The sequence below is a fragment of the Massilibacteroides sp. genome, from assembly GCF_028705895.1.
GTDB lineage: Bacteria > Bacteroidota > Bacteroidia > Bacteroidales > Tannerellaceae > Massilibacteroides.
The window spans coordinates 1-57,671 of sequence record NZ_JAQWCQ010000007.1 but is presented as its reverse complement, the minus strand read 5'-3'; the positions used below and the strand labels follow the sequence as shown (position 1 = coordinate 57,671).

The following is a 57,671-nucleotide window of genomic DNA, read 5'->3' as shown; positions in this document are numbered from 1 at the left end:
TGTTTTCACAAAAGTAACCAAAAAACACATTTGACGGTTATTAATGTCGGATTTCGTATAGTATTTGTAAAAAACAGTAAAGGCATTTTGATAAACCTACCAAAATGCCTTTACTATTTCTTCTTACAGTTCTATTTGTTAAATCGCGCTTTGAGTTTAGCAAGCATATCTTGCGTCATCATGTCTAATGTGTATTGTGGTTGCCAGTCCCATTCTTCACGGGCACATGTGTCATCCAGTGAATTAGGCCATGATTCTGCAATTGCCTGACGTAACGGATCTACTTTATATTCCATAGTAAACTCCGGTATATATTTGCGGATATTACCTGCAATAATTTCTGGATCAAAACTCATCGCTGCGATATTGAATGAGTTGCGGTGTTTCAAACGAGACGGATCAGCTTCCATAATCTGGATTGCTGCATGAAGTCCGTCCGGCATATACATCATATCCATGAATGTGCCGGCTGCAATCGGACAAACAAAATGTCCTGTTTTAACTGCTTCGTAGTAAATATCCACAGCATAGTCTGTTGTACCTCCACCCGGAGGTGTTACGTAAGAAATCAACCCGGGGAAACGAACTGAGCGGGTATCTACTCCAAAACGGATGAAATAATAATCGCTTAAAAGTTCTCCGGAAACTTTAGTTACTCCATACATCGTACGTGGATTGCGGATAGTGTCTTGCGGAGTTTTGTCTTTGGGCGTATTATTGCCGAATACACCGATTGAACTTGGTGTGAAAACAGCGCAATTCTTTTCACGGGCAACTTCCAATACGTTGAAAAGTCCTCCCATTCCAATTTTCCAGGCTAATTGTGGCTTTGATTCTGCAACAGCAGATAATAAGGCGGCAAGATTGTAAATCGTATCGATATTATATTTCGATACCGTTTCGGCGATTTGTTGATCGTTTGTTATATCCACAACAGCAGATGGTCCGGACTCCAATAATTCACCTTTAGGCTCCGCACCGGGTATATAGCCGGCAACTATATTCCCATTATAGCGTTTGCGCAATTCCATGGTTAATTCTGAACCAATCTGACCAGTGGCACCGATCACTAATACATTCTTCATTAAGTTTTTTGTTTAAGTAATATACGTTTTTTCTGCAACAAAGGTATGGAGAATAAATAAAAAATGTCACCTTTGTATGTGAAAATAAACAGAAAACACACGCATATGTATGGAAAAATGAAAGACTTCCTTCAGGCAGAACTGAATAATATCAGAGAGGCAGGCCTATATAAGGAAGAGCGTATTATTACTACGCCGCAAAGAGCTGCCATTAACGTGAATCACACTTCTGAAGTGTTGAATTTTTGTGCAAATAATTACTTGGGGCTTTCGGATAATAAACGTCTTATTCAGGCTGCCAAGGCTACCATGGATTCACATGGTTATGGAATGTCGTCCGTGCGCTTTATTTGTGGAACGCAAGATTTACACAAACAATTGGAAGCTGCCGTTTCTGATTATTTTAAAACAGAAGACACCATTCTTTATGCTGCATGTTTTGATGCCAACGGTGGTTTGTTTGAACCTCTTTTAAGTGAAGAAGATGCTATAATCTCTGACGCTTTGAATCATGCTTCTATTATTGATGGCGTGAGACTTTGTAAAGCTAAGCGTTATCGTTATGCTAATGCGGATATGGACGACTTAGAACGTTGTCTAAAAGAAGCTCAGGCACAACGTTTCCGTATTATTGCTACTGATGGAGTCTTTTCTATGGATGGAAATGTTGCTCCGATGGATAAAATTTGTGCTTTGGCTGAAAAATATGATGCCTTAGTGATGGTTGACGAATCTCATTCTGCCGGTGTAGTCGGTAAAACGGGTAGGGGTGTAGCTGAGCAATTTAACTGTCATGATAAAATAGATATCTATACCGGTACGCTTGGTAAAGCTTTCGGTGGTGCGATGGGAGGCTTCACTACAGGCAAGAAAGAAATAATTTCTATGCTGCGTCAACGTTCTCGTCCTTATTTGTTCTCTAACTCTTTGGCTCCGGCTATTGTGGGTGCAAGTCTGGAAATGTTTAAGATACTGAATGAATCAGACAGCCTTCATACGAAATTAGTAGATAATGTAAGCTATTTCCGTGAGAAGATGCTTGCTGCGGGATTTGATATTAAGCCAACTCAGTCTGCAATTTGTGCGGTTATGCTGTATGATGCAAAACTATCTCAGGATTTTGCCGCCCGTATGCAGGAAGAAGGTATCTATGTGACCGGTTTTTATTATCCTGTTGTTCCGAAAGAACAAGCACGTATTCGCGTACAGCTTTCTGCCGGACATGAACGTGAACATTTGGATAAAGCCATTGCCGCATTCATAAAAGTAGGAAAAGAGCTTAATGTTATAAAATAAGCCCTAAAAAACACATAAAAAAGGGCAATCGATAGAACATTTCTACCGGTTGCCCTTTTTCATTGATGTAACAATCAAAAATGAATTATGTATCTGAGCAATTATCATAGTCATAGCCTCTTCTGTGATGGAAGAAGCACGCCGGAAGATTTTGTTAAGTTTGCGCTGTCAGCAGGCTTTAAATCATTTGGCTTTTCTTCTCACTCTCCGTTGCCTTTTGAAACAAACTGGAATATGTCGGCTGCTGATCTTCCGGTTTACCTGGAGCATACCGCTTATCTAAAAGAAAAGTATAAAGATCGGATTGAACTTTATACAAGCTTGGAGATTGATTATTTAGACAATACTTATAATCCATCCATACCCTATTTTCAGGAAATGCCTTTGGATTATCGTATCGGCTCGGTTCATTTTATACCTGTGGCAGAAGAGTTGATAGAAGTAAATATGGTCAGTATAGATGGTCCGTTTGAGGATTTTGAACGTGCTGTAAAAGTCCATTTTGGAGGTGATGTGAAACGATTGGTGAAACGTTATTACGAATCTTCTATGGATATGATTGAAAGAGGAGGAATCGACATTGTAGGTCATATGGATAAAATCTACATGAACGGACATCGTTGTGATGGTTTCTCTTTGGAAGAAGATTGGTACGTAAACCACGTAAAAAACTATATCCATCTGATTGCCGAAAAAGGGCTGATGATTGAGATCAACACCAAGAATGTGACTCGTAAACAGCATACGTATCCGCACAAACAGTTCTTCTCTTTGATCAGAGAATTGGATATTCCGGTAATGGTTAATTCAGATTGTCATTTTCCTAATTTGGTTAATGATGGGAGAGAAGAAGCCTTTCGTTTGTTGAAAGATCATGGTTTTACTTCCACCCGTGAACTTATTAATGGTAATTGGACGGATGTTCCATTCTAACCAGAGAGTTATCTGCGTAAGTTCCCGGATATTTTGAATACTGTGTGTGAAGCAGGAGTTAATAAGCTACTTATGAAGAAGCCAGATCAACAGAGGTAAATAATCTTTGAGTTCGATTCGCAATATTTTTAGAGCTTGAGTAATTCGATAAGCTATTGTCTTAGGGGATACACCTCCTATTTCAGCTATTTCATTATAAGTAAGACCATCAAATCGATTCATCTCAAAAGCTTTACGGTATTCTTCAGGAAGTTTTTTTATAGCTTCATCTACCAGTCCCATCAACTCTCCATAAACATAGAAATCAGGATCTTCAAATTGCAAACGAAACTTTTCATACAACTTTTCATGCACTTTTCGCTTAACCTGAACATGTTCCAAACTGTTGAGACTCTTATTCTTAACCATTGTGAAAAGTAACGATTTAAGAGACATTTCAGGAATCAGCATCTCTCTATTCTCCCAAAGCCACAACATAACCTCTTGAACAATCTCTTTAGCATCATCCAACTCCACATATTGCACAGCAAAAGCACAAAGCCGTCCATAATAAAAAGTATAAACCGCATCAAAAACCGATTCGTCTCCAGTCTTTAACTGCTGCTGAATAGCCTCATTGTTATGTATGTCGATTTTTTTCACTGCGGGTTTTTCGGAGAATCCTTGTTTTTACTAATGAAATGACAAAACTTGTTTTTGGTGTTTTTTGTAAAAATAAAAACATAAATTGATATGTAAAACTATTCAGAGTTTATTCTAACATATTCTCTATTAAGAAAGAATTTAATGAACGGTATTCATTTGTATCTTATCTGATTTTTTCAATTTACTTGTTTGCGTTAGTTTGTACATGTTTATATCTATTTTTCCTTTAATAAGTTCAGGGATGTTGAAAGATACTAAAATATTATCATAATAATCTGTGTTTTTTTGAGGTAGTAAGAAAGGTTTTCCGCACTTCCCGTTTTGATCAATATAGCAAATATATGGGCGAGTATAAAGCCCATCGTCTCTGCGGCTACTGAAAACAAACCACCGGCTATTACTGCTCCACGAATGATAACTCTCAACATCCGAACTGTTAACCCCCGATAAGGTGTTTACCTTTCCCGTTTTTAAATCTAATAATTGTAGATCTGCATCTTTATGCCAAATGGAGAAATTTCCATAGTCAGATATTGTGTACATAAGATATCTTCCATCAGGAGATATACGGGGGAATTTTGCACTTCTTCCTTCGTTTGCGGCATTGTATAGGGTATCAATACTATGCCCAAAAACACATCTGTCCGGATCAAAATCGATACTTAATAAATTATATTTAATACTTCTATAAGAATCAGGCATAGGGTACGTTGGCGCAGAACAAAAGAAAAGTCGTGTTCCATCAGGAGAGAACGTTGGGAATGTTTCCATGTTTTCTTTAGATAATAAGAGAGAGTCTGATCTAATTTCATGGTTTTTTATATCATATATTACTATGTCTGACGCCATGTCATAAACTTCTACCCGGTTAGGATCTGTATAATGAAAATCTTGTTTTGTCTCATTTACTGAGAACGCAGCAAAACGTCCCGACGGATGCCAGGCCGGATAAACTAAAGCGGAAATTAGTTTATTCGTTTTTGTATCTAATTTTTCTATCTCTCCATCAACTATAATGTAGGTTCCTCCATGAGTTGATCTTTGATGAAATAGCATTTTGTCAGGATTTTGCATGCAAAAAGAATGACAATTCATGCAATTATTATTTGTGTGTTTATTGGTGAGAAAAGCTTCTTCATTAAAATTTTCGAGATTACGTTGATAAATACCCATCTCACCCCACATTCTATAACCGGGAGCAATTTTGCGATAAACAATATGGGTATCAATAGGCTCTTTTGCTATATAAATTGAAAATGGAAGATTTTTTAGCCAACGCTTATCTTGATAAGTATATATTGTATATTCGATTTTTCCCTCAATTGCTTCTTCTACTAATTTTCTCCATTTCTTTTGGGGTATTTCAAACTGTCCATTTTTAGAATTTATACGAACTTCCGATTGAGGACTTTTAAGTACCAGAATAGATTTTAAGCGATTTGGTAACTTAAAATTGAGTGGAGCAATATTATATGGTATTGTTACTTCACGATAATCAGGGATTATCTTTGGCTGACTATCTGTAACTTCTGCATAAGGTAAACTTCCTGAACAAGCTGTCAGAAAAAAAAGGAGAACCAATATAAGTAGTGCTTTCATTTTAAATTTGTTTACAATAATAATAAAACCAATACGTATCGCCATATTTTTGTCGTATTCTTGCATATCCATTGATATGAGATGCTTCACGTTTAAAATCATTGCGGAACGAATTAAATCGTTCCTTAAAACTATTTTCAATAGGAATTTCTGACAGATAAGTATGTTTCTCCTCTAAATCTTTGATCAAAAGAGCTTCTTGGAAATGAGCAGGTAGTTTTTCTTCAGGGTATAATTTGTTGACCTCTCTAAGTAGTACACTAAATTTATCAATATCTTTTGTCAATAAAAAAGAACATGCCAAATATTCAAAAGCAATGGTATTAAATGGTTGCTTTTTTAAATGGGCTTTCCATAAGGTTTCTACATCTAACATGCTTAATAATTGGTCATTATTGGTTTTATTCTCTGAGATTTTATTCGGAATGTCTTTTTCCAATTGTATAGCCCAAGAGTGATAATAAGGCATTTGTTTTAAAATGTTGAGATACTTTTTGCAGATTTCAATTTCTCCTTTTTGGAGGTTTATATGTACAAGTCTTTGTAATATTCGTGGACTTCCGCCACGTTTGGCTAAAGTTAAGGCTTCCATTGCATAACTCTCGGAAATGCTGATATCGCCGATCATAAAATGAATATCACTCAAAAGTGCACTCATATAATAGGTTCCATTCCATGATGATAGTAAACCTTGCAATCCGCTTTGGTTGTAATTAAACATTTTCTCTCCCAGCTGTCCTTTCTGAGCTAAAGCCATATTTAAATAATTCAATGTAGTATTTCCTGGCTTTTCTCTATTTTGGCATAACTTGATTAGTCCATCCCAGTCTTCTTTTCTTTCTTTATATGCTAATTCGCCTAATAGTTTGTTTTGTTTGTCAAACTCATCTGGCTTGAATAAATAACAACAAATTGCAACTATTATACCCGAAATCAATGTTGAAGCCCAACTCGGAAGCCTTTTTTTAGTGCATAGACTGTTGAATATATTTGCAACTAAGAATATGATGAAAGACAACACTGTCAGTCTTATTAACGCATAATATAAGAAAGATTCAGGAACTAACTGTGTTTCTTGATATCGAAGTGAGTAAATACCATCAGTTAACGGAATATAAAGACTTTTTTGTAATCCTCCGTAACTTAAAAGAATGCCTAAGCCTAATATCATAAAAGAATAATACCAGTTCTTCTTTTTTGTTAGCCAACATAAAAACACGAACATTACGGCATAGAGAATAACAAGTTGTCCTAATAAGTAGTAGATAATAATTGTAATTCCGGATAGAATGAAATAACTTTTTTTTGATTTTATAATCGTTGTTGAAAGGGATAAAAATAATATAATGAATAAATAAGCTAAAGCTCCATCAAAAACAAATGAAGGGTTTAGTTGAATCTTAAGTAGAGCAATAAGGGGTATTAAGGCTAAAAATAAGTTGTGTTTATAAGGTTTAATTCTTTGTAGCAACCTAAAAAAAGTAAAGCCTATCAAGCTATAAATAATAACATTTATGAAGATTGCAAGATATAGATGATAATAGAATTGGACAAAAAACTGTCCGGAGATAGTATAGAAACCTCCAGTAGTAAACAATTCTTTTTCTATGAGACTCCATTTGGGGATAAATAGCTGGATCTCTTCTTGTTGATTAAATATAAAAGGATTAAATAGACAAAAGAAACCTAATAATCCAAGGGAAACTATTATCCAGAATATTCTAACCTGCCATTTCATAAATTTAGATTTAAATGAATAAGAGGGGTGGCGTTTATAAAAACGCTTCCCCCTCTTTTAGTACCTATTAAAAACCAGTTAAAATAGCATCAATCTATCATTTAGTACCATATCCAGGATTTTGCTCTAATAAATTATTAGCTCCGATTAGACTATAATGGATAGGGAAACGATTCAAGTCCGTATTGTTTGTTGCTTTATGATCCCACCAATCTTCTGTTACGTAGGCATCCCAACGAACTAAGTCTGTACGTCTGCGACCTTCAGCAAGAAATTCTTGTTGCCATTCATCTAACATACGGTATTTATCAAGATTAGTTGCAGTAACAGGATCCGGATCAATTCCATCAGCGAAATAACGTTTACGTACAGTATTAATCAACTCAGCAGCTGTTGCATTATCTCCGGCACGCATCTTACATTCAGCCAACATATAGTAAATCTCAGCTAAACGAATAACAGGTACATCCGGATCAAATTTGCGGTTTTTTTCATCCTGATTAGGACGAGGGCTTCGTTTCGTCACGCGTACGCAGGAATTTTCTTCAGCTGTAGCTATTGTAGAAGGAAGATCTGCTACTGTGGCATAATCTTTTCCTACCTTGGCAAAATAAGCTACCTGGTCAACTACTGTAAGAACTTCCCCTTTATATTCACGACTACCGGTACAAGTCCACTCTGAATTTAGTGGGTTTACTAATTCTCCGACAATAAACATGCCTCTGTACTTTCCACTACCTTCATAAACATAAGGCTGCTTACGAACATCTTTATCGTTAAATTTAGCATATGCACCTCCTAATTTATACGAGTATTTTTTGCCGGTCGGATCAAGACTTGGTATCAAACCTATACCATTATTTGAACCGGATCCTTCTAAACCTCCAAGATAATTCTTGTAGTTATAAGGTACCATATAACTCCAATATGTTCCGTCTGTCTCTAATTTTGCGTTTTGACTTGGAACAGACCAAATTATTTCCGGACAAGTTTCATTATTAAATCCAAAAATATTCGTCCAGTCAGAGTCTAATGCATAATTACCATATTTACCATCCAGAATATCCTGACAAATAACAGCTGCTTCAGCGTACATTTCTTTACCGATATAGGATTTTGCATTGAAATATAATTTTGCTTTTAAAGCCGCTCCAACAGCACGATGAATGCTTCCATCTTCCATCGCACCTAAATTTTCCTTTATGGGAAGATTTGGGATTGCTATAGTCAATAGTGAATCAATGAAGTTAAATGTTTCAACATCCGTTGAACGACCTTTTACTTCACTCTGGGTAGTAGTGTATAGAGGAACGCCTCCAAAAAAGTCTAATCCATCTAAATATAAAGACGCGATCAATGTTCTTTGTTGGTTAAGCATAGACTCCCTCGTTCCTTCAGCAAAGCCTAAAGAATTAAAATCTACATTTTCTAAATCTTCCAATGCGTCCCAACCAAGAGCGACTCCCATGGCAAAATTTGTCCATCCAGTTTCAACCCAGGCCATATCTTCAGTATATTCGTGATGGTGCATTTTCTGATATACAGCACCATTATACCAGTCGCTACCTCTTGTTGGTAAACAAAATTCATCTGTACCGACTTCTTGGAGCATCCATCTTGGTGCATCGTGCCCAATATACCAACGCCAATGAGTAAATGGACGGTTAAAACGTTCCCAAACAGCATCTTGCGATGTGTAAAATGTCTCAGGAACAACTTGAGAATAAAAGTCCGGTTCGACAGAACAAGAAGTGCTCGTTGTTAATACGACAACACCTGAGAAGAACAACTTTAATATATTCTTTTTTATCATACTATTATCTGTATTAGAAGTTAAACTGAAGACCTAAAGTAAACGTACGTACCTGTGGATAGAAATAGTTTGTGTCCCAAAATTTTTCTGTTCCCTGATCCCAACTTGAGATATTTACTTCTGGATTCATACCGCTATATCCGGTAAACGTATATACATTACCTACTGTTCCGTAAATACGAATACGGTCAACCATGTTGTTTGTGTATTTTTTCATACCTAAGGTATATCCTAAAGTTATTGCATCGATTTTTAGGAATGTACCATCTTCCAAATAATAATCACAAATCTGTTTTTCTCCCTTGATGTGATTAAACTTTCCGTAAGCAGCTTTAAGTAAATTAGTATTGCCTTGATCTTGAATACCAAAATACATATTGATTGAGTTATACACATCAAAATCAATCCAACTACGCATGTTGATTCCTAAATCCCAATTTTTGTAAGTAAGAGTATGGCTCCATCCTACAATTAATTTAGGAATATAGTTACCCATGTATTGTTTGTCATTTTCCGTTTTCTCTGAGGCTGGGATTACTTCTCCGTCTTTATTATAAAGCAAGAAATTTCCATCATCATCAAATCCTGCAAATTTCCAAATATAGAAGGAACCTATTGTTGAGCCTTCTTCCATACGAGCGGCATCTCCCGGAGAACCTGGAGCAGGGAATCCGTTTCCGTTGTAATATGTGTTATTACCCCATAATGTCAGAATTTTACCTTCATTATGTGAGAAGTTTATATTTGAACTCCAAGTGAAATTCTTTGAACGGATAATATCACCACCTACTTCAAATTCCCATCCTTTACTTTCCATACTACCGATGTTCTGCCATTGCGAACCTTGTGTGTATGGAGGTTGAGGAACCTTAACACTATAAATTAAGTTGTCAATTTTACGACGATAATAGTCGAACTTTCCGTAAAGACGATTGTCAAAAAGTGAATAGTCAAGACCTAAGTCCCACTCTTTCTTTTCTTCCCAACCTAAATTTTTATTAATGTTTTGGGTTTTTCCATAAGAATAAGCCCATGTTCCGTCTGGTAATAACCAATACGTATCTGATCCTAACATGTTTGCGGAATAAGAAGAACTAAAATCATTATTACCGGTTACACCATAACCGAAACGTAACTTCAAATCATTGACCCATTTTACATCCTCCATAAAACTTTCGTTAGAGATTCTCCATCCCGCATTTAGTGACCAGAAGTTCGCCCAACGCTTATCTGAGGCAAACTTCGAAGAACCTTCATGCCGAATTGATCCAGATAGCAAATACTTGTCTTTATAAGAATAGTTAGCACGTGCAAAGACGGAGAATAAGCGTTCAGTAATATTTTTGCCCGAACTCATACTTGCTTTTCCATCACTTAAGTATCCACCTTTACCTATATCCCAATATTTTATTCCATCAACAGCAAAATCATAATTGCTCATACTGAAATTTTCACCGTTAGTTTCGAAATACGAATAACCAGCAGTTGCATTTAAATTATGATCTCCTGAAAAATCTTTTATATAAGAAAAGTACCCTTCAGATGTTAAGTTTTCTGTTTTACTGAATCCAAGATAAGCACTACCATTACGAGAATTTTCTAATTCATCTCTGTGATATCTTGAGTTGTAAGTATGAAGTTCCCATTGACGGTTTTCATATCCTATAACTTGTTGATAGGATAATCCTGAAATAGGCTTAATGTTAAGTTTGAAGTTAACCTCCGGCTTAAACCATTTGTCGATTCCATAATAATCGCGAAGCATAGCATCAGCAACAACGTTGTAGTCTAAGGATTCGTTGGTCCAAACATTATAGCCTGTTTCACTTTCTGAATCATAAGGAGAACGACTTGGGTTATTTCTTAATGCTTGCTGAAAATTAGGGAAATTATTATCTCGGGCAGCCTGACGATAATCTACACTTGGACGTACTTCTAACCAATTATCAAATAATTTGAAAGTTGCGTTCACTCTACCTCCATAATCTTTACGGCTGTCAGATAAAGCAATACCTTCATTTTCTTCATAGAAGAAAGAGGTGTAAACTTGCGCTTTCTCTGTTCCCATTTCCAACGCCACATGATGTTTTTGCGAAAAGTTATCATGATTGATTAACTCATCCCACCAATCTACGCTTGAGCCATAATCTGTTCCTATACCATGTTCAACATACTCTTTGGCAGAAAGCATTTCAGGAGCGTTATAACTTTGTTTTTTAGCGAATTCTGAAGAATAAGTTAATTTAACCTTACCATTTGTGTCTGATCCGCTCTTTGTTGTAATCAAGATTACCCCAGAAGCAGCGCGAGTTCCGTATATTGCTCCTGCTGAAGCATCTTTTAGTACATCAATAGACTTAATGTCCTCTTGTGTTAACGAACGTATATCTCCACCCGGAAATCCATCAATTACAATTAAAGGAGACTTTCCGGCATTAATAGATGTCATACCACGTAACTGAATAGTTGTACTTGAGTTAGCGCTACCGAGATTATTCATTACTAAACCGCCGATCTTTCCTTGTAGAGCAGATGTGATATCGGCTCCGCTTACGCCGACCATCATATCTTCAGCTTTTAAAGAAGTGATCGCGCTAGTTACTTGTTTCTTATCCAATGAACCATAACCGATGACAACAACTTCCGACAATGCTTGCGCGTCTTCAATTAATTGAACGTTAAAAACAGTTTGGTTTCCAAGTCTTATCTCTTGAGAGGTATATCCGATATATGATACGACCAAAACTGCATTTTCTGATACATCCTGAAGAATCACCTGTCCATCTAAATCGGAAATAGAACCATTCGTTGTCCCTTTTACAACAACATTCGCACCGATAATTGGCTCTCCGTCTTGATCTGTAATTATACCTGATATTTTCTTCCCTTTTTGTTGAGAGGACGAAGTCTGATCATTTTTCCCAAGAATTATTTTCTTGTTTACTACAGAATATGTAATGTCAGTACCTTCAAACAGTTTATTAAGCACATCAAATATGTTTTCATCCTGAACTTTTATTGATGTTTTCCAATTTGTGTTTACAACATTTGCATCATATACAAAGCTAAAGTCAGTTTGTTTTTCCACTCTTTCCAAAATAGAACTGACTTTGTTGTTTTTTGCATTAAGTGTAATCATTGTGTTTTGCGCATATGTGTTTGTCGCAAAGACCATTCCTACATTGAGAAAGAAAAATATACAGCTGAGTCTCACTACAAATAATAGTTTATGACATAGGGTATATTTCCCCTTTTTCTTTAATTCTAAGGTTACAAATTTTTGCATACTTTTGTTTACTTGTTTTTTTTAGTTAGTTTTTTGCTGTTTTACAGCTAATTGCTTTTAGTACGGAAGGATGGTAGTACGTTCTTCCGTATTTTTTTAATGATAATCTTTACATAGGCTTTTGATTTTTTTTTATTAGTATTTTCTATTTAGTTAACTCAATTTTCATTTGACTTAATCTTTCTCCTTCAATATTTGATTCATGAACAATGTATTGTATTCCAGACGCAAGTTTTATGTATTCTAAAACTTGTAGAAGTTGCTCTGATTCAAATTTTGCAGTAATTAACGATTCAAACACTTTCGTATTCTTTATATTAAATGTTACATTATAATGTCTGCTCAATCTTTTGATTACTTCTTCTATAGGATGATTTTTGAAATACATTTTACCTTCTTTCCATCCCATTTCGTAGATGGGATCTACCCATTGAAGATATAATCTTTCATCTTCGAATATTGCTTTCTGATTAGGCTTTAAATCATATTGTATTATTCTTTTATTTGTCTTTTCAATATTAAGGTTTACAGCCCCATTTACTAATGTGGTCTCTATTTTGTTGTCATCAGAATATGCTCTTACATTAAATTTAGTTCCCAATACGTTTACAGTATAATTGTCGTGAACTTTTACAAGAAAAGGAGTCTTCTTGTCTTTTTTGACCTCAAAATAACCTTCTCCATCTAAATAAACTTCTCGTTTTTTATTATTAAAATGTGATGGATATTTAAGATAACTAGATGCATTTATCCAGACTTTTGTACTATCTGGGAGAATGACAGACGTTATTACTCCCGGGTTCGTCTTAATCTCTATAAATTGAATATCCATATCATTTTCTTTATAATACAGATAATTAGAAAATAAAAGCACCGGTACTAATACTGCTGCAATAATTTTTGATGTTCGACGTAGAAATATGTTGAATTGCTTCTTTTCCTTTTTCTTGTTTATTCTCGTCTTTAACGAAGATAAAGCTTTGCCTGAATCAACTGTTGCCATAATATGCAAGCTCTTTGATGTTTGCCAGATAAAATACATGTCTTCTATCTGTTTCTGATTCTCAACAGATTCTTCCATCCATGAGCTTATGGCATCATTTTCAGTCTCCGATGTTTGACCTGAAAAGTAGCGTATGAATAATTCTTTATTATTAGTTGTCATTTTGCGTCTTGTATATGTTATACAGTTGACCGTTGATATATACTAATACATATAAGAATTTATTTTTTAGGATTGTTTAAAATGGCATTTATGAATGATGAGTTTTATCAAAAAAAAGGTGAACACTCAATCTCGAATGTTCACCTTCTTTGTTTATGAAATGTTACTTTGTTTATAGCGTAATTGGTTTGTACTTTGGGACTAATATTTTCATGATGATCCAACCTATAAGGTAAGAGACTGCACAAATGGAAAAGATAATCATGTAGCCGGAACTGATACCGTCAACAACTGTTTCTCCTGAGGCGGCTAATGTTTTTAGTAGTTCTTCAACACTTGATACGTTCTGTGAACGGAGTAATGCTTCTGTTGTCTCCGTAGTTTGAAGTTCCGGGAATTTTTCTAATAAAGGTTGACCGCTTACTGTACTCCAATTTAATTGGGTAAAGTCAAATAATTTACCTGATCCTTTATTTATTAAATAAGAACCGACACCACCTGCCATGCCTCCGATTCCTGTAATGGTTGCGATGGCTTTCTTTGGGAACATGTCCCCTATGGTTGAGAAGATGTTGGCAGACCATGCCTGATGCGCTGCACCGGCTATACCGATAATGACTACGGGAATCCAATAGGATATATGTCCGAATGGTTGTGCCAATAGTGCCAATAGTGGGAAGAAGGCAAAGATTAACATGGCTTTCATTCGCCCTGCATATGGATTCATTCCTTTTTTCTCTACGAAATATGTAGGTAGCCATCCTCCGATGATTGAAAGGAGTGTGATCAGGTATAAAACAAAGATAGCTAATTGACCTGCCGTGTCGGATGATTTAATGCCATAAACAGAGCTTAAGTAGGCCGGAGCCCAGAATAAGAAGAACCACCATACACCGTCTGTCATAAATTTACCAACGGCGAAAGCCCAGGTTTGTTTAAAACGGAACGCTTGGGCAAAAGATATTTTTTTCTCTTCCTTTGCTGATTCTGTATCTGTTTGTACATCTTCTTTGTCTGATTGTATGTAAGCTAATTCAGCCGCGTTTACTCTTGGATGTTTTTCCGGTTTATCATACATGAAAACCCAAAATCCCATCCACACAAAACCGAGCGCACCGATGACAATAAAGGCCATTTCCCATCCGAAATGTTTCGCTAATACAGGGATCGTTACGGGAGCTGCCAATGCACCTATTGTTGCTCCGGCATTAAAAATACTTGTTGAGAAAGCTCTGTCTTTTTTAGGAAAATACTCCGCTGTAGCTTTGATTGCTGCGGGAAAGTTTCCTGCTTCTCCTATAGCCAGAATCAGACGGGCAAAGATAAAGAGAACAACACTAACACTGGCTACTCTACCTACGTTTTGCACTGCAGCAAGAGCCTCACGAGCTCCTTCAAAACCCACTAACCATTCACCGGCTACTATGCCTGAAGTAGCGATTCCACAGAATGCGTGAATAATAGCACCCAATGACCAAACTCCGATAGCCCACAAAAATCCTTTTTTTGTATCCATCCAGTCCACAAACTTTCCGGCAAAAAGCATACTTATTGCATAAAAAATGGAAAATAAAGAAGTGATATTTCCATAATCATCATTCGTCCAGTAAAACTCAGGAGCGATAAAATCCTTCCATGTGAGCGATAACACCTGACGATCTAAATAATTAATTGTTGTCGCGAAGAAGAGCAATGAACAAATTACCCATCTGTAATTTGTCATTTTGTCTGTAGTTTTGTTCATGTTTTTCAAGTTATTATTAAATTTTTGTTTGATACAAAGTACGTTGGATTCTAAGTGAATCTAAAGGTTCTGACAAATGTAGATAAATTCGAGGATAAAATCCGATCCGAATGCTTTAAAACATACGGATATTTGAATTATTATGTGTAAAATTATTTTATAGTTGTTTTTGTATCGCTTCCAGATAGCCATGTATATTATCCGGAATAAAAAAACGAACATCTTTGTTTAATTTCAGACTTTCTCGTATAAACGTCGATGAAATTTCTATTATCGGAGCATCGATTTTTTGTGTAAGAGGATAGGAGAGGGGTATGTTTATTGAATAACCGATACGGGGGTAAACTAAGACGGGATACGTGGTTAATAGTTTATCAGCGTCTTTCCATTTATCAATTATATTCCAGTTGTCTGCACCCATAATAAGATGAAACATATTTTGTGGAAATCTTTTTGTCAGTGCAGCTAATGTGTCTATTGTATAAGATGGCTGTGGAAGTGAAAATTCTATATCGGAAACCTTAAATTTAGGATAAGAACCGATCGCTTTTTGCACTAATGTCAAACGTAGATGATCATCTATCAGTCCTTTTTTGTCTTTTAAGGGGTTCTGCGGAGTAACCAAAAACCAGACTTCATCCATTCCTCCATATTCGCATATCCAATTAGCTAATGCGAGATGCCCAATGTGTATGGGATTAAAGGAACCGGATAAAATGCCTGTTTTTGTCATTTTTCGAGGAACTTTTTGATTGTTTCCAATGTCTCTTTTTGTGCCTTTTCAAGTACGTCATTTACAATAACAACATCAAATTGAGGAGCAAAAGACAATTCATATTCAGCTTTCTTTACGCGATCTTCAATCACCTCCGGTTTGTCTGTTCCCCTGTTTACAAGCCGTTCACGAAGAACTTCCACACTTGGAGGTTGTATAAAAACTGATAATGCCCGATCGCCGTAATACTTCTTTATATTACAGCCCCCAACCACATCAACGTCAAAAACAACATTATCTCCGGCCGACAGTATTTGCTCAACTTCACTTTTTAGTGTACCATAAAACCGATCTGTATAAACCTCTTCGTACTCAAGAAAGTCTCCAGCCGCAATGCGCGAACGGAAATCTTCCGGAGTCAGAAAATAATATTCCACGCCGTGTTTCTCCTCTCCGCGCGGAGCCCGGCTTGTTGCTGATACAGAAAACCGCAGTCGCAGATTTTGTTTTAACAGATAGTTAATGATGGTTGACTTTCCCGAGCCCGAAGGTGCTGAAAATATGATAAGTTTTCCCGGCATAATTCTATAATACGTTTAAAATCTGTTCTTTCATTTGCTCCAATTCATCTTTCATTCGGACAACAATTTGTTGCATCTCTACGTGATTGCTCTTTGATCCGAGCGTGTTAATCTCCCGGCCGATTTCCTGAGAAATAAAACCTAATTTTTTCCCTGCGCTGCTATCGTCCATCATTGTGCTGATGAAATACTTTAAATGATTATCTAATCTGTTTTTCTCCTCATTGATATCTAATTTTTCAATGTAGTAGATCATTTCCTGTTCAAAACGATTTTTATCAAAATCAAGACCGGCTATTTTTTCAAGATTCTCTTGTATCCTTGTCTTTACTTTCTCAATACGTTCACCCTCATATTTTTCTACTTCGGTAAGAAGTGTCGCGATATTACTGATTTTCTCTTGAAACAATTTGCTCAACATAGCTCCTTCCTGAATACGAAACTCTACTAATTGCTTAATTGCCTCCTTAATAGCCGATTCTACCATATCCCATTCTGTTTCATCAGCCTCAGGTACTTCGGTACGGACAACATCCGGTAAACGAAGTAGTACCTTAAACCAATCAGATGGTAATTCGATATTTAATTTTTCCGACACATCCTTTATTTGCAAATAATAATTCTCAATAGCTGCGGTATTGATCTGTGTTGGAGTGTCTCTTCCGATATATTCAACATAAATAGAAAATTCAATTTTACCTCTCTCTAAGTTTTGCAACAATAGATTACGTATTTCCATTTCTTTTTCTCTGTAGGCAGAAGGAATACGAGTGGATAAATCTAATTGTTTACTGTTGAGCGCTTTTATTTCAACTGTTACTTTTTTAGACGGTAATTCGGCTGTAACTTTTCCGAAGCCGGTCATTGATTTTATCATGTTGTTAACTTTTTCGCAAAGTTACTTTTTTATTTTCTTCCCAAGAAACTCTTTTTTTGAATACCTATATACGCTTAGGTCATTTTTTACGTTATAAACAATGTAACAAGAGAAAATTATGATGATACGTGCTGTAGCTGCACTGCTTTTTATATTGATTCCCGTAACTGTCTTGGGACAAGGGAGAATAAAAATAACCGGTAATGTTCGTGATGGAGATGGAAACCCATTGGAGCTGGTTATTGTTCAGGTAAAAAATACGTTGATAGGTGCAATGACGGATGACAAAGGTGCTTATTCGCTCTCCATGGCTCCTGGTGATTCCGTGACTTTAGTTTTCTCTTGCTTAGGTTATAATAAAGCAGAACGTATCATACCAAAAGCCACTCAGGATATGCGTCTGAACGTTCAAATGAATTATACTGCTCTTCAGTTAGGCGAAGTATCGGTTACTGCTATACGTAAACAAACAAGTACTTTAGAATCTGTTGATGCCGAAAAGATTCGTTTATTACCGGATCCTGCCGGTGGAAGTATTGAAAGCTTAGTCGTCACTTTTGCCGGAGTGACTTCCAGTAATGAATTAAGTTCGCAATACTCTGTTCGCGGAGGTAGCTATGATGAAAATATAGTCTATGTAAACGGTATAGAAGTTTTTCGTCCTTTACTCATACGTTCCGGCCAACAAGAAGGCCTAAGTTTTACGAATCCGGATTTAACGGAGTCTGTTAATTTTTCTGCCGGAGGATTTGAAGCCCGCTATGGTGATAAAATGAGCTCTGTGCTCGATATTGCCTATAAGAAACCGGAAAAGTTAGAAGGATCGGCCTCACTTAGTCTTTTAGGAGCCAATGCTTATGTGGGTAGTTCAACCGGAAAATTCACGCAAGTAACCGGTCTTAGATATAAAACCGGTCGTTCTCTACTTTCTTCAATGGATACCGATGCCGAATACGATCCGAACTTTGTCGATCTTCAGACCTATATGACCTACGCTTTTACACCTAAATGGGAGGCTAATTTTCTGGGTAATATGTCATTGAATAATTACAAATTTATACCTCATAGTCGGGAAACCTCCTTCGGTACAACACAAAACATAAAGAATCTTCAGGTTGTGTTTGACGGCGGACATGAACGTGATCGCTTTGAGACTTTTTTCGGAGCATTTACCTTAAAACATAAACCGAATGAACATACTGAAGTTGGCATACAAGCTTCGGCTTTTACCAGTAAAGAAGAAGAAGGATATGATATTGGCGGGGAGTATTTATTGCGGGGCGGAGACGATGCGATAGATGAAAGTGATGCCTCTCGTGAACTTTTATTAGGCCGTTATCACGAACATGCCCGTAACCGTCTTCGTTCCAATATCGCTAATATCGGACATTACGGGACAGCCCGTATGCAAAACCACACACTAAAATGGGGTGTACAAGCTCAATTGGAAAAAATAACAGACCGTATCAATGAATGGGAAAAACGTGATTCTGCAGGATATTCTCTGCCTCATACGGGAACTGATGTTAGCTTAATAGCCAATTTGTTTTCTAATAATGAATTAGAAAGTACACGCTTTTCAGCTTATTTGCAGGATGTATTTAAATTCAGAATAGAACAAGGATTGTTTACGCTTACTGCAGGTGTTCGGGGAAGCTATTGGTCGTACAATAAAGAATTCCTTTTTAGCCCTCGTGCCTCATTGGGATTTATACCTGCTTTAAATCAAGACCTGACGTTTAGATTTGCGACAGGATTATACTACCAGAGTCCTTTTTATAAAGAGTTGCGAATGACGACAGAAGATGCTTTTGGTAATAGTGTGATTGAATTAAATAAAGACATTAAATCCCAGCGGTCTATACATTTTATAGTAGGAGGTGATTATACATTCCGTGTTATTGATCGGAATTTTAAATTAAGCGCGGATGCTTATTATAAGAAATTAGATGATCTGATTCCCTATACAGTAGATAATGTAAAAGTTCGGTATTATGGAGAAAACTGCGCTAAGGGTTATGCGATGGGATTAGATATGAAGTTTTTCGGGGAATTTGTACCCGGAACTGACTCATGGATCAGCCTCTCGTTGATGAAATCCGAGCAAACCATCCGAGATGAGGTTACTGTTCCCATGCCGAATGATCATGCGTATAATCTTTCCCTTTTCTTTCAGGATTACTTTCCCGGCTACAAACGGGCGAAACTTAATTTGAAAGGAGTATTATCCGGAGGGATGCCCTTTACCGCTCCGCGTCAGGGTTATGAAATGGGGTACTATAAAATGCCAGCCTATAAACGTGTTGACCTTGGATTCTCATATCAATTAGCCGGTGGCGTAGATGACATAATGGATCGAGGAATCTTACGTCATCTGAAAAATGTCTGGTTGGGCGTTGATATTTTCAACTTGTTTGATATGAAGAATGTGAGTTCGTATTTCTGGATAACAGACGTAGATGGATATCAACATGCCATTCCGAATTATCTGACAGGAAGACAATTAAACTTTCGTATTATTGCTGATTTCTGATAAGTCATACTACTCCTAAACATACAGCAATACAGCTCAGCAATTTAGTTTGCTGATTTTCTTTTATTTCCTTATTACTTATGAGATGGATACTGTTTATTAATACATAGGAATAAGACGAGTTCCTAATTAATCAGCCAATCTTTGTATTTCTTATAAACTGTTTGCCTTTGTGGAGAGGCAGAAAGGATAAGGTCATGTATTCCACCCGGAATAGTATCACGAATAACCTTCTCTCCTAATTTTAACCCCAACCGTTGGATATCATTAACATCCAGAACAATATCTGAATTTTTGTATGCTTCATTCCAGATTTCACTTTCCGGAAAAGATTTGTCTGACGATAAGACTAACACCGGACAAATTATTGAGAGTCCCTTTTTTATCTTTTTATGCCCTTGATGAATTGCGCGAATCCAACCTGCCGTTTTAGGATACCCTTCCGGTTTTTTCCAACCGGTATTGAAAGTCCATTCTCCTTTATGATCAACCAAAAGACTTTTGGCATACGATGAAAAACCTTGCTTTTCGACAACCCAATCAGGGAAATATTTACCAATAAACGCAACAACAGGTATCGCTATTCTTTCCATAAACCAGCTCATGTTCATGTCTAAAAACGGGCTATTCAAGATCAGGCTTTTGATCTCAGAATCCCCTTTTCTTTCATTAAGATAAAGAGACGAGATTAATCCACCGGTAGAATGTCCCATCAATACAATATGATTATGACCTTCCTCTTTTATTATGGCCAAAGCCGTATCAATATCAGCAAAATATTCGTCAATACTTTTACAAGACGTAGCCGTTTGATTCGGTAAAATAGAACGTCCGTATTTTCTCAGATCAATAGCATAAAAATCGTACCCATAACTTGTGATACTATCACCTAACTCCGATTGAAAAAAATAATCATTGTAACCATGAATATACAAAACCGCCTTTTTCGAATTCTCTATTAAAGGCTTTCGGACTAAAGTACACACAACTTCTCCTTCACGATCCGGTTTCATCTGAATACTTCTCTGTTCGTATCCATCCAATATATCCGGCGTGTATCCGGCCAGTACAGTATTGCTTAGCGTGAAGCAATACAAAAGCATTATCAGTAATTTCTTTATTTCAGACATAATATTGAAATAGAACATTTCCAACGCACTGTGTTTACCTTTTCAAAAATTATAAATTGGTTGCCACATTCGGGGGGTAAAAATAAATGATTTTCCGCATACTATCCATTAATATTGGGCGTAATACAGATGGATTTATACATACTTGTGTATACTTCTACATTCCGGTCAACTCGGAGATGTTATTATTGGGTCTTTCATCAACAACTTCGACAAAGGAGAGCTTAATGAATTAGGGGGAGCATATTCCGACTTAGGCGTAAAAGCCACTCAAATAAATAAAATATCTCAGTCATTTGAAAAAAAAGAAATTGAGATGCTCTATCAAAGAGGATTTAATGGAGCAAACAGCAGTCTAATGATGATTAATCATTATACAGAAACATACTCTCCTTTCTATGATATAGATTTTATGGAATTTTGTCTGTCTATTCCGATTGCTTTTAGAATGAAACATAAATTATATAAAAGGTGGATTTTGGAAAAACATCCCAAAGCTGCTGATTACATTTGGAAAAAAACAAAACGGAAAATAACAACTAAAGAACCGAAGTTCAAAATTAGAGATAGAGAAATGTATATTACTGAATTACTAAATTCAATCTTTAGGAAATTGAAAATAAAATCAACCCCAATAGCTTCCTCTCAAAATATGAATCCATTGGAGTATTGGTACAATACAAATACTGATATTTCAGCTTTAATAAACAACTATTACAAAGAAAATATAGATTACTTAAAGCCATATCCCGAATTGTATAATTTGTCAATATCTATGTTTGAAAATGGAACATCTATAGAGAAAAATCAAGTATTAAGTTTGCTTTCTCTTTGCGTAAGGATAAATCATACTCAATTTGTCTAAAAAATGAAATAGAATATAATGCAATCATGGCAAGGATCGACGAACTTGTTGAGATTGTCAGAGAAGATACACCCCAGACAGACAGAAGTTATATTGAGTTGGATATTCTTACTGACTTAGTTGTTACATACGAGGAAGAACATTTTCGGATCAGGCAAAATATCCGGTTGTTATGGTAATCATCCATCGTGATACGTCTATACTGCAAACTGGCATTTTAGAGACCAATGTCATCAACTCAAACTTCTTGCTCCACTTTAGTCTTACTATTCATCGAATAATTCCGGCTGAAAGCCGAGTATATATCAGCCCAACACAACGTGTTGGGTAATAGGACACCCTTCCTTTGCGGCCTGAAAGGACAGTATAAACCTACCCTAATAGTTGGGCTATAATATAGCAGGCTTTCAGCCTTAAAACCAAACTGTATAGCTTAAGTTGATGACATTGGTTTAGAGACTACGCTGAGCAGAGGCTTCCAACAAAATCAACCCCGTTCATGTTGTTGATTTACAATACATTAAAATCAATCGAATAGTTTTGGTTTTTTGTGTTTTATTTTGACAAATAGATACTTTTTTCGTCCTTTTACTTACGCGTAAAAAAATGTCCATCCTTGTTTTTTGATTTATAATATTGTTTTAGACCAATAAATATTATATTTAGACTAAAACAGCCCGTTTTTTTCAGAAAATATAAAGGTTATTTTCTGAAAAATATCCTTTATATTCAAAAAAAGAATAGAACCTTTTTCCAAAAAGAATAGGGAGATTTTATCCATTGCCTTTTTTTGTTCAATTTTGAGAATTCAAAAAAACGGGCATGCCGTATCGTGCGTTTTAAGTGTGGTTTTTCGGTGTTTGTTTTTCGGGTACATATATTGTCATTTTATTTAATAAAGCGCGTTAAAACAACGCTGTTGAAGTCGGTGATAATTTGTCTTAAAATGACAAATTTTGCTATTATTTTGTTTTTTTTTATTTCGCTTTTTTATATTTGCTGTCCACGATTTGTTTTAACCTATCGAGGTAATCCCATTAAAAACGACATAATCCGAAATCTGTAGCGGAGATGTTAGGAAATGTTTTTAGTAAAAAAGAAGGACTAAATAGGGGATATAGTCCCTTATTTACTCCTTCTTTGTCTGCTGTGTGTTGTTTTTCAGCACTTTTTTCTGTGGAGCTGGAGAGATTCGAACTCTCGTCCAAACGAGGAATTAATTTGCTTTCTACATGTTTATCTTTGCTTTAATTGTCGGGGAGGAGCAAGACCAAAGCTACCAACTCATCCCTTATCCTCTAAAGTTTCGTTTAGCGTACGAGGCTTCCGCTAAACTATCTCCGATATTGCTGCACCACCTGATCGGACCGCTTCGGAGCAACAGCATCCGGGTGATGTAACGTCCCCGCAACTATTGCAGGGATTAAGCTTGAAATCTACTGTACTTCGATTAAGCAGCGTAAGCGTAATTATTTTCGCCAGTTAATTGTTCGCTGTCTGAGATTAAAGTGCAAGGCAACAACGCACTACATGCTTACAAACCACTTCTGCTCGCTGTCAAAACCGGTCAGCCCCATGATTCTGTATATTCGGATGCAAAGATAATGATTTTGGATGATATTATCATTATGTTTGTATATTCTAAAATCGTAAATGAATGGAGAAGTCAAAAGGATATGTACAAAAGGCGTGTGATGTGCCGGTGAAACGATATTGTCAAACGTTGGAGTTGAAAAATGATCCACAATTGATAGAGGAGTATGTAAAGCGTCATAGCGAATTACATCACTGGCCGGAAATAGTAGAAGGGATTCGTTCTGTGGGTATTTTGGAAATGGAAATTTATTTATTAGGAACGACCCTTTTTATGATTGTGGAGACTCCGTTGGATTTTGAGTGGGAGAGGGCTTTTAACAAATTGGCCGAGCTTCCAAGACAAAGTGAATGGGAAACATATATGTCTATATTCCAACAGGCAGATTCAACAGCCACTTCTTCGGAAAAATGGACGTTAATGGATCGGATATTTCATCTGTATGAGAAAAAATAGTTTATTCTAATAATCCTATTTCGCGAAACCAATCTTCAGCTCTGTCAGGCCATTCATTTACCGAAGCACCTGTGTCACGAAGACCATAGCCGTGTCCTCCTTTGCTATATAGATGCATCTCAACAGGAACGCCTGCTTCTTTTAATGCGTAGTAATAAAAAAGACTACTATTAATATATGACTTATCGTCTTCGGTCTGGATAATCATTGTTTGCGGAGTGTCTTTGGTTGGTTTTACCTCTGGCGCAACCTGAAAGTTTTGACTGTCTAAATAGGCGGGATATACTAAAAGACAGAAATCCGGGCGACAACTTACTTTGTCAATTGCATCAATTGCAGGATATGTTTTCTGTAAATAATTATTACTCACTGTTGCTGCAAGATGTGCGCCTGCTGAAAAGCCCATTACCCCAATACTTTTCTCATCAATGTTTAATGTTTTAGCATTGTGTCTTATGTAACTGATGGCACGTTGTACATCTTGAAGCGGTGCTTCGTGTTTTTGTAACCCTTCTCTTCTTGGAACTCTGTATTTTAAGAGTACCGCTGTAATTCCCAGTTCGTTTAACCATTGACACACTTCATCCCCTTCCAGGTCGTACGCTAATATATTATAGCCTCCCCCCGGACACACAATCAATGCCGAGCCATTAGCAAGCTCTTCGGAAGGAGTATAAATCGTTATTGTGGGTTCACTTACTCCAGTAATACGAAGTACAGGCTCTCCTCCTGTAAATCCACCTTCGCGATCTGCTTTTTCCGTTAATCTTGTCGTCTCTCCCGGAGCACCGTCAGGGAATAAAAGTATAGGGCTATCCTGCGCCATAGCTGAATTCATAATAAAACTTACCAATATACAAGTAAAAAGATATTTTAGTCTCATAATAACGAGCTTTTGAAATGGTCAAAACTATGCAACGAATATAGTAATTAATTAAGTCAACTTGATGAAAGAATGTAAATAAATATTTAAACGTATTAATATTCAATGCTTTATGTGGATTTTGCTGTTGAAAAACTCTACATATCTACATCTTTTTCCACAGATGAAAAAGATGGCATTAAAATTTTAATGCAGTGGATAATGGTTGATTGTCAGAAGTAAAGTTTAAAGAAAAAAACAATTGTTGCTTTTGGCCTGCTTTTTGAAATTATTTATGCGTATTAGTTTTTAAGTTTAACTGTTTTAAATTTTAAGGTCATGAAAAAGATTGTGTTAATGATGGCAATTATTGCCGGTGTAGCATTTACGACTCAGAGTGTAGTTGCATTATCAATGGTTTCAGGTATTGAGAGAGTTAATCAAGATGAATTCGTAAAGATTGAGGTGAAAGATTTGCCCCAGACTGTAACAGAGGCTGTACTAAAAGCCAATGAAGGCAGTACGATTAAGGAAGCCTATGTTGCCGGGGTTGATGCCGAAAAGAAGTTCAAAGTTATAATCACGGATAAAGAAGGACAGGATGTAACTTTAATTTTGAACGAAAATGGCGAATTCCTTTCCTGATTTCTGATCTGAAAAGAACCTGATTGTTAGTAAGAGTGGATTCTAAATCTTTTAAAAATTAAGTTTTGCCAAAGATTTAGAGTTCACTTTTTTTGTGCCTACTACTGAAATGATGCATATATTTGTAAATACAGTACAATTTTAAAAGAATATCATGTGTTCACAGTCACAAAAACCATTTTATAAGGATAAGTCAGAGTTGATATTGAGAGACTATTTGGCAATTGAACGGACTAAACTTGCAAATGAGAGAACCTTTTTGTCCTATATTAGAGCTTCTTTGTATTTGTTAGTAGCGGGTTTGGGGCTTACTGAAATAGAAATATTTAAGCATCTGGAATTTATAGGATACCTTGCTTTTATAATAAGTTTTAGTTTTCTTGCGGTTGGAGTTTATCGATTTTTTCAGGTCAAACAGCGGCTTAAAATGAAATAAAATGAAATTTATTGTTCTTATAGATAATTCCCCTTGCCCTTATATGGATTTGAATACAGAACATGGGCTAAGCATTTACTTTGAGGTCGATAATCACAAATGGCTGATGGATGTTGGCGCTTCAGGCAAATTTATTGAAAATGCCGGGCGTTTGGGGATTGATATTCGTGATGTCGATTATTTGATTCTGTCGCATGCACATCGTGACCATACCGGCGGTCTGGAAGATTTTATTAAAAATAATTCGAAAGCACAGATATTTCTTTCCTCCAATATTACAGCAGAAAATTCTTATTATTCAACACGACGGGGCGCGAAACGGGATATTTCTCCGGATTATTCTATGCTGAGAAATAATAGAACACGTTTTGTCCGTGTGGATAAAAACACAAAACTTTCTGAAAGCATTCTGTTGTATTCTGATATTCCTGCTTTGTTCGATATTCCTGTAGCCAACCGAACATTATTGGTTAATGATTCCAGAGATACGTTTATGCATGAAATAGCATTGCGTATTAGTACACCTGAAGGATACGTAGTTCTTTCGGCATGTACGCATCTCGGCATACTAAACACCTTGTTTGCCAGTCAGTCTAAGGATATCTATGCGTATATAGGAGGAACCCATCTTATCGATTCCGATGCTGAAAATCTTTATGAGACGAAAGAACAACTTCTTCAAATAGCTTGTAAAATAAATTCTTTGTATCCCGGAATGAAGCTTATTACAGGTCATTGTACGGGAGCGAATGTTCAAAGAATCTTTTCAGAAATACTTGGCGATGAATTAATCCCATTTTATAGCGGGTTTACTATTGATATATGAAATGGCTATTCAATATATCAATAGTAAGATCTATTTGTTTTACGATTTTTCTTTGTCCTGCTTCAACTTTTTTCTTTTAGCCAGGAATTGAATGTGGATTTATATTTTTCGTAAAACTTTCGGGCTCCGATTTCAGGCTCTCTTTCACTTTCTACATCGTTTATTAACTCCCCTAACATATCATTGCTCAACACGAATTTCTTGAAAAAATCAGCTATTTCCGGTTGATCATCTCTAAAGCCAAGTCGGCTTACAATTCGTATTTCGTCATTCGGATAAATACCTTTAGGATCTTCGAGTGTTTTTAATTTATGCCTGAACCACATGAAATGAGGTTTCCACCCCGTGATTATAATCCATTCGTTCCGGCTTTCAGCCTGGCGAAGAGCGGTGAGCATTGATGTCTCAGAAGACGAAATCTGTTGGAAGTCCAACCCGTACTCAGTAATAGCACGTTCAGTATTGGCATGTATCCCTGCACCGGCCGCAATACCGAATATCTTACCTCCGAATTTATCTTTATTGTTATTAAGCTCTTCTATCGAATTGATATCCACATAATCAGGAACAACTAATCCCGTTACTCCATCATCAAATATTACACCTAAAACATCCAAACGATGCCCGAATCTTCTCCAGTATTCCTGATGAGTGTTGGGAAGCCATGCATCCATATAAACATCGGCATCACCTCTGGAAAGTGCTGCGTAAATAGGTCCCGGTTCTATTCGTTTTAATGATGTTATGTAACCTTTGTCGCGTAATATAACGTCTGCCAGATGAGTCATAGCAATACCTTCCATCCAGTTTGGATAAAGGATTACTACATCTTGCTTGCGCCTGCGTTCACAGGATATTAATGTTAGTATTGCTAATGCAAGTATAAATATATTTCTTAATTTCATTATAATTCTTCTTTTTTATCACCTAATGCCTGAGTCATTCTATCTAATATTATGGCCAGAATCACGATGCAAAGTCCGGCTTCAAAACCTAACGCAACATCTGCTTGCTGAATTCCGGCATATACACTTTCTCCTAATCCACCAGCACCAACCATAGATGCAATAACCACCATTGACAATGCCAGCATGATCACCTGATTTACTCCGGCAAGAATAGTTGGAGTAGCTAAAGGCAATTGTACTTTGAAGAGAGTCTGCCTTGGTGTACAGCCAAAAGCGACAGAGGCTTCAACGATTTCTTTTGGGACTTCTTTAATTCCTAATGTAGTCATTCTTACAGCAGGAGGAAGAGAAAATATTACTGTTGCAAGTACGCCCGGAACATTTCCTACAGAGAAAAACAATATAGCAGGAATAAGATATACAAATGCCGGCATTGTTTGCATAAAATCTAAAAGCGGACGAACAATAATATATATACGTTTATTATGTGCACACCAGATGCCTAATGGAATACCAATAATCAGTACAATCAGTGTGGAAACTAAAACTAATACAAACGTATCAATCATCTGAGTCCAAAAGCCCATCAGATATATCAGACTTAAACCGAGAATGCAAAAAAAGGAAAGACCAAATAAATTTTTCCAGTTCTTTTTACTGATTTTGTACTGTCTGAAACTTTTGTTTTTTACATAAAAAGCTAATATTGCAAAAAGCAGTATTATAATATAAAAAGGAATTGACAATAATCCTTCCTGTAATATATCTACCGTATTTTCTATAAAAATTGTAATTTGATTAAAAACAGGGCGACCTACTTCCGACAACCAATCTACAAACAGTTCTACATATTTACCTATATTCATAATTCTTATTTTATTCTTTAATTAGAAGCGTTTTCTATTATTTCTTTTACCTCTCCGTTGTTATATCCTGTCACAAGTGAGACAACATCGGTGTGATCTACATAACCCAACGGTATACCTTTCTCGTTAACGACCACTAAAGGATATTTTTGTTGTATATATAAAGGAAGAAGGTCGGACAGGGGAGTGCCTGAATTTACTTGCGGAATATCCATAACTATCTTTGACAGATCTTTCTCGTTCTTTTCGAGTAATCGTCGTACATCGCGTTCAACAATATATCCCTGAAAGACTCCTGAATTATTTACAGTGGCCATAAATCTGAAATTATTTTGTGACATTTTGCGAGCCGCATAAGCCGGACCATCTTTCCCTAATACTAATTTTTCTCTGAAAACGCGCATAATAGATGATGCCGTTACAACTTTTGACATATCTACATTTCCAACAAACTCTCTTACATAATCGTTAGCCGGGTGTAATAATATCTCTTCCGGTTCGCCTTGTTGAACAATGACTCCATCATTCATAATTGCAATCCGGCTTCCAAGTTTTACCGCTTCGTCCAGATCGTGAGTAATGAAAATGATTGTTTTCTTCAGACTCTGTTGCAATTCGATTAAATCGTCCTGCATTTGTACACGTATCAGTGGGTCTAATGCGCTAAAAGCCTCGTCCATAAGCAGAATATCCGAGTCTGTAGCAATTGCGCGAGCAATACCTACTCTTTGTTGCATACCTCCACTTAATTGATGCGGATAAGAGTCTTCATAACCTTTCAGTCCGACCAGGTCAATAACTTCACGCGCTTTTCTTAACCGATCTTCCGTAGTCGTTTCCTGTATTTCAAGACCAAAAGCTACATTTTCAACAATAGTACGGTGAGGTAGCAACCCGAAATGCTGGAATACCATTCCTACTTTTTTTCGTCTGAACTCAAGAAGCTCTTTTTTATTCATTTGGGTAATATCCTTACCATCAATCTCGATTGAACCTCTCGTCGGGATATTCAACATATTAAAGCATCTCAATAAAGATGATTTGCCACTACCCGACAGTCCCATTATAACGAAAATTTCTCCTTCATTTATTGTTAAATTCGCATTGTTTACTGCTACCGTACATTTTGTCTTGTTATGTATCTGTTCCTTTGTTGCACCTGATTTCAGCATTTTTATGGCTTGCTTTTTTGACGAACCAAAAATTAAATGCAAATTTTTTACTTCAATTTTATTTCCCATATTTTATCTTTTTATTTAGAAATAATATCCTATATTTATGTTTAACCGTCCGTTCCAACGTGCATCGCTTTTCCCTTCTCCAAGCCCTTGTCCAAAGTAAGAAGTCAGCCAAGGTTGATTCTTCCCTATTGCATAATCTATATATGTATAAATAGGGCCGGACTTAATCAATACTCCCGGAACGATATGAACAGAATTGTGATATTCTGATTTTGCTTTAACAACTACCGAATAGTCAAAATAAGGCTGTATTGATGTAATAAAACGTTTGTTGACAGGGAATGTATAAGCAATACCGGCCAGATATACATTTCCTTTACTTGCTACATCATAAGCAGAGCCATATGCTGCCATCTGTATTACATCCAGCGTCTTGCCATTGTCCGATTCAGCATTAAAATCATATCCTATTGCTTCTGCTTTTATATTCCATCTGCCCGGATTATATACCGCATGCAGAGCCCAGTTCAAACCCCATTTATAATGATCCGATACGCTGTTGTATATTCCTCCCAATTGAAGAGAAAGACCTAATTCCAGATCTTTCAACAAGGAATATCGAACCCGCCCATTCCATTGATTCAATTCGCGAATAGAAGCATCTGTCCGTACTCCATCTGCAATACCGGTAGTGGGGACTATGGCATAAGAATAACGCCCGTTTCCTACAGCGTTATCTGCCGAATCGTCGGCAACAGAACCTTTCGGGGGAGCCTGATGGAAATAAGCAATATCCACCTTCCATTTATTATGTGAATAAGATGTACCTATGCCTGTACCATAAGTATCTTCCAATCCCATATAATAAGGAATTTGAAACCACCATGAATGAGATGCAAAGTCAGCAATCCCGAAAGGACGTTGAAATACCCCCAATTTTGTGTACCACTGGTTGTTTATTTTGTATCCTACATATGCGTGGTGTAGAAAATTGTTTTTTATATCTGAATAAAATCGATATTGAAGACTAAGATCAAATCCGGAATAATGCGCATCAGCATTCAGAAACCAAGTGTCGAGTTTCATTCCGACATCTAAATCGTTATTGGATTCTTCGTAATTTTCTACGATAGTGTTAAATCTAAGTGCTCCACCGATTTTAATATACTCTTTTTCCTGCGCTACTCCTATGTGATAAGAAGCAAATACGAATAGAACTACAACTGAAAATCTTTTAAAAAACATATATTATTTTGTTTATTGTGTGTTATTTAATTGACATGCGACAAGTAACGCTTTCAAATTTTGAAAACGTGATAAGCCAATGATGTCGCTGTAAACATCGACTTCATGCACAACTAAACATGAAAATGGGATATAAACTTGGACGAGATGTCCTGTAGGCGAGAATCTACGAGCCTGCATTCGTCATGCAATGATTCTCTTTCAATGTTATTTAAGACGAAGAAACGACCAAAGTTTTAACATCGTTTCTTCCGACTTCAGACTCTAAAAATCTTACAAAAAATGTAAGAACCCCATCTAAAACGATACAAAGGTATGAAAAATCAGGGTTAAATCAAAACCGAGCGATCGTTTATAGGCTCGGTCTTATATAAAAAAGAAAGGGAATACCCTCAAATTCAGGTATTCCCTCTTTACTTTATAACCGTTAAGATAAACTTATCTCTTTCCTAATTCCATGTCTAAGAAAGCGACATTCTTTTCTCCTAAAAGTTTGAATCTTTCGACTACTTTTTGAGCAGATTCTTCTTCTTCTACTTGCTCACGCACAAATCCCCAAAGGAAATCTTGTGTAGCCTTGTCTTTTTCAGCAGATGCGATGTCAACTAATTTATCGATAGCTTCAGAAACGTGTACTTCGTGTTTATAAACATGCTCTATTACTTCTAAAGGAGATCCCCAACCTGTTGGAACAACATTTACTTGTCCTATTTCAGGATTGCCACCTCTCTTTACACTCCAGTCGATCATTTCATACGCATGTTCCAACTCTTCCTGAGATTGTTTTTTCATCCAATGGGCAAACCCTGTGAGACCCATTTTGTCAAAATATACAGACATGGATAAATACAGATTTGAAGACCACATTTCTTCATTGATTTGCTGATTCAGGGCATCAGATAATTTTTTACTTAAATTCATAACTCTATTATTTTTTAATGCTATATATTTATCTAACAAATGTACGTTTTTTTTGTTGCCTAAAATAACAATCTTCTCCCTATTTATAGTTAGAAATTTTCATCAGACTAACTATAAATAGGGATTGTCTGTTTATATATAAATAGGGAACTTTATCATTTTAAATTAATGAACGGAATTATGGAATATCGTATTGAGAAAGACACCATGGGTGAGGTTAAAGTGCCTGCTGATAAATATTGGGGTGCACAAACCGAAAGATCAAGAAACAATTTCAAGATCGGGCCGGCAGCTTCTATGCCGAAAGAGATTATCTATGCTTTTGCGTATTTAAAGAAGGCAGCAGCATTTACGAATGCGGAATTAGGCGTATTATCTCCTGAAAAACGAGATTTGATTGCGGCTGTTTGTGAAGAAATAATTGCCGGGAAATTGGATGATCAGTTTCCTTTAGTTATCTGGCAGACTGGTTCGGGTACGCAATCGAATATGAATGTCAATGAGGTAATTTCAAATCGTGCATTAGTCTTGAGCGGCGGAAAATTAGGTGAGAAGAGTCCGATTCATCCCAATGATGACGTGAATAAATCGCAATCGTCTAACGATACCTATCCTACAGCTTTGCATATTGCAGCATATACTAAAATTGTAGAGCATACGATTCCTTCTGTAGAAAAACTTCATCAGGCTTTATTGCAGAAGGCTGAGTGTTTTAAAAATATCGTAAAGATCGGACGTACGCATTTGCAGGATGCTACGCCTCTTACCTTGGGACAGGAATTTTCCGGATATGCTGCTCAGGTGGGTTATGCATTACAAGCCATAAAGAAAACGTTGGATCATTTATCTGAGTTGGCGCTTGGTGGTACAGCTGTTGGCACAGGGCTGAATACTCCAAAAGGCTATGATGTCAAAGTCGCTGAATATATTTCATCGTTTACCCGGCATCCTTTCGTAACAGCACCGAATAAATTCGAAGCTCTTGCTTCAAATGATGCTATTGTCGGTACGCATGGTGCGCTGAATCAGCTTGCTGTTGCGCTTTTTAAAATAGCTCAGGATATTCGTCTGCTTGGATCCGGGCCAAGATCGGGAATAGGGGAGTTGCATTTGCCAGAAAATGAACCCGGTTCATCCATTATGCCCGGCAAAGTAAATCCGACTCAAAACGAGGCATTAACGATGGTTTGCGTGCAGGTAATGGGAAATAACGCAGCCATTAGCTTTGCCGGAGCCAATGGTAATTATGAGTTAAATGTGTTTAAACCGGTTCTTGCGGCAAATTTCTTGCAGTCTGCTCAGTTGTTGGGGGATGCTGCGGTTTCCTTTACGGATCATTGTGTTTCAGGAATAGAAGCGAATACCGCACGAATTAATGAATTGGTAAATAATTCGCTTATGCTTGTTACCGCACTGAATCCGCATATTGGTTACGAGAAAGCGGCTAAAATAGCAAAGGCCGCCCACAAAAACGGAACGACCCTTAAAGAAGAGGCTGTAAAATCCGGATTCCTGACTGCCGAAGAGTTCGATGCCTGGGTGCGTCCGGAAGATATGGTACATGGCTTAAAATAAATTCTTAGTACAGGCGTTTGTTGTCAAAGCAGTATCACCAATACTCCTTTTGGACCGTGAGCTCCAACAACAAGCGCTTGTTCTATATCTGCTGTCTTCGAAGGGCCTGAAATAAAGACACCAAAGCAGCTATCATGAAAATTTATTTGCTCATAAGCCTCATGCATATTATTCACAACAGAGTTTTTGTCCAATAGAATAACTAAGTATTCGGAGATAAAACAAATCACCCGCTCTTTCATTAATTGCGGAACCCATACGCAGGCATTTTCTGCAACGCCTATTTCTCCGCGAACAATCGCCAGATCAATGTTCTTCAAATCATGAGCAGAGTTCACGTTGTCCGGGCTTATGGTTGCTAATGTCGTGTCTTCCAGATTCGATGCAATCGTTTTGGCTTCCGGATAATGTAAACTGATCACAGTATCAAGGTCTTCTCCTTGTTTTAGTTCAACAGCTTCACCGCCCACTGCACGAAGCGTTTCCTTAAACTGTGCGATTTTGTCGGCATATTCGATACCTTTAATCGGAAGCACCGGCATATCGTATTGGGTGCGGATCTGTTGTTTTACGCGATTGATTATAGCTGCTTTATTGCTCATGATTACTTCTTTTTTGATTGGCTGCACTTACTTTTCCCTTTTTCCATAACGCGGCAAACGATTCGGAAGCAAATTGCGGAAGTTCACGTCCTTTTCCCCAATCATTCAGTCCGTTGTAAATAAGCGGACGAGGCATGTGGTTGACGATCGGCGCCATTTTTAGTCCTGTCCGGAATAAAGCGGGTCTCTCAAACATGAATTTCATCCCTTCAGACATGACCTTTTTCATCGGATCTGCCTTGCCAAACGAATCAAGATTTTGCCGCCACTTATAGATCTGATCTGCCAGATCGATTTTGACAGGACAAACATTATTACACGAATAGCAGAGTGAACAAGCAGAGAGGTTGTCGTAATATTCTTTCGGAGCATGAAGCATGCCCAGATTTATACCGATCGGGCCCGGAATAAAATAAGTATAAGAATAACCACCGCTTCTACGATAGACCGGACATGTATTCATACAAGCACCACAGCGGATACATTTAAGTGTCTGTATATGGTCTTCATTCGATAAAGCTTCACTTCTTCCGTTGTCCACAATAACCAAGTGCATTTCACACCCTTCACGAGGTTTGCGATAGTGAGACGTATAGGCTGTGACCGGCTGTCCGGTCGCAGAACGAGCCAATAAGCGGATAAAAACCGAAAGTGATTGCAGATTGGGGATAACTTTTTCCATACCCATCGTCACAATATGCAGGGGTGGGAGAGCAGTGCCCATATCGGCATTACCTTCGTTCGTGCAGACCACGATATCTCCTGTTTCGGCAACTCCAAAGTTTGCGCCTGTCATGGCGGCATCGGCTGTTAGAAATTCTTCACGCAGATGCGCCCTTGCAGCACGAGTTAAATAGGTCGGGTCGCTATTGTCCTTTTCAGTATGCAGTTTTTCCTCAAAAAGTTTGCCTACTTCTTGTCGTTTCAGGTGGATCGCCGGCATAACAATATGACTGGGTGGCTCATTCAGTAATTGCAGAATACGTTCACCCAAATCACTTTCTACAACGTTGATCCCTTTGTCTATAAGGTACGGATTGAGATGACATTCTTCGGCAAGCATGGACTTGCTTTTTACTAATTTTCTCACCTTATGACTTTGCAGAATCTCGTACACAATCTGATTATGTTCTTCCGCGTCTTTAGCCCAATGTACTTGTATGCCGTTGGCTTCCGCACGGGTTGAAAATAAATCCAGATAGTGGTCGAGATGCGTTATCGTATGCATTTTAATCTTATGCGCCGTTTCCCGTAAGACTTCCCATTCCGGAAGTTGCATGGCCATTTTGTCTCGTTTATCCCGTACAAAATGCAAAGTTTTATTGTGCCACACCTGCTGTTCTTTATTCTCTATAAACAGATCAGCGGCTTTTGTATGTTTCGTACTCATAACCCTGATGCCAATATTTGCGTTACGTGAATAAATTTGATCGGCAGATTTTCACGTTTAGCTACTCCCTGCATATGCATCAGACAAGAACTATCTGCTCCCGTAATATATTCTGCCCCTGTCTGAATATGGTTACGTAGTTTGTCCTGTCCCATACAGACTGAAACGGAAGGTTCTTCGACAGAGAACATACCCCCGAAACCGCAACATTCGTCCACATAAGCCGGCTCGAATAATTCGATGCCTTCCATTAGCGAAAGTAAATCCTTCACTTTTGAAAACGGAGGAATGTTTAATTCACTGGCAGAAGAGAGATGAAGTTCACGCACTCCGTGACAACTGTTATGAACGCTCACCTTGTGCGGAAATCGTCCCGGAAGTTTGTCCACTTTTACAATGTCATGCAAAAACTCACAGATATCGTAAGTCTTACTGCTTGTACGGCATACATGTCCTTCTTTCTTCAATAAATCGGGGTGATGCTCCCGGACGAAAGCAACACAACTGGCGGATGGCCCCACCACATAATCGTAAGCGTCAAAGATATGGTCGAACTGTTCGGCCAAATGAATCGCTTTGTCCTCAAAGCCTGCATTGGCCATAGGCTGGCCGCAGCAGGTTTGTTCCAAAGGATAATCTACGTCTAAACCAAGGTAATCCAATAATTTATAAGTGGCAACACCCACCTCAGGATAGACTGCGTTTACATAACAAGGGATAAATAACCCTATTTTCATTTACACTAAGCTTTTGTTTCGAGGTACACTACATGTGTTTGCAGGTATTCTTCTAAACCATGTTTGCCGTCTGCTCCTCCGATGCCGGACTTGCGCCAGCCCGCATGGAATCCCTGCATTGCCTCAAAGTTTTCTCTATTAATATATGTCTCGCCAAATTTAAGTGCACGAACCAGTTTGAATGCAGTGTCTAAGTTCTGTGTGTAAACCGAAGAAGTTAATCCGTATTCACAATCATTTGCCCAGGCGATTGCATCTTCAATGTCGGTAAACTCGACAACGGGCAGAACAGGACCGAACGTTTCTTCCTGAATGATGTCCATTTTCTGTGTAGCATTGATCAATACTGTCGGCTCGTAAAAGTAACCTTTATTTCCGATTCTATTACCTCCGCAGACCAATTTTGCACCTTGACTGATTGCTTTTTCTACTTTTGCCTGAACTGTCTTTAATGCTTTCTCTTCAACAAGCGGTCCCATGTCAAGATCAGCTATTTTCGCCGGATTTCCTGCTTTCACCTGTTTCATACCGGCAACTAATTTGTCAATAAACAAGTCTTTTACCTTACTGTGTACATACACCCTTTCAGCACAGTTGCATACTTGTCCGGTATTAATTACACGTGATGCGATGATAGACTTAACCGCTAAATCTAAATCGGCATCGTCCATAACGATAGCAGGAGCTTTTCCTCCTAATTCAAGCGACACTTTCGTGATATTAGGTGCAGCTGCCGCCATTGTTTGTTGTCCTGCTTCTACGCTTCCCGTAAGGCTGACCATACCTACTTTCGGGTTTGAAGCCAGTTCACGACCTAACACGGAGCCTCGTCCGTTAACCAGATTGAATACTCCTGCCGGCAAGCCAACCTCTTCAACGATTTCCGCAAAAACGTAGGCATTGATCGGGGTTATCTGGCTTGGTTTAATTACAATCGTATTTCCCGTTACCAAGGCGGGAGCCGCTTTTCGGGCAATTAAAAAGAACGGAAAGTTCCAGGGTAAAATACCTGTAGTCACCCCAATAGGTTTCTTAAACAAGAATATGTTTTCATGAGGACGGTCGCTTTGAATTATTTCACCTTCGTAACGACGTGCCCATCCGGCCATGTATTCAATATAATCGGCAGTGAAAAGTACTTCAACATTAGCCAACCCTTGTGTCTTACCGCCCTCTGCTACGATAATATCCGTCAATTCTTTTTCTCTTTTCCGTATTCCTTCAGCAATACGCATCAGATAACCTGCACGTTGAATAGCGGGAAGCTTTTCCCATGCCGGTTGCGCTTTGTCGGCAGCATCGATTGCCGAACGTACATCTTCAACAGTTCCATCCGGTTGGACGGCAATAACTTCTTCAGTGGAAGGATTCAAAACATCGATCCATTTTTCGGCTTTGTTCTCAATGAACTTGCCATCAATGAACATTTTCAGATTTCTCATAATTATATAAATTAAGTATAGTAGGAAAACAAATTAATCGCTTATATCGGATCGGTACAAATCCGGTCATCTACAAATTTAGGAAATGCTTTTCCGCTTCGTATTTAATATTTGACATAAAAACTTGTAAAAATGGGAGTGATTCTGACTCAAAAAAAAGGGATCAGTCCGAAATCCCGGTTGTTATTACACTTGGATTATGTCGTTTTTAATGGGATTACCTCGATAGGTTAAAACAAATCGTGGACAGCAAATATAAAAGAGTGAAATGAAAAACAAAATAATAGCAAAATTTGTCATTTTCAGACAAATTGTCGTCGGCTTCAACAGCGTTGTTTTAACGCGCTTTATTAAATAAAATGACAATATATGTCCCTGAAAAACAAACACCGAAAAACCACACTTAAAACGCACGATACGGCATGCCCGTTTTTTTTGAATTATCAAAATTGAACAAAAAAAGGCAATGGATAAAATCTCCCTATTCTTTTTGGAAAAAGATTCTATTCTTTTTTTGAATATAAAGGATATTTTTCAGAAAATAACCTTTATATTTTCGGTAAAAAACGGGCTATTTTAGTCTAAATACAATATTTATTGGTCTGAAACGATGCTATAAATCAAAAAACAAGGATGGACATTTTTTTACGCGTAAGTAAAAGGGCGAAAAAAGTATCTATTTGTCAAAATAAAACACAAAAAATAAAAACTATTCGATTGATTTTAAGGTATTGTAAATTAAGAATATGAACGGGATTGATTTTGTTGGAAGCCTCTGCTCAGCGTAGTCTCTAAACCAATGTCATCAACTTAAGCTATACAGTTTGGCTTTAAGGCTGAAAGCCTGCTATATTATAGCCCAACTGTTAGGGTAGGTTTATACTGTCCTTTCAGGCCGCAAAGGAAGGGTGTCCTATTACCCAACACGTTGTGTTGGGCTGATATATACTCGGCTTTCAGCCGGAATTATTCGATGAATAGTAAGACTAAAGTGGAGCAAGAAGTTTGAGTTGATGACATTGGCCTCTAAAATGCCAGTTTGCAGTATAGACGTATCACGATGGGTGATTACCATAACAACCGGATATTTTGCCTGATCCAAAAAAAGGCATAGTAATATAGAAAAAAATATAAAGGATATAATTGCAATTATATCCTTTATATTTTTCAGTGTAATACATCCGTTGATTTTCAGCACTAAATTTTTAGGCGTAAAACCGGTGTTTTTGTCTCCTTTTTTATACGCGGAAACGCCCTTAAATTTCCGGAATGAATCGTCGTTATTTGATCAACTTAAATCCTGTATAGGGAACTAATGCCTTTGGTATGCGGATTCCTTCCGGGGTTTGATTATTTTCAAGTAAAGCGGCAACTATACGGGGTAATGCTAACGCACTACCATTTAATGTATGGCATAATTGCGTTTTCTTATTTTCGTCGCGATAACGACATTTCAGTCGGTTAGCCTGATAACTTTCGAAATTAGAGACCGAACTAACTTCCAACCAACGTTTCTGAGCTGCAGAATACACCTCAAAGTCAAACGTTAATGCAGAAGTAAAACTAATATCACCTCCACACAAACGAAGAATACGCCAGGGAAGTTCTAACTTTTCCACCAATGTTTGAACGTAGTTGACCATTTCAGTCAAAGAGTCGTAAGAATGTTCCGGTTTGTCAATACGAACGATTTCAACTTTATCGAACTGATGTAAACGATTCAACCCGCGTACATCTTTTCCGTATGAACCTGCTTCACGGCGGAAACAAGCTGAATAAGCTGTGTTTTTAACCGGAAGATCCGATTCATTCAGGATCACATCTCTGTATATATTGGTAACAGGAACTTCTGCCGTCGGAATAAGATAAAGATCATCAGCTGTTGCATGATACATCTGTCCTTCTTTATCCGGTAACTGCCCTGTTCCGTATCCCGAATCCGCATTTACTACATAAGGAGGTTGTATTTCTAAGTAACCTGCTTCACGCGCATTATCCAAGAAGAAATTGATTAATGCCCGTTGCAGACGGCAACCATATCCCTTATATACAGGGAAACCTGCCCCTGTGATTTTTACACCTAATTCAAAGTCGATCAGATCGTACTTTTTTGCCAGATCCCAGTGTGGTAAAGCTTCTTCACCCAGTTCGGGTATAACACCTCCGCTTCTTTCCACCAGATTTTCTTCAGCCGTTCTGCCCTCTGGAACAGATGAGTGCGGAAGATTGGGGATCAATACTAATATGTTCTGAATTTCCTGTTCTGCGTTGGATTTCGTTTCTTCAAGGACTTTATTGCCCTCCTTCATTTCGTTTACCTTGGCACGGGCTGCCTCTGCTTCCTCTTTTTTACCTTCTTTCATCAACTGCCCGATGGTTTTCGATATGGAATTAAGTTCTGCCAGATTCGCATCTAACACAACCTGCGTGTTTCGTCTTGTTTTATCTAACTCAATAACTTTCGTTATTAATTCTTTCGCATCAAAATGCTTTCTTGCTAATCCCTCGATTACTGCATCGGGATTTTCCGTAATTACTTTAAGCGTCAGCATACGTTAACTTCTCTATTTATTGTTCATTAAGTGAAGCAAAGATACGTAAAAAGGAAGTGTTGTATAGTAATACAGGAAGAAAAACTACTTAACGCGCCCTCCGGTGATCCATGTCCGCATATAATAAGGTTCGCTCAGACTACTTACCATAACACCTCGGGAAGTGCTTACATGAATGAATCGTCCATTCTTCAGATAGATACCCACATGATTCGGTGTTTTCTTCTTACCTCTTCCGGTCTGGAAGAAAACCAGATCTCCCTCCCTGAGTTTTCCCCGGCTCACTTTCCGACAATTCTTTTTCAGCATTTCGGCCGACGAGCGGGCTAATTTTATTCCATAAATATCCTGATAGAGAATATTTACGAACCCAGAACAATCCACCCCACGTCTGTTCATGCCACCCAAACGATGAGGTGTTCCTATCCAGTGAGCGCCCGCATTGTAGAGGTAGATATTGTCATCCGGAGTGATCCGCATGCCATATATTCTTCCTAACTCTTTCGGACCCTTAAAATTAGGAGGAAGAGTAACTTGCTGCTTACTGCTACAGGAGGACAGAAACAGAGCGACAAAAAAGAAAAATAGACCTGAAAATAAGAAACGTTTTTCAAACATAGACTGTTAATTTACGTAAGAACGTAAGTACAAAGATAGAAGAAGAGGTGGAGAAATAAAGAGAAGGTTGTACCTTTGAAAGAACAAATTACTGATTATTATGGAGTCATTAATAAAACGGCTTGAAGAAAGAAGCATTAAGCCTACTTCGGTTCGGTTATTGGTGTTAAAAGAAATGCTTGCTTCAAAACAGGCTTTTAGTTTGGGTAGCTTAGAAGAAGCTTTAGATACTGTAGATAAGTCAACACTTTCCCGCACGATAACGTTGTTTCATGATCATTTGCTTATTCATAGTATAGATGATGGTTCGGGAACAATGAAATATTCTGTTTGTAGTCCTGACTGTATGTGTTCTTTAAAAGACCTTCATGTGCATTTTACCTGTCGCAGATGCGAAAAAACATTTTGCTTTGAGAGTATCTCTATTCCGACTGTTCAATTACCCAAGGGTTTCCGATTGGAAAATGTAAACTTTGTTTTGAAAGGATTGTGTGATGCCTGTTCAAAGTTTGCAACTTAGTTGCACAAAAACATCCTTACTTTTGCTTTTGATGATTAAAGACAATGATTATGGGACATTCACATGAACATGAACATGGACAGGAAAGAGAAAAGCATTGGAAAAAATATCTTCCTGCAAGTATTAGTTTTATTTTACTTTTAACAGGTCTTGCGTTAGACCATTTTTTGCCGGATTCGTTTTTTAAAGGTTATGTTAGGTTAATATGGTATATAATTGCTTATTTACCTGTTGGTTTTCCGGTACTTAAAGAATCTGCTGAGTTTATTCTGCAAAAAGATTTTTTCAATGAATTTACATTGATGTCGATCGCCACAATTGGCGCATTTGCAATCGGGGAATATCCGGAAGGAGTTGCTGTTATGCTGTTTTACAGTGTCGGTGAATTGTTTCAGGATTCTGCAGTAAGTAAAGCTCAGAAAAACATAAAAGCATTATTAGATATACGACCGGATTCTGCATCTGTGCTAAGAAATGGAGCCTTTGTGACTGTTAAACCGGAAGAAGTGAAGATTGGCGAAAAGATACGTGTCAAACCGGGAGAACGGGTTCCTCTTGACGGAATACTTGTTTTGTCTCAAGGTAGTTTTAATACGTCTGCCCTTACCGGTGAAAGTAAACCTAAACGAATCAGCGATGGTGAAACAGCCTTAGCCGGTATGATTAATTTAGATAATGTTGTTGAAATAGAAGTTACCAAGACGTATTCTGATAGTTCTCTTGCTAAAATTCTGGAACTGGTTCAACATGCTTCTTCCCGAAAAGCAAAGACAGAACTATTAATACGTCGCTTTGCCCGTATCTATACTCCGGCTGTTTTCTTTTTGGCTGTTGCGCTGACTTTATTACCCTACTTTTTTGTCGCAGATTATGTGTTTAGCGAATGGCTTTACAGAGCGTTGGTATTCTTGGTTATTTCCTGCCCTTGCGCTTTGGTTATATCCGTGCCGCTGGGGTATTTCGGTGGAATCGGAGCTGCATCAAAACATGGGGTTCTTTTTAAAGGAGCGAACTATCTTGATCTGATGACGCACGTTAATACCGTTGTGATGGATAAGACTGGAACGTTGACTCATGGTGTTTTTGATGTACAAGAGATACATTCTGCGACAGGTGACGACAAGCAATTACTTGCTTTAGCTGCTGCTATTGAGTCATTCTCGAATCATCCGATAGCAAAAGCAATAACTGCGTACACAAAAGATTCAGGACAGAAGTTAGAAGTCATCAATGTAAAAGAAATACCGGGACATGGACTCGAAGGTGAATTAGACGGTAAAACAGTTTTGGCCGGTAACGTTAAGCTTCTAAAGAAATATGGTATATCCTATGATTCTGCGGTTGATGAGGTTGTCGATACGAATGTTGTTGTTGCCTATAATAATGAATATATTGGCTATATAACTATTGCGGATAAGGAAAAAGAAGATGCCGCTGATGCAATTACACAGATGAAAGAATTAGGCATACGAAACACGATTATGCTTAGTGGTGATAAATCAACTATAACGCAAAAGTTGGCAAGTAAATTAGGACTGACCGCAGCCTATGGGGATTTATTACCGGAAGAGAAAGTAAGCCATATAGAAGAACTCAAGGCAGATAAAACAAATTGCATTGCCTTTGTAGGTGATGGTATTAATGATGCCCCGGCATTAGCCTTGAGCGATGTGGGTATTGCTATGGGTGGAATGGGGAGCGATGCGGCAATTGAAGTGGCTGATGTCATTATTCAGACCGATCAACCGTCTAAGATTGCAACGGCTATACGGATCGCGAAATATACACGAAGTATAGTCCTTCAAAATATTGTTCTGGCTATTTCTATCAAGCTTCTTGTTTTGCTACTTGGAGCTTTGGGAATCGCTTCAATGTGGGGAGCTGTGTTTGCAGACGTAGGGGTTGCTCTACTTGCCATACTGAATTCAGTCCGTGGTTTAGGCAAGAAATTCTGATAGAACGAGACTTAATTTTGTTTTTGTCTATCATAAACGCCCTGTTGTATATTATATTTTTATGCATCTGTTTGTTCGTCTATATTTGCCCACAACAAATTTTATAAAGATTATCAGTATGAATGCTAAGAAAATGTTTTTATCAATGGGGCTTATCTTATTTAGCGCCGGACTATTGTACGCTCAATCATCAGAAGAACGAAAATCTTCTTTTCAACTTACGTTTGTGCCGCCGTTAGGTACACAGGGAATATTTGCTTCACAGTACACGAATCAAGTTTCTTTAAATATAATCGCGGGGATTTCAAAGAATGAAAATGTCTTCACATTAGGAGGAGTCGCCAATCTTGTTAAAGAAAATGCTTCCGGATTCCAATTAGCCGGTGTAACCAATTATGTAGGAAACAGTAGCTCCGGATTTCAATTAGCCGGTGTTTATAACGGAATTGGCGGAGAGGGTAACGGTATTCTGATGGCAGGTGTGGCCAATTCATCCAGAGCATATAGCGGAACGCAGATTGCAGGAGTCATGAATGTGGCCGGTAATCTGGATGGAACTCAGTTGGCCGGCGTAATAAATGTTGCCAAACGCGTAAAAGGTGTTCAGATAGCGGCCCTATTAAATATTGCTGAAGAAAGTGATTACCCAAGCAAACTTTTATTCGTGTTAGCAAATCATATATCGTAAATACGAAGCATATCGATTCGTACGACAATAATGAGATTTATATAAAAAGTCATATTGTTTCTATCGGTAATGCCTATAGAGATAATTTTCTGGATAATTTCGTGAAGCAACAAAATCGTTGAACAGTCCGATTTCTTTACTTTCTAAAGGCGTTAGCTAATCGCTGTAGGAAAGAAAGAGCTGGTTCTTGTTTGATCGGGCTGAAAAAGTCTTGCTTAATGCGCTCCTTGTTTTTCTCTAACGTTTGTTTCGCAACTATATATCCGGTCTTGTAAATTTCCGCAGCTTTATTCAGATCAAAAAGCGGAAATTTCCCAATCTCCGTCGATTCGATTAAGTAATCACAAATATCTCTGTCCGGTAAGGCATTAGCTACCATAAGATAATGTAAAGACCGCTCAATAATATATTTGAATGATCTGTTATATTTTTGCGGACAAAGAGGGCTTATGTTTATACCAATCAGTTTCTCGCAATCATCGCGGATTACTGAAGCCGGAAGGTTCACAAAAAGACCGCCGTCAACCAAGTATTTTCCTCCGATTTCTATTGGTTCAAAGACAATAGGAACAGCACAAGAAGCCAGAATCGGTTCAATAAGTTCACCTTTATCAAAGAGGATACTTTCGCCGGTTTCAATGTTGGAAGTCATAACCCGTAGAGGGATGCGTAATTCTTCAAATGTCTTTGCACGAATGTTTTCTTTAAGAAAAGTCCTTAGTCCGTTCATCTTAAAAAAACTATTTCGCGGTAAAGAAGTCGTTGCCAATTCGGTGAATTTGACATTTTTAAAAAGTTTCAAGGTCTCTTGCGGTGTATAACCATCAGCATAAAAAACACCGGCTAAAGAGCCTGCGCTTGTTCCTGAAATAATATCAGGTTTTAATCCAAGTTCTTCAATGGCCTCAAAGGCTCCAAGATGAGCAAATCCACGTGCTCCACCACCTGCCAAAGCCAGGCCTAATTTGTAAGGTGCTTTCGCTTCTTTATCTGGCATGATTGTTATTTTATTGATAACCGCTCCCATATCCATCCGGGAATTAACTTCCAGAAGAATACGAGGATTTTGTATTTATAATCAATTACGACAATTCTTTTCTTGCGCTCGATAGCTTGCGTTATTTTAACAGCTACCTGATCTGCTTTCATCAAAAGAGGATATGCTCTGTCTTTCAATAAATCCGTTTCAACAAATCCGGGACGTATATCCGTAAACTGGATGTTTAATTTTTTAAGATGTGCTAATTGGGCTAAGGCCTGTATGTAATTGTTCTGAAAACGTTTGGTTGCAGAATAGGAGGGAGCAACCCCAATTCCTTTTGTTCCTGCAATGGAACTGATAACAGCAATATGACCAAAACCTTGTCTTTTAAAGAAATCAAATGCAACTGTAACCATTCGCGTAAAACCTTCCACATTCGTACGAACGGTATTCAGCTCTATCTCCGGATTTAACTCTTTGTTCTGACTGCCGATGCCCGAGCTAAGCAGGAAAATATCCATCCCCCCCGTCTTTTGTATCAACGAGTTCAGATGTTCTGCGGCATCCGGAGAGGTAATGTCGAATGCTTCATATGCAACCTGATCGGGAAACTGATTCTGCAGTTCCTGCAGGGCATTGATCCTTCTTCCTGCAATACCGACACGCCAACCTTTTTGGATATAACAACGTGTTGTTTCCAATCCTATTCCCGAAGTCGCTCCTATGATTAATATACGCTTCATGTCAATGATAGCTTGAAAGATATTGTTCCTGATATGGGAATGGATCAATCTTGTTTACCGTAATTTTCTGCCCATTACGGACGCATAGGTATGATTCTTTTCGGAGTATCCGCTGACTAAAATCGAAAAAGATATTGGGGTTAACATGTTCTCCGTTTATTCTTATTTCGAAATGCAGATGTTCTGTTGTCGCCCTTCCCGTACGTCCTGTAAGTGCAATCGGTTCTCCGGCCTTTACAGGATCACCCGGTTTTACCAGATTCTTGGAATTATGACTGTATACTGTTTCTAATCCATTGTAATGACGGACTACAATAACATTTCCATAGGCGGCGTAAGGAGCTGCCATTCGTACAATACCATCAAAAGCGGAAACTATAGTATCTTTTGCGCAAGTTTTAATATCTATGCCGGAATGTCCCCTTCTTCTCCCTCCGTAATCCGAAATAACTTTTCCGCCCGGCAAAGGAAATGCATATTCCTGCTCTGAAATAGTTGAGAAATCTATAATAATGGTATTTCCTGAATTAAAGAGCAAAGGATCTGTTGCTTTGACATGCTTGGTCTGAAAAGCACTGAATTTTGTTGTTACCGGTCTTCTCTCAGCTTTTTGCAAAGCGGGTTGAGGAGGCGTGGGGAATTCTGCAATTAATTCAGCAGAATGAGTTGGTATTACTAAAGAAGGATATTTTACAGGATAAATATTCGTTTTATTAGTGACCTGAACATTTTTACGCGTTGAACAAGTCGTAATACCCGCAAGGATTCCTATATAAAATATGATTAATATAACTTTTTTAATCACAGTCATTTTCTGAAATTATAATACGAAACGAGTTTATAATTACCTGTAGGCAACTAAAAGCTTCAAAAATAATGAAAAAAGATAGATATGTCTTGATTCTTGATGATGTTTTTCTCTTATATCGTATTATTATCTTAAAAAACAGAATATATTGATAAAAAGACTATTTTTGTGTACTTATTTCTATTACTAAGAAAAATTAGTCAAAAATGCGCATTTCTATTGTTTTGTCAAGTTTGTTGTTTGCTATATTGTTGTCTCTAACTTCTTGTGTAGAAGATGACTGTGAAGTTGATCCTTTAAAACGAACGCTCCTTGTTTATATCGGTCGGGACAATGACCTGAATCAAGCCTATGAAGATAAACGGGATGCAATTGTTGAAGGATGGAACGGCGAAGGAGGCAATTTGGTAATTTATCAAGATTTGCCGGATGGAGCAAAATTAGAAGTTATCTACAGAAATAAAAAACAAAATAAATCGCGGATAATCTATGAAGTTCCGAGTGAAAACTCTGCTGATGCCAAGGTTTTGGCAAAAGTAATCGAACGAACCGTCGAAGAATGCCCGGCCGATTCTTATGGTTTGGTTGTTTTCTCTCACGCATCAGGGTGGTTACCGGATGCAACTCTTAATTCACCCCGTTCCATTATTAAAGATAACAATACATGGATGAATCTGCCTGATTTTGCAGATGCTATTCCTGATGCATTGTTTGACTTTATTGTTTTTGAGGCTTGTTATATGGGAGGAATTGAAGTAGCCTATGAATTGAAAGATAAAACAGAATATGTTCTATCTTCACCTGCAGAGATCTTGTCGCCCGGCTTTAAGGAAGTGTACAAGACTTCAATTAATAGTTTATTTCTGGCAGAGGCGGATTTGTCTTCTTTTTTTACGGATGTATATGACTATTTAGGAGAAGAAAGTTCCTTTAAATCTGTGACTTTAAATCTTATCCGGACATCAGAATTAGAAAAGCTGGCTGAGTGGGTGAGAAGAAATACGAAAGACGAGGAATTCCCTTCTATAGATGGCATACAGGTATTTGACAGAAGTAGCAACCATCTCTTTTTCGACTTTGAACAACATTTCGCGCGTTTGACAAAAACAGAATATGCTAAGTTAGAATTAGCCCTTTTGTTAGAAAAATGTGTTATCAACAAAAAAGCTTCACCCACGTTTCTCCTAAATTATGGCGGTTTCAAAATTGAACATTATTCAGGACTGACGACGTATATCGCGCAAGAACGTTTTCCTTATTTGAATGGAGAATATAAAAGGACAAAATGGGCGCAAGCGATTGCGCAATGAATGTAGAACATTCAGTTTTATGCGATTTTTTTTTGCACATTTGTACCGCCTATAGATATTGATAGGGTGAATACAAAAAAGAATTTTCATGAACTACTCTATATTTTGCCAAAAAGAACTAATGCGCTTTCTCTTTCTTATTGTTTTATTGGGTATAGAAACAGTCGCTTCCTTGTCGGCTCAGATTAATGAACGGGTATATATTGAGGACAATACAATTCTGCCGGAAAAGAAGGGAGAGCTCTCTTTTGAAATTGATAATATTACCTTCTTTAAGAATAACGAATATGAAGGGGATATTTTAAAAGGACATACACTCCCCGGTTTCTGGTTGAACGGGAAGGTCGTTTACCAACCTTTGGAAAATATAAAATTAGAAGGAGGTATTCATACATTATATTACTATGGAACAAAACGTTATCCGTCTTACGCCTATATGGATATTTCGAGCTGGAATCCGGATAGCTACCAACATGGAATTCGTTTATTGCCTTTTCTGCGGGCACATGTCTCTTTATCGAAACACTTAGACTTGGTTTTAGGTGATATATATGGTGGTGCTAACCATCAGCTAATTCTACCATTATATAATCCGGAATTAAACCTGACGGCTGATCCTGAGATGGGTGCTCAGTTATTGTATAAATCCCGCTTCTTTGATGCCGATGTCTGGGTGAATTGGCAAAGCTTTATTTTTAAAAATGATATCCATCAGGAAGCATTTACTTTTGGACTGTCTTCGAAAATCAAATACAATAGCACTCAATCAGACTTTCATTTCTATTCTCCAATACAAGTATTGGCTCAACATAGAGGGGGAGAGATAGATACGATACAAACGAATTCTGTTAATACCTTGATGAATGCAGCGGCCGGTATTGGAATGGATTGGAATGCAAGATATCGTGTTTTCAAGAAATTAACGGCCGAGTTTAGTATGCTCGGATATTATCAGCAAGCAGGTAAACTTTGGCCGGTCGATGATGGAACAGCATTTCATTTCGCTTTGACAGCGGATGTTTCAGATTTCCGACTGAAAACGGGATATTGGAAAGGAACGAATTTTATTTCTCTTTTTGGTATTCCTTATTATGGTTCGGTTTCCACAGTGGATCAGACTACGGTCTATAAAGATCGTTCTACAGTTTATGCAGGTTTTGAATACAGTCGTACTTTCGGAAATAATTATTCTCTTGGCGTAGATGTTGATATTTATAGCACTAAGGCTGTTGGGTTACAAAACAAAACCTCTTTCTCTGCCGGTGTATATTTACGTATAAATCCATCCTTCCTGTTGAAAAAGTATTGATGTCTCTTTACGTTCTGTAACAGTTAGCTATCTTTGCTTCGAAATATAGAAAATAAAACAGAATGATCGATTTCAATAAAATACCATCACCATGTTATGTGATGGAAGAGAAACTATTAAGAAATAATTTATCTTTGATAAAACACGTAAAAGACAATGCCGGGGTGAATATAATTCTTGCCTTTAAAGCATTTGCCATGTGGAAATCTTTTCCAATTATACGTGAGTATATACCTTATTCAACTGCCAGTTCTCGTTTTGAAGCCCGGTTGGCTTATGAGGAAATGGGAAGTCCGGCACATACTTACTCTCCGGCTTATACAGAAGCTGATTTCCCTGAAATATTGAAATATAGTAGTCATATAACATTTAATTCTGTTGCTCAGTTTAATCGTTTTTATCCGATGGTTCAAGCCGATGGAAATCGGGTTTCGTGTGGTATAAGGGTAAATCCCGAATATTCGGTTGTGGAAACAGACCTTTATAATCCTTGTGCTCCAGGTTCACGAATGGGTGTGATTGCCGATGAATTAGGAAATGTGTTACCGGAGGGGATAGAAGGGCTACATTTTCATACCTTGTGTGAATCTTCCTCTTATGATTTGGAGAAAACTCTGAAAGAAGTAGAATTGCGTTTTGGGCATCTTCTTTCTAAAATCAAATGGTTAAATATGGGAGGAGGTCATTTGATGACGCGTAAGGGATATGATATTGACCATTTGATCAAGCTCTTGCAAGCCTTTAAAGCTAAATATCCTAATCTGGAACTTATTATGGAACCGGGAAGTGCCTTTGCCTGGCAAACCGGATTTTTGTTGACAACAGTAGTTGATATTGTGGAAAACAAAGGAATTAAGACGGCTATTATAGATGCCTCATTTACGTGCCATATGCCGGATTGTCTGGAAATGCCTTATAAACCGGTTATTCGTTATGCAACAGATGCAATAGAGGGAAAGCCAACTTATAGAATAGGTGGAAACAGTTGTCTCAGCGGTGATTTTATGGGTGACTGGTCATTCGAAAAACCGCTGCAAATCGGAGATAAGATCATCTTTGAAGACATGATTCACTACACCATCGTTAAAACAAGTATGTTTAACGGTATTCCGCACCCAGCACTTGCGCTATGGAGCAAAAATGATGAATTTGTTTTGTATAGAACGTTTGGTTATGAAGATTATAAGAATAGGATGAGCTGATTGTATTAAGAAATTAAAATTTTGGATAAGACATGTCCTACCCATAAAGCGGCAATTCCTCCCAATATGCTTGTCGCTATATACAAAGCTGCCATACCGTAATGCCCCATTTCAATTAGTTTTATATTTTCCGCCGAAAAGGTGGAAAAAGTAGTGTATCCTCCGCAGAAACCGACAATTAATAAAAATCTTAACTCATTATTGAATATTTCATATCGTGTAGTTAACCCCATTAAAAAACCAATAGCAAAACATCCCAATATATTTACAACAAAAGTACTTAGTGGAAAAGAGTTGGGAAGTTGTTTCATTATCCAATATGTAGTTAGATATCTCAATCCGCTACCGATACCACCACCTAAAGTCACTAATAATAAATGTTTGATCATTTTTGTCTGTTTTTTGTACTTGATTATCTCCTTTACTTGATTGTCAGAGAAGCTCGGAAGAAATTGCTAAAATCTGACAGATGAAGAGAAAATCTTTTGGCTTCATTTTATCTTTCAGATGTTTTATTGTCAGGTAAATATGACTTTCCACTGTCCGTTGTGGAATCTTTAGCAACTCCGAAATCTCTTTCGTCTTCATGCCGTGTATGTAAGCAAGGATGAATACCTCACGTCTTTGTTCCGGTATCTGTTCAAGCAGAGAATAAAGTAGTTTGTAAAAATCTTTTGAATAGAGTTCTTCTAAAACACTATTCTCTCCACTGATCAAATTGCCATAAAGTCGTGCGTGTTCTATCGTTGCATGTGAGTTGTATTTTTCTACAGATTGATTCTTTTTCAAATAATCTAAACAACGCGTATAAGCGGCCTGGAACAGGTAGGAGTAGAAACCGTTCGTAATTTTTAGTTTTTTACGATTCTCCCACACGTATAAAAAGACATCTTGAGTTATATCTTCGGCCACTTTGCTTTCTACAATAGAAGATGTATAAGCAAGTAATCGAGGATAAAAGAAGCAAAAGAATTCATTAAATGCATCCCGGTTACCTTTTCTTAAGTCTTCAAGTATTCTTTTTTCTAAAAATGAGCTCACAGTGACAGAAATGTGTTTTATTAACACACAAATGTAAAAAAATATATACGATTTACTTTATATAAGTCAGATAATCTCACGCGCAATCCAGGCGCAAGCCTCTGCATCAGCAAGGGCATGATGATGATTCTCTAATGTATATCCACAACAAGCTGCTACTGTGTGTAGCTGGTAGTTCGGGAGGTTTTTTATTTTCTTTCGTGAAGACTGGAGGGTACAGAAGAATGTGTAATCCGGATAGTCCATACAATAGGTGCGGAAGACAGCTTTAAGGCATCCTTCGTCAAACGCTTTGTTATGCGCGACTAAAGGGAGTCCTTCGATGCGTATGGCTATTTCTTTCCATACAAATGGAAAAACAGGGGCGTTCTCTGTGTCGGCTTGCGTAATACCGTGAACGCGCGTATTCCAATATGAATAAAAATTAGGTTCCGGTTGAATCAAACTATAAAAACGATCAACAATTTCCCCATTTCTGACGATGACTAAACCGACACTGCAAATGCTGGTACGATATTGATTTGCTGTCTCAAAATCAATGGCGGCAAAATCTTTTATCATGTCGTTTTATTCGTTTATTGATTGATAAAATGGACAGTTTGACAAGCCGTTAATGCTGCCGTTTCTGTTCGCAGCCGACTTTCTCCAAGTGATATGGGGATGAATCCTTCTTTTTGGGCTAATTCAATTTCTTCGGAACTGAAATCACCTTCCGGACCGATTAGTATAAGAGCCTGTTCTCCCGGTAGGCAGGCTTGCTTAAGTAATCGTTTCTCTCCGGGTTCACAGTGGGCAATGAACTTTTTCCCTTCAAAAGATTGCTTTACGAACGACTTAAAGTCGGTCATTCCGTTAAGCGAAGGTAGCGTTGCTTTAAGCGATTGCTTCATTGCGCTAATCAATATCTTTTCTATGCGTTCTGTTTTTATTTCCCGGCGTTCAGAGTAACGACAATTCAGAAAGGTTATAGCATCAATTCCAATCTCTGTTGCTTTTTCTGCAAACCATTCCATACGATCCATGTTTTTCGTTGGGGCAACAGCAATATGCAAATAAAAAGGCCATAGAGATGGCTGAGGAATCGTTTCTATGATTGATACTAAACAATGCTTCGGATGCGCTTGCTCAATAATAGCCTTGTGAAAATTCCCTTTCCCGTCTGTTAAATTAATTTCCGAACCTTCCCCAAGCCGAAGTACGCGAATGCAATGTTTAGCTTCTTCTTTGGGTAGTTCCTGATTCGTTATTATCTCCGGTGTATAAAATAATTGCATAGTTTTATCCCAAAATCATTCCTACCAATGTGGCCGACAGGATCGATACCATACCTCCCGCTATCATTGCGTACGGCCCTAAGCGAGTAATCATTCCTCTCTTATCCGGAGCAAGTACCCCAATACCTCCGATCAAAATGCCAATGGAAGATATATTTGCAAAACCACACAGTATATACGTACACATTATAATTGATTTCTGAGACATGAATAGTCCCAATTCTTTCCATTCCTGAAACTGAACAAAAGCTACAAATTCATTTAAAATAGTTTTCTGCCCAAGTAACGAACCTACAAGCATCATGTCTTCTGTAGGAACACCGATCAGCCACATGAACGGAGCGGTGAATACGCCTAAGATAAACTGAAAAGTAAGCCCTGTACTTTTACCCTCTGTTATTTGATAAATCCAATCATTTAGCCCTGTATAGTGACCGATCAGATTATTTAATATATAATTGGCCATTGCTACTAACGCAATGAAAACAAGCAGCATGGCTGCAATATTCACCATTAAGCGAATACCTATACCCGTTCCGGAAGAAATAGATTCAAGTGCTGTCGAATTAGACTCTGTTTTATCCGTTTCCACCGTTTGGTCGATTACTGTTTCCGTTTGCGGATAAATCATTTTTGAAATAACGATCGCTCCCGGTATAGCCATCATTGTCGCAGAAATAAGATGTTTTGCAAAAAATAAACGTTGAACAGGATCATTACCAGATAATAATCCGATATAAGTACCCATCAAAGAACCGGCAATTGTAGCCATACCGGCTACCATAATCAGAAATATTTCAGAGCGGTTCATAGACGGGATATAATTCTTGATTAACACAGGAGCTTCTGTCATGCCTAAGAATAGATTACCCGACACAACCAGACCTTCGGCACCTGAGATGTTCAGTATTCGTCTTACTGCCCATGAAAGTCCCTGCACGATGCGTTGGATGATTTCCCAATGATAAAACAGAGAGACTAATGCTGAAAAGAAAATAACAACTGGCAACGAATGGATCAGGAACACAAACCCTCCTGCTTTTGAGGCATATGGACCGAGTAGAAAATCAACCCCTGCCTGCGTAAAATCCATTAACCGAATAAAAACCTTACCTAATAATTCAAAAAAAGCACCTACAATCGGCACATATATTACGGCCAAAGCAAATGCTAATTGAAGTATTAATCCTACACCAACTAATTTCCAGTCAATTTTTTTTCTGTCCTTACTTAACAGATAAGCTACGACCAAGATGGTGCAAATCCCTAAAATTCCTCTCCAAAGTGTATCAAAACTAAAGCCCGCTGTTTCATTAATCATTTAGTTGTATCCTCCCGTTCTCTTCTATCTTGTTCGTCTCTATATAATTTAGCGAATTCGTAATTTTCCGAAGCTATTGATTCATCCAACCGCTGTTGTAACTCACCAGAAGACATCAAGGACAACCATTCTTTCAGCTTGTCTTCATCCTTTAAATCATCCGGCTCAAGCCGTTGATCCTGTTCCTGTTCGTTTTCATCCGCTGAATCGTCAGAATCCGTGCCGTCTTCTTCAAGCATAATTCCGCATTCTTCCATTATTTCCGGAGTGGTATAAATAGTACATGACATACGTAGCGCGATCGCAATCGCATCCGACGTACGTGAATCAATTCGTATTTGTTTGTCAACTGTGTCAATAATAAGTTCAGAAAAGAAAACCCCATCTTCAAACTTGTAAATAAAAACTTCCTGCAGCTTTAAATCAATAGTTTGTATCAACTTGGTAAACAAATCGTGAGTAAGAGGTCGGGGAGGGGTAATATGTTCTAAGGCTATCGCAATAGATTGTGCTTCAGCTGTTCCAACGATAATCGGAATTCGTCTTAATCCATTTTCTTCTGCCAGCACCAAAGCATATGCACCCGACTGTACTTGGCTGTTAGTCAATCCCTGTACCCGCAGCTTTATTTTTGTATCCACATCTAAAATTATTGCTGATTAGTTGAAGACAAAAGTAATATAAAATACCATATAGACAAATCGATGAAGAGTACGAATCAGCAATTTATTAATCAATAATATACCTGTTTTGTAAGTAATCTATCCATCGAATTTGTTCATCCGAAGTAAAAAAAACACGCATTAATCTGAAAAGCTTCTCATAGGTAATCTCAACAAAGCTGTTTTGACCTTTGGCTGTTAATAGTTGTTTGTATTCCGGTAACGCTTGTTTGTGGAAATGAGTATTCCCTTCCGGATAAAGATGTATATGATGGAAATAATGAATATCCCCACGTATTACCATTGAATACCCCAATATGTGATCCATACTTCATGTTTTTTACAAAAACAGTATTTTTGTTCTATTGCAGTGCGGTTTTTAAAATTATTTGCACTATTATGGTGCAAACACCTTTGTGTAGAATTACGGTGAAGATAGACAATATTTGGATCAGTCCGAAACCCCGGTTGTTATTACACTTGGATTATGTCGTTTTTAATGGGATTACCTCAATAGGTTAAAACAAATCGTGGACAGCAAATGTAAAAAAGCGAAATAAAAAACAAAATAATAGCAAAATTTGTCATTTTCAGACAAATTGTCGTCGGCTTCAACAGCGTTGTTTTAACGCGCTTTATTAAATAAAATGACAATATATGTACCCGAAAAACAAACACCGAAAAACCACACTTAAAACGCACGATACGGCATGCCCGTTTTTTTGAATTATCAAAATTGAACAAAAAAAGGCAATGGATAAAATCTCCCTATTCTTTTTGGAAAAAGATTCTATTCTTTTTTTGAATATAAAGGATATTTTTCAGAAAATAACCTTTATATTTTCGGTAAAAAACGGGCTATTTTAGTCTAAATGCAATATTTATTGGTCTAAAACGATGCTATAAATCAAAAAACAAGGATGGACATTTTTTTATGCGTAAGTAAAAGGACGAAAAAAGTATCTATTTGTCAAAATAAAACACAAAAAATAAAAACTATTCGATTGATTTTAATGTGTTGTAAATCAATAATATGAACGGGATTGATTTTGTTGGAAGCCAATAAATACTTTCGGAAAACAAACAGCTAAAATTGAATTTTTATTGGGTAGTACTACCTAAAATAAACTACCCGATTAGCTACCCTTAATTAAATTTGTTCTTATCTTTGCTATATGTCATATAAACCACCATATAAGATCACCCCAAAGATTATTGACCTCGTTTCCAAGATAAGCGAAGCGGTAGGGAGTTTCTATGCTCAAGAGGAATTACGATTACATCGAATAAACCGCATAAAAACGATTCAAGGTTCTTTAGCTATTGAAGGTAACAGTTTGACGACAGATCAAATAACAGCGATATTGGATGGTAAACCTGTTATTGCACCAATCAATGAAGTACAAGAGATACGAAATGCCATCAAAGCATATGAACTGCTTGATAAATTGAATCCGAATAGCATAGAAGATCTTCTTAAAGCACATCTTACTATGGAGACAGGATTAATTGACGATGCAGGGCATTTTAGATCAGGAGGTGTTGGTGTGGCTTCGGGTGAAGAGATAATTCATTATGCACCGCCTGCTCACCTTGTACCTCAATTGATGAAAGACCTTTTTGAGTGGTTGAATATGACAGACGAACACCCTTTGATAAAGAGTTGCATATTTCATTATGAATTTGAGTTTATACACCCTTTTTCGGATGGCAACGGACGAACAGGCAGATTGTGGCAAACGCTAATTCTCTCCAATTGGCGACCTGTATTCAAGAATCTACCTATTGAAAATATCGTTTATAAATATCGTAAGGAATATTATAAAGCTATTGCAATTAGCGGAGGCGAAGATGGTTGTACTCCATTCATTGAATTTATTTTAGGTGTAATTGACGAAACATTGGCACTTGAAAGCAACACTCCACGTTCAACTCGTGATAAAATCATAGAACAAATACGTAATAATACCAAGATTACACGCAACGAGCTAGCCGTTATATTGGGTATTACTGCAGATGGTGTTAAATATCATTTGCAAAAAATGACAGCGGATGGTGTTATTGTTCGGCATGGTTCGGCTAGAGGAGGATATTGGGAGATTATGAAAGATTGATTATCAATTATTACAACATCAAGTCTATGGATAAAAGACAATTAAAAAACGAATTATGAGCTAAAATAGATTTATTATTTAAGCGAATATATATTTTAGCTGGTAATATTTATATTTGGTTTTGGTTAATTAGAGCAATCTTTTTTCGAGAAAACACGACTTTTGAAGATTACCTCCAATGGGCGTTTCTGTCATTTGGCTTTTATCTTTTTATTCAAAATAATGCCCTGTTCAGATAAAGGAAAAATAAATATGAATCTATTCTATCCTACTGTTACAGAAGAAGGATTGGTTTATGTTATCGAAAGCAATATTGGAGATATAAAACATGGATTATCAACTGATTCTTTCAAGGAAGATCTTCGCATAGCTGTCATAAATGATATTAGTACAGATGAGTTTGAAATAGAATGTCGAATATATGCCAAAAACATAAAAGATTTCATTTCTAAGAATTTTAAGGTAAGAATAGAACTCGAAAATTAACTCATACACTATCTTGGAGAAATAAAAGGCGAAATAATCACAGATGTTATCTTTGCTTACTTCCCGATGCACTCTATTCACATTCTTAGTTTTCAGCACTTTGCAATTTAAAAGGTACGGCAAGCTATTTTATTTCATTCTCAAAAATAGTTGAATGTTCATGGTGTTGAATATCAACGTCTTGTAGCTTTCGCTCGTACCTCGGCTTTTGAGGTTGCCTTTTTGCCCTGAAACTCTGGGTACAAAGGTACGAAAAAACAAGTAGAAACGTAAGCCTCCGGTAAACCACGTATTGCAGTTCTTTACAAATTGATATAACTAGCCTCGAGTAGGATCAAGTCTTATCCTATTTGGGGTTAGTTGGTACAAGTTTGGCCTATTCTTAACGAGTAGGA

General features: G+C 37.5%; 55 protein-coding genes and 1 other RNA gene. 20 read left to right on the top strand and 36 right to left on the bottom strand.

Annotated features, from left to right (window positions below):
• Positions 1-131 precede the first annotated feature (131 nt).
• Positions 132-1,085, bottom strand: coding sequence for an NAD-dependent epimerase/dehydratase family protein (locus tag PHT93_RS03075; protein WP_300239314.1), 954 nt, complete (start codon positions 1,083-1,085; stop codon positions 132-134).
• 105 nt (positions 1,086-1,190) lie between these two features.
• Between PHT93_RS03075 and kbl the strand changes: the two genes are divergently transcribed.
• Positions 1,191-2,381 (top strand): glycine C-acetyltransferase, encoded by a 1,191-nt coding sequence (gene kbl / locus PHT93_RS03070; protein WP_300239312.1) that lies wholly within the window; start codon positions 1,191-1,193, stop codon positions 2,379-2,381.
• An 87-nt stretch (positions 2,382-2,468) separates the two neighbouring features.
• Positions 2,469-3,314 carry a histidinol-phosphatase gene (locus tag PHT93_RS03065; RefSeq protein WP_300239310.1) on the top strand — a complete coding sequence of 282 codons (846 nt, stop codon included), beginning with the start codon at positions 2,469-2,471 and terminating at the stop codon, positions 3,312-3,314.
• 66 nt (positions 3,315-3,380) lie between these two features.
• Here PHT93_RS03065 and PHT93_RS03060 read toward each other — a convergent pair whose 3' ends face one another.
• The 10 genes from PHT93_RS03060 to PHT93_RS03015 form a co-directional block, all read right to left on the bottom strand.
• Positions 3,381-3,956, bottom strand: a complete 576-nt coding sequence (locus tag PHT93_RS03060; protein ID WP_300239308.1) for an RNA polymerase sigma-70 factor — start codon at positions 3,954-3,956, stop codon at positions 3,381-3,383.
• A 141-nt stretch (positions 3,957-4,097) separates the two neighbouring features.
• Positions 4,098-5,558, bottom strand: coding sequence for a hypothetical protein (locus PHT93_RS03055; protein ID WP_300239305.1), 1,461 nt, complete (start codon positions 5,556-5,558; stop codon positions 4,098-4,100).
• A 1-nt stretch (position 5,559) separates the two neighbouring features.
• Entirely contained in the window at positions 5,560-7,296 is a 1,737-nt protein-coding gene (locus tag PHT93_RS03050; RefSeq protein ID WP_300239303.1) for a DUF6057 family protein, read from the bottom strand.
• Positions 7,297-7,393: 97 nt separating this feature from the next.
• Positions 7,394-9,109, bottom strand: a complete 1,716-nt coding sequence (locus PHT93_RS03045) for a RagB/SusD family nutrient uptake outer membrane protein (protein WP_300239300.1) — start codon at positions 9,107-9,109, stop codon at positions 7,394-7,396.
• Between the two features lie 13 nt (positions 9,110-9,122).
• A complete protein-coding gene (locus tag PHT93_RS03040; protein ID WP_300239297.1) occupies positions 9,123-12,395 on the bottom strand; it encodes a SusC/RagA family TonB-linked outer membrane protein in 3,273 nt (1,090 codons plus the stop codon).
• A gap of 145 nt (positions 12,396-12,540) precedes the next feature.
• The gene (locus PHT93_RS03035) at positions 12,541-13,560 is read right to left on the bottom strand and encodes a FecR family protein (RefSeq protein ID WP_300239294.1); all 1,020 of its coding nucleotides are present in this window, start codon (positions 13,558-13,560) and stop codon (positions 12,541-12,543) included.
• A 172-nt stretch (positions 13,561-13,732) separates the two neighbouring features.
• Positions 13,733-15,304 (bottom strand): MFS transporter, encoded by a 1,572-nt coding sequence (locus tag PHT93_RS03030; protein WP_300239292.1) that lies wholly within the window; start codon positions 15,302-15,304, stop codon positions 13,733-13,735.
• Positions 15,305-15,461: 157 nt separating this feature from the next.
• The gene (nadD, locus tag PHT93_RS03025) at positions 15,462-16,037 is read right to left on the bottom strand and encodes a nicotinate (nicotinamide) nucleotide adenylyltransferase (protein ID WP_300239290.1); all 576 of its coding nucleotides are present in this window, start codon (positions 16,035-16,037) and stop codon (positions 15,462-15,464) included.
• Positions 16,034-16,600, bottom strand: a complete 567-nt coding sequence (gene gmk, locus PHT93_RS03020; protein WP_300239288.1) for a guanylate kinase — start codon at positions 16,598-16,600, stop codon at positions 16,034-16,036. The genes nadD and gmk overlap by 4 nt, the downstream gene beginning before the upstream one ends.
• A 4-nt stretch (positions 16,601-16,604) precedes the next feature.
• Positions 16,605-17,477, bottom strand: a complete 873-nt coding sequence (locus tag PHT93_RS03015; protein WP_300239285.1) for a YicC/YloC family endoribonuclease — start codon at positions 17,475-17,477, stop codon at positions 16,605-16,607.
• 118 nt (positions 17,478-17,595) lie between these two features.
• Between PHT93_RS03015 and PHT93_RS03010 the strand changes: the two genes are divergently transcribed.
• Positions 17,596-20,010 (top strand): TonB-dependent receptor, encoded by a 2,415-nt coding sequence (locus PHT93_RS03010; protein ID WP_300239282.1) that lies wholly within the window; start codon positions 17,596-17,598, stop codon positions 20,008-20,010.
• A gap of 125 nt (positions 20,011-20,135) precedes the next feature.
• On the opposite strand, the gene PHT93_RS03005 is transcribed toward PHT93_RS03010, so the two are convergent.
• A complete protein-coding gene (locus PHT93_RS03005) occupies positions 20,136-21,140 on the bottom strand; it encodes an alpha/beta hydrolase (RefSeq protein ID WP_300239280.1) in 1,005 nt (334 codons plus the stop codon).
• 145 nt (positions 21,141-21,285) lie between these two features.
• Here PHT93_RS03005 and PHT93_RS03000 point away from each other — a divergent pair, with 145 nt between their 5' ends.
• The 3 genes from PHT93_RS03000 to PHT93_RS02990 are packed head-to-tail and all read left to right on the top strand — an operon-like array spanning position 21,286 to position 22,336.
• Positions 21,286-22,005 (top strand): hypothetical protein, encoded by a 720-nt coding sequence (locus PHT93_RS03000; RefSeq protein ID WP_300239277.1) that lies wholly within the window; start codon positions 21,286-21,288, stop codon positions 22,003-22,005.
• A 26-nt stretch (positions 22,006-22,031) separates the two neighbouring features.
• Positions 22,032-22,184, top strand: a complete 153-nt coding sequence (locus PHT93_RS02995; RefSeq protein ID WP_300239275.1) for a hypothetical protein — start codon at positions 22,032-22,034, stop codon at positions 22,182-22,184.
• Positions 22,178-22,336 (top strand): hypothetical protein, encoded by a 159-nt coding sequence (locus tag PHT93_RS02990; RefSeq protein WP_300239172.1) that lies wholly within the window; start codon positions 22,178-22,180, stop codon positions 22,334-22,336. Before PHT93_RS02995 ends, PHT93_RS02990 begins: the two co-directional genes overlap by 7 nt.
• Before the next feature lie 843 nt (positions 22,337-23,179).
• On the opposite strand, the gene ssrA is transcribed toward PHT93_RS02990, so the two are convergent.
• Positions 23,180-23,580: a transfer-messenger RNA gene (gene ssrA / locus PHT93_RS02985) on the bottom strand.
• Between the two features lie 82 nt (positions 23,581-23,662).
• Between ssrA and PHT93_RS02980 the strand changes: the two genes are divergently transcribed.
• Positions 23,663-24,055 (top strand): L-rhamnose mutarotase, encoded by a 393-nt coding sequence (locus tag PHT93_RS02980; RefSeq protein ID WP_300239272.1) that lies wholly within the window; start codon positions 23,663-23,665, stop codon positions 24,053-24,055.
• Between the two features lies 1 nt (position 24,056).
• Here PHT93_RS02980 and PHT93_RS02975 read toward each other — a convergent pair whose 3' ends face one another.
• Positions 24,057-24,938, bottom strand: a complete 882-nt coding sequence (locus PHT93_RS02975; protein WP_300239269.1) for an alpha/beta hydrolase — start codon at positions 24,936-24,938, stop codon at positions 24,057-24,059.
• A 318-nt stretch (positions 24,939-25,256) separates the two neighbouring features.
• Here PHT93_RS02975 and PHT93_RS02970 point away from each other — a divergent pair, with 318 nt between their 5' ends.
• The 3 genes from PHT93_RS02970 (at position 25,257) to PHT93_RS02960 (ending at position 26,824) form a co-directional block, all read left to right on the top strand.
• Positions 25,257-25,562, top strand: a complete 306-nt coding sequence (locus PHT93_RS02970; protein ID WP_300239267.1) for a hypothetical protein — start codon at positions 25,257-25,259, stop codon at positions 25,560-25,562.
• Between the two features lie 154 nt (positions 25,563-25,716).
• Complete coding sequence (locus PHT93_RS02965) at positions 25,717-25,998, top strand: DUF202 domain-containing protein (RefSeq protein WP_300239265.1); 282 nt, start codon at positions 25,717-25,719, stop codon at positions 25,996-25,998.
• 1 nt (position 25,999) lies between these two features.
• Positions 26,000-26,824, top strand: coding sequence for an MBL fold metallo-hydrolase (locus PHT93_RS02960; protein WP_300239263.1), 825 nt, complete (start codon positions 26,000-26,002; stop codon positions 26,822-26,824).
• Positions 26,825-26,886: 62 nt separating this feature from the next.
• Here the strand turns inward: PHT93_RS02960 and PHT93_RS02955 are convergent, their stop codons facing one another.
• The 5 genes from PHT93_RS02955 to PHT93_RS02935 all read right to left on the bottom strand — a co-directional run bounded on the left by PHT93_RS02955 (position 26,887) and on the right by PHT93_RS02935 (position 31,945).
• On the bottom strand, positions 26,887-27,729 hold the full coding sequence (locus tag PHT93_RS02955) for a glycine betaine ABC transporter substrate-binding protein (protein WP_300239261.1): 843 nt from the start codon (positions 27,727-27,729) through the stop codon (positions 26,887-26,889).
• On the bottom strand, positions 27,729-28,601 hold the full coding sequence (locus PHT93_RS02950; protein ID WP_300239414.1) for a proline/glycine betaine ABC transporter permease: 873 nt from the start codon (positions 28,599-28,601) through the stop codon (positions 27,729-27,731). The genes PHT93_RS02955 and PHT93_RS02950 overlap by 1 nt, the downstream gene beginning before the upstream one ends.
• A 14-nt stretch (positions 28,602-28,615) precedes the next feature.
• Entirely contained in the window at positions 28,616-29,839 is a 1,224-nt protein-coding gene (locus PHT93_RS02945; RefSeq protein ID WP_300239258.1) for a glycine betaine/L-proline ABC transporter ATP-binding protein, read from the bottom strand.
• 15 nt (positions 29,840-29,854) lie between these two features.
• Positions 29,855-31,024, bottom strand: coding sequence for a porin (locus PHT93_RS02940; RefSeq protein WP_300239255.1), 1,170 nt, complete (start codon positions 31,022-31,024; stop codon positions 29,855-29,857).
• Between the two features lie 438 nt (positions 31,025-31,462).
• A complete protein-coding gene (locus PHT93_RS02935) occupies positions 31,463-31,945 on the bottom strand; it encodes a ferritin (RefSeq protein WP_300239253.1) in 483 nt (160 codons plus the stop codon).
• A gap of 180 nt (positions 31,946-32,125) precedes the next feature.
• Here PHT93_RS02935 and fumC point away from each other — a divergent pair, with 180 nt between their 5' ends.
• Positions 32,126-33,520: a class II fumarate hydratase gene (fumC, locus tag PHT93_RS02930; RefSeq protein WP_300239251.1), complete on the top strand. Its 1,395-nt coding sequence runs from the start codon at positions 32,126-32,128 to the stop codon at positions 33,518-33,520.
• 23 nt (positions 33,521-33,543) lie between these two features.
• Here the strand turns inward: fumC and PHT93_RS02925 are convergent, their stop codons facing one another.
• The 7 genes from PHT93_RS02925 to PHT93_RS02895 form a co-directional block, all read right to left on the bottom strand.
• Positions 33,544-34,122, bottom strand: coding sequence for an LUD domain-containing protein (locus tag PHT93_RS02925; RefSeq protein WP_300239248.1), 579 nt, complete (start codon positions 34,120-34,122; stop codon positions 33,544-33,546).
• Complete coding sequence (locus tag PHT93_RS02920; RefSeq protein ID WP_300239246.1) at positions 34,112-35,512, bottom strand: lactate utilization protein B; 1,401 nt, start codon at positions 35,510-35,512, stop codon at positions 34,112-34,114. The genes PHT93_RS02925 and PHT93_RS02920 overlap by 11 nt, the downstream gene beginning before the upstream one ends.
• A complete protein-coding gene (locus PHT93_RS02915) occupies positions 35,509-36,249 on the bottom strand; it encodes a (Fe-S)-binding protein (protein ID WP_300239243.1) in 741 nt (246 codons plus the stop codon). The genes PHT93_RS02920 and PHT93_RS02915 overlap by 4 nt, the downstream gene beginning before the upstream one ends.
• Positions 36,250-36,254: 5 nt before the next feature.
• Positions 36,255-37,691, bottom strand: a complete 1,437-nt coding sequence (aldA, locus tag PHT93_RS02910) for an aldehyde dehydrogenase (protein WP_300239241.1) — start codon at positions 37,689-37,691, stop codon at positions 36,255-36,257.
• Positions 37,692-38,607: 916 nt separating this feature from the next.
• On the bottom strand, positions 38,608-38,793 hold the full coding sequence (locus PHT93_RS02905) for a hypothetical protein (RefSeq protein ID WP_300239239.1): 186 nt from the start codon (positions 38,791-38,793) through the stop codon (positions 38,608-38,610).
• 178 nt (positions 38,794-38,971) lie between these two features.
• The gene (serS, locus tag PHT93_RS02900) at positions 38,972-40,243 is read right to left on the bottom strand and encodes a serine--tRNA ligase (RefSeq protein ID WP_300239237.1); all 1,272 of its coding nucleotides are present in this window, start codon (positions 40,241-40,243) and stop codon (positions 38,972-38,974) included.
• Positions 40,244-40,327: 84 nt separating this feature from the next.
• Positions 40,328-40,861 (bottom strand): NlpC/P60 family protein, encoded by a 534-nt coding sequence (locus PHT93_RS02895; RefSeq protein ID WP_300239234.1) that lies wholly within the window; start codon positions 40,859-40,861, stop codon positions 40,328-40,330.
• Between the two features lie 97 nt (positions 40,862-40,958).
• Between PHT93_RS02895 and PHT93_RS02890 the strand changes: the two genes are divergently transcribed.
• The 4 genes from PHT93_RS02890 (at position 40,959) to PHT93_RS02875 (ending at position 44,146) form a co-directional block, all read left to right on the top strand.
• Complete coding sequence (locus tag PHT93_RS02890; protein ID WP_300239412.1) at positions 40,959-41,381, top strand: transcriptional repressor; 423 nt, start codon at positions 40,959-40,961, stop codon at positions 41,379-41,381.
• Positions 41,382-41,431: 50 nt separating this feature from the next.
• Positions 41,432-43,336 (top strand): heavy metal translocating P-type ATPase, encoded by a 1,905-nt coding sequence (locus PHT93_RS02885; protein WP_300239231.1) that lies wholly within the window; start codon positions 41,432-41,434, stop codon positions 43,334-43,336.
• Positions 43,337-43,454: 118 nt separating this feature from the next.
• On the top strand, positions 43,455-44,024 hold the full coding sequence (locus tag PHT93_RS02880; protein WP_300239228.1) for a hypothetical protein: 570 nt from the start codon (positions 43,455-43,457) through the stop codon (positions 44,022-44,024).
• Positions 43,997-44,146, top strand: coding sequence for a hypothetical protein (locus PHT93_RS02875; RefSeq protein ID WP_363318614.1), 150 nt, complete (start codon positions 43,997-43,999; stop codon positions 44,144-44,146). Before PHT93_RS02880 ends, PHT93_RS02875 begins: the two co-directional genes overlap by 28 nt.
• Before the next feature lie 14 nt (positions 44,147-44,160).
• Here the strand turns inward: PHT93_RS02875 and PHT93_RS02870 are convergent, their stop codons facing one another.
• Genes PHT93_RS02870 through PHT93_RS02860 form a run of 3 tightly spaced genes read right to left on the bottom strand, consistent with a single transcriptional unit; the run spans position 44,161 to position 46,560 of the window.
• Positions 44,161-45,021, bottom strand: coding sequence for a patatin-like phospholipase family protein (locus tag PHT93_RS02870; protein WP_300239227.1), 861 nt, complete (start codon positions 45,019-45,021; stop codon positions 44,161-44,163).
• Between the two features lie 5 nt (positions 45,022-45,026).
• Entirely contained in the window at positions 45,027-45,749 is a 723-nt protein-coding gene (locus tag PHT93_RS02865; protein WP_300239224.1) for an SDR family NAD(P)-dependent oxidoreductase, read from the bottom strand.
• A gap of 1 nt (position 45,750) precedes the next feature.
• Positions 45,751-46,560 (bottom strand): M23 family metallopeptidase, encoded by an 810-nt coding sequence (locus PHT93_RS02860; protein WP_300239221.1) that lies wholly within the window; start codon positions 46,558-46,560, stop codon positions 45,751-45,753.
• Positions 46,561-46,763: 203 nt separating this feature from the next.
• Between PHT93_RS02860 and PHT93_RS02855 the strand changes: the two genes are divergently transcribed.
• The 3 genes from PHT93_RS02855 to nspC all read left to right on the top strand — a co-directional run bounded on the left by PHT93_RS02855 (position 46,764) and on the right by nspC (position 50,378).
• Positions 46,764-47,867 carry a clostripain-related cysteine peptidase gene (locus tag PHT93_RS02855; protein WP_300239219.1) on the top strand — a complete coding sequence of 368 codons (1,104 nt, stop codon included), beginning with the start codon at positions 46,764-46,766 and terminating at the stop codon, positions 47,865-47,867.
• An 88-nt stretch (positions 47,868-47,955) separates the two neighbouring features.
• Entirely contained in the window at positions 47,956-49,176 is a 1,221-nt protein-coding gene (locus PHT93_RS02850) for a hypothetical protein (protein WP_300239217.1), read from the top strand.
• 62 nt (positions 49,177-49,238) lie between these two features.
• Positions 49,239-50,378: a carboxynorspermidine decarboxylase gene (nspC, locus tag PHT93_RS02845; protein WP_300239215.1), complete on the top strand. Its 1,140-nt coding sequence runs from the start codon at positions 49,239-49,241 to the stop codon at positions 50,376-50,378.
• A 5-nt stretch (positions 50,379-50,383) separates the two neighbouring features.
• On the opposite strand, the gene crcB is transcribed toward nspC, so the two are convergent.
• The 7 genes from crcB to PHT93_RS02810 all read right to left on the bottom strand — a co-directional run bounded on the left by crcB (position 50,384) and on the right by PHT93_RS02810 (position 55,004).
• Positions 50,384-50,767, bottom strand: coding sequence for a fluoride efflux transporter CrcB (gene crcB, locus PHT93_RS02840; RefSeq protein WP_300239212.1), 384 nt, complete (start codon positions 50,765-50,767; stop codon positions 50,384-50,386).
• A gap of 43 nt (positions 50,768-50,810) precedes the next feature.
• Positions 50,811-51,419, bottom strand: coding sequence for an RNA polymerase sigma-70 factor (locus tag PHT93_RS02835; protein ID WP_300239210.1), 609 nt, complete (start codon positions 51,417-51,419; stop codon positions 50,811-50,813).
• Between the two features lie 66 nt (positions 51,420-51,485).
• Positions 51,486-51,977: a 3'-5' exonuclease gene (locus PHT93_RS02830; RefSeq protein ID WP_300239408.1), complete on the bottom strand. Its 492-nt coding sequence runs from the start codon at positions 51,975-51,977 to the stop codon at positions 51,486-51,488.
• A 17-nt stretch (positions 51,978-51,994) separates the two neighbouring features.
• Positions 51,995-52,693 carry a 16S rRNA (uracil(1498)-N(3))-methyltransferase gene (locus tag PHT93_RS02825; RefSeq protein ID WP_300239208.1) on the bottom strand — a complete coding sequence of 233 codons (699 nt, stop codon included), beginning with the start codon at positions 52,691-52,693 and terminating at the stop codon, positions 51,995-51,997.
• 4 nt (positions 52,694-52,697) lie between these two features.
• Positions 52,698-54,014: a nucleoside transporter C-terminal domain-containing protein gene (locus tag PHT93_RS02820; protein ID WP_300239206.1), complete on the bottom strand. Its 1,317-nt coding sequence runs from the start codon at positions 54,012-54,014 to the stop codon at positions 52,698-52,700.
• Positions 54,011-54,655, bottom strand: coding sequence for a bifunctional nuclease family protein (locus tag PHT93_RS02815; protein ID WP_300239204.1), 645 nt, complete (start codon positions 54,653-54,655; stop codon positions 54,011-54,013). The genes PHT93_RS02820 and PHT93_RS02815 overlap by 4 nt, the downstream gene beginning before the upstream one ends.
• A gap of 88 nt (positions 54,656-54,743) precedes the next feature.
• On the bottom strand, positions 54,744-55,004 hold the full coding sequence (locus PHT93_RS02810; RefSeq protein WP_300239202.1) for a hypothetical protein: 261 nt from the start codon (positions 55,002-55,004) through the stop codon (positions 54,744-54,746).
• Between the two features lie 847 nt (positions 55,005-55,851).
• On the opposite strand from PHT93_RS02810, the gene PHT93_RS02805 reads away from it, so the two are divergent.
• Together PHT93_RS02805 and PHT93_RS02800 are read left to right on the top strand one after the other, a co-directional pair.
• Positions 55,852-56,790, top strand: coding sequence for a Fic family protein (locus tag PHT93_RS02805; protein WP_300239200.1), 939 nt, complete (start codon positions 55,852-55,854; stop codon positions 56,788-56,790).
• 222 nt (positions 56,791-57,012) lie between these two features.
• Positions 57,013-57,276: a hypothetical protein gene (locus PHT93_RS02800; protein WP_300239198.1), complete on the top strand. Its 264-nt coding sequence runs from the start codon at positions 57,013-57,015 to the stop codon at positions 57,274-57,276.
• The last annotated feature ends 395 nt before the right edge of the window (positions 57,277-57,671 follow it).

What these genes read in the sequence shown, in the direction of transcription:
- PHT93_RS03075 (WP_300239314.1), bottom strand. Translation starts at nt 1,085, where the DNA reads ATGAAGAATGTATTAGTGATCGGTGCCACTGGTCAGATTGGTTCAGAA.
- kbl (WP_300239312.1), top strand. Translation starts at nt 1,191, where the DNA reads ATGTATGGAAAAATGAAAGACTTCCTTCAGGCAGAACTGAATAATATC.
- PHT93_RS03065 (WP_300239310.1), top strand. Translation starts at nt 2,469, where the DNA reads ATGTATCTGAGCAATTATCATAGTCATAGCCTCTTCTGTGATGGAAGA.
- PHT93_RS03055 (WP_300239305.1), bottom strand. Translation starts at nt 5,558, where the DNA reads ATGAAAGCACTACTTATATTGGTTCTCCTTTTTTTTCTGACAGCTTGT.
- PHT93_RS03050 (WP_300239303.1), bottom strand. Translation starts at nt 7,296, where the DNA reads ATGAAATGGCAGGTTAGAATATTCTGGATAATAGTTTCCCTTGGATTA.
- PHT93_RS03045 (WP_300239300.1), bottom strand. Translation starts at nt 9,109, where the DNA reads ATGATAAAAAAGAATATATTAAAGTTGTTCTTCTCAGGTGTTGTCGTA.
- PHT93_RS03040 (WP_300239297.1), bottom strand. Translation starts at nt 12,395, where the DNA reads ATGCAAAAATTTGTAACCTTAGAATTAAAGAAAAAGGGGAAATATACC.
- PHT93_RS03035 (WP_300239294.1), bottom strand. Translation starts at nt 13,560, where the DNA reads ATGACAACTAATAATAAAGAATTATTCATACGCTACTTTTCAGGTCAA.
- PHT93_RS03030 (WP_300239292.1), bottom strand. Translation starts at nt 15,304, where the DNA reads ATGAACAAAACTACAGACAAAATGACAAATTACAGATGGGTAATTTGT.
- nadD (WP_300239290.1), bottom strand. Translation starts at nt 16,037, where the DNA reads ATGACAAAAACAGGCATTTTATCCGGTTCCTTTAATCCCATACACATT.
- gmk (WP_300239288.1), bottom strand. Translation starts at nt 16,600, where the DNA reads ATGCCGGGAAAACTTATCATATTTTCAGCACCTTCGGGCTCGGGAAAG.
- PHT93_RS03015 (WP_300239285.1), bottom strand. Translation starts at nt 17,477, where the DNA reads ATGATAAAATCAATGACCGGCTTCGGAAAAGTTACAGCCGAATTACCG.
- PHT93_RS03010 (WP_300239282.1), top strand. Translation starts at nt 17,596, where the DNA reads ATGATGATACGTGCTGTAGCTGCACTGCTTTTTATATTGATTCCCGTA.
- PHT93_RS03005 (WP_300239280.1), bottom strand. Translation starts at nt 21,140, where the DNA reads ATGTCTGAAATAAAGAAATTACTGATAATGCTTTTGTATTGCTTCACG.
- PHT93_RS02995 (WP_300239275.1), top strand. Translation starts at nt 22,032, where the DNA reads ATGGCAAGGATCGACGAACTTGTTGAGATTGTCAGAGAAGATACACCC.
- PHT93_RS02990 (WP_300239172.1), top strand. Translation starts at nt 22,178, where the DNA reads ATGGTAATCATCCATCGTGATACGTCTATACTGCAAACTGGCATTTTA.
- PHT93_RS02980 (WP_300239272.1), top strand. Translation starts at nt 23,663, where the DNA reads ATGGAGAAGTCAAAAGGATATGTACAAAAGGCGTGTGATGTGCCGGTG.
- PHT93_RS02975 (WP_300239269.1), bottom strand. Translation starts at nt 24,938, where the DNA reads ATGAGACTAAAATATCTTTTTACTTGTATATTGGTAAGTTTTATTATG.
- PHT93_RS02970 (WP_300239267.1), top strand. Translation starts at nt 25,257, where the DNA reads ATGAAAAAGATTGTGTTAATGATGGCAATTATTGCCGGTGTAGCATTT.
- PHT93_RS02965 (WP_300239265.1), top strand. Translation starts at nt 25,717, where the DNA reads ATGTGTTCACAGTCACAAAAACCATTTTATAAGGATAAGTCAGAGTTG.
- PHT93_RS02960 (WP_300239263.1), top strand. Translation starts at nt 26,000, where the DNA reads ATGAAATTTATTGTTCTTATAGATAATTCCCCTTGCCCTTATATGGAT.
- PHT93_RS02955 (WP_300239261.1), bottom strand. Translation starts at nt 27,729, where the DNA reads ATGAAATTAAGAAATATATTTATACTTGCATTAGCAATACTAACATTA.
- PHT93_RS02945 (WP_300239258.1), bottom strand. Translation starts at nt 29,839, where the DNA reads ATGGGAAATAAAATTGAAGTAAAAAATTTGCATTTAATTTTTGGTTCG.
- PHT93_RS02940 (WP_300239255.1), bottom strand. Translation starts at nt 31,024, where the DNA reads ATGTTTTTTAAAAGATTTTCAGTTGTAGTTCTATTCGTATTTGCTTCT.
- PHT93_RS02935 (WP_300239253.1), bottom strand. Translation starts at nt 31,945, where the DNA reads ATGAATTTAAGTAAAAAATTATCTGATGCCCTGAATCAGCAAATCAAT.
- fumC (WP_300239251.1), top strand. Translation starts at nt 32,126, where the DNA reads ATGGAATATCGTATTGAGAAAGACACCATGGGTGAGGTTAAAGTGCCT.
- PHT93_RS02925 (WP_300239248.1), bottom strand. Translation starts at nt 34,122, where the DNA reads ATGAGCAATAAAGCAGCTATAATCAATCGCGTAAAACAACAGATCCGC.
- PHT93_RS02920 (WP_300239246.1), bottom strand. Translation starts at nt 35,512, where the DNA reads ATGAGTACGAAACATACAAAAGCCGCTGATCTGTTTATAGAGAATAAA.
- PHT93_RS02915 (WP_300239243.1), bottom strand. Translation starts at nt 36,249, where the DNA reads ATGAAAATAGGGTTATTTATCCCTTGTTATGTAAACGCAGTCTATCCT.
- aldA (WP_300239241.1), bottom strand. Translation starts at nt 37,691, where the DNA reads ATGAGAAATCTGAAAATGTTCATTGATGGCAAGTTCATTGAGAACAAA.
- serS (WP_300239237.1), bottom strand. Translation starts at nt 40,243, where the DNA reads ATGCTGACGCTTAAAGTAATTACGGAAAATCCCGATGCAGTAATCGAG.
- PHT93_RS02895 (WP_300239234.1), bottom strand. Translation starts at nt 40,861, where the DNA reads ATGTTTGAAAAACGTTTCTTATTTTCAGGTCTATTTTTCTTTTTTGTC.
- PHT93_RS02885 (WP_300239231.1), top strand. Translation starts at nt 41,432, where the DNA reads ATGGGACATTCACATGAACATGAACATGGACAGGAAAGAGAAAAGCAT.
- PHT93_RS02880 (WP_300239228.1), top strand. Translation starts at nt 43,455, where the DNA reads ATGAATGCTAAGAAAATGTTTTTATCAATGGGGCTTATCTTATTTAGC.
- PHT93_RS02870 (WP_300239227.1), bottom strand. Translation starts at nt 45,021, where the DNA reads ATGCCAGATAAAGAAGCGAAAGCACCTTACAAATTAGGCCTGGCTTTG.
- PHT93_RS02865 (WP_300239224.1), bottom strand. Translation starts at nt 45,749, where the DNA reads ATGAAGCGTATATTAATCATAGGAGCGACTTCGGGAATAGGATTGGAA.
- PHT93_RS02860 (WP_300239221.1), bottom strand. Translation starts at nt 46,560, where the DNA reads ATGACTGTGATTAAAAAAGTTATATTAATCATATTTTATATAGGAATC.
- PHT93_RS02855 (WP_300239219.1), top strand. Translation starts at nt 46,764, where the DNA reads ATGCGCATTTCTATTGTTTTGTCAAGTTTGTTGTTTGCTATATTGTTG.
- PHT93_RS02850 (WP_300239217.1), top strand. Translation starts at nt 47,956, where the DNA reads ATGAACTACTCTATATTTTGCCAAAAAGAACTAATGCGCTTTCTCTTT.
- nspC (WP_300239215.1), top strand. Translation starts at nt 49,239, where the DNA reads ATGATCGATTTCAATAAAATACCATCACCATGTTATGTGATGGAAGAG.
- crcB (WP_300239212.1), bottom strand. Translation starts at nt 50,767, where the DNA reads ATGATCAAACATTTATTATTAGTGACTTTAGGTGGTGGTATCGGTAGC.
- PHT93_RS02825 (WP_300239208.1), bottom strand. Translation starts at nt 52,693, where the DNA reads ATGCAATTATTTTATACACCGGAGATAATAACGAATCAGGAACTACCC.
- PHT93_RS02820 (WP_300239206.1), bottom strand. Translation starts at nt 54,014, where the DNA reads ATGATTAATGAAACAGCGGGCTTTAGTTTTGATACACTTTGGAGAGGA.
- PHT93_RS02810 (WP_300239202.1), bottom strand. Translation starts at nt 55,004, where the DNA reads ATGGATCACATATTGGGGTATTCAATGGTAATACGTGGGGATATTCAT.
- PHT93_RS02805 (WP_300239200.1), top strand. Translation starts at nt 55,852, where the DNA reads ATGTCATATAAACCACCATATAAGATCACCCCAAAGATTATTGACCTC.
- PHT93_RS02800 (WP_300239198.1), top strand. Translation starts at nt 57,013, where the DNA reads ATGCCCTGTTCAGATAAAGGAAAAATAAATATGAATCTATTCTATCCT.